Source organism: Bifidobacterium erythrocebi, assembly GCF_012932675.1.
Lineage (GTDB): Bacteria > Actinomycetota > Actinomycetes > Actinomycetales > Bifidobacteriaceae > Bifidobacterium > Bifidobacterium erythrocebi.
The window spans coordinates 173015-229707 of record NZ_JAAIIF010000008.1 but is presented as its reverse complement, the minus strand read 5'-3'; the positions used below and the strand labels follow the sequence as shown (position 1 = coordinate 229707).

57 protein-coding genes, 3 tRNA genes and 2 pseudogenes (1 of these 62 cut by a window edge) are annotated in these 56693 nt (G+C 60.0%); 22 read left to right on the top strand and 40 right to left on the bottom strand.

All coding sequences use genetic code 11. The features are described 5' to 3' along the window. From frr to G1C98_RS04480, 19 genes are all read left to right on the top strand, one after another. Entirely contained in the window at positions 1 to 555 is a 555-nt protein-coding gene (frr, locus tag G1C98_RS04570) for a ribosome recycling factor (protein ID WP_169079684.1), read from the top strand. Positions 556 to 580: 25 nt separating this feature from the next. Beyond that, complete coding sequence (locus tag G1C98_RS04565; RefSeq protein ID WP_169079682.1) at positions 581 to 1567, top strand: phosphatidate cytidylyltransferase; 987 nt, start codon at positions 581 to 583, stop codon at positions 1565 to 1567. Between the two features lie 119 nt (positions 1568 to 1686). After that, positions 1687 to 2850, top strand: coding sequence for a dual-specificity RNA methyltransferase RlmN (gene rlmN, locus G1C98_RS04560; RefSeq protein WP_169079680.1), 1164 nt, complete (start codon positions 1687 to 1689; stop codon positions 2848 to 2850). A 217-nt stretch (positions 2851 to 3067) separates the two neighbouring features. After that, positions 3068 to 3838 (top strand): imidazole glycerol phosphate synthase subunit HisF, encoded by a 771-nt coding sequence (gene hisF / locus G1C98_RS04555; RefSeq protein ID WP_169079678.1) that lies wholly within the window; start codon positions 3068 to 3070, stop codon positions 3836 to 3838. 37 nt (positions 3839 to 3875) lie between these two features. Beyond that, the gene (hisI, locus tag G1C98_RS04550) at positions 3876 to 4265 is read left to right on the top strand and encodes a phosphoribosyl-AMP cyclohydrolase (protein ID WP_169079677.1); all 390 of its coding nucleotides are present in this window, start codon (positions 3876 to 3878) and stop codon (positions 4263 to 4265) included. Beyond that, entirely contained in the window at positions 4265 to 5821 is a 1557-nt protein-coding gene (locus G1C98_RS04545; protein WP_169079675.1) for an anthranilate synthase component I, read from the top strand. Before hisI ends, G1C98_RS04545 begins: the two co-directional genes overlap by 1 nt. Positions 5822 to 5876: 55 nt before the next feature. Then, positions 5877 to 7964: a bifunctional indole-3-glycerol phosphate synthase/tryptophan synthase subunit beta gene (locus G1C98_RS04540; RefSeq protein WP_169079673.1), complete on the top strand. Its 2088-nt coding sequence runs from the start codon at positions 5877 to 5879 to the stop codon at positions 7962 to 7964. 27 nt (positions 7965 to 7991) lie between these two features. Further along, the gene (trpA, locus tag G1C98_RS04535; RefSeq protein WP_169079671.1) at positions 7992 to 8864 is read left to right on the top strand and encodes a tryptophan synthase subunit alpha; all 873 of its coding nucleotides are present in this window, start codon (positions 7992 to 7994) and stop codon (positions 8862 to 8864) included. Then, positions 8861 to 9775 (top strand): prolipoprotein diacylglyceryl transferase, encoded by a 915-nt coding sequence (lgt, locus tag G1C98_RS04530; RefSeq protein WP_169079669.1) that lies wholly within the window; start codon positions 8861 to 8863, stop codon positions 9773 to 9775. Before trpA ends, lgt begins: the two co-directional genes overlap by 4 nt. A 27-nt stretch (positions 9776 to 9802) precedes the next feature. Continuing rightward, the gene (gene rpe / locus G1C98_RS04525; RefSeq protein ID WP_169079667.1) at positions 9803 to 10468 is read left to right on the top strand and encodes a ribulose-phosphate 3-epimerase; all 666 of its coding nucleotides are present in this window, start codon (positions 9803 to 9805) and stop codon (positions 10466 to 10468) included. A gap of 8 nt (positions 10469 to 10476) precedes the next feature. Further along, entirely contained in the window at positions 10477 to 10740 is a 264-nt protein-coding gene (locus G1C98_RS04520) for a phosphoribosyl-ATP diphosphatase (RefSeq protein WP_003826436.1), read from the top strand. A gap of 67 nt (positions 10741 to 10807) precedes the next feature. Continuing rightward, entirely contained in the window at positions 10808 to 11659 is an 852-nt protein-coding gene (gene hisG, locus G1C98_RS04515; protein ID WP_169079665.1) for an ATP phosphoribosyltransferase, read from the top strand. A 13-nt stretch (positions 11660 to 11672) separates the two neighbouring features. Next, entirely contained in the window at positions 11673 to 12296 is a 624-nt protein-coding gene (locus G1C98_RS04510) for a CDP-alcohol phosphatidyltransferase family protein (RefSeq protein WP_169079663.1), read from the top strand. Further along, positions 12293 to 13270, top strand: a complete 978-nt coding sequence (locus G1C98_RS04505; protein ID WP_169079661.1) for a DUF881 domain-containing protein — start codon at positions 12293 to 12295, stop codon at positions 13268 to 13270. Before G1C98_RS04510 ends, G1C98_RS04505 begins: the two co-directional genes overlap by 4 nt. After that, a complete protein-coding gene (locus G1C98_RS04500; protein WP_169080150.1) occupies positions 13270 to 13602 on the top strand; it encodes a small basic family protein in 333 nt (110 codons plus the stop codon). Before G1C98_RS04505 ends, G1C98_RS04500 begins: the two co-directional genes overlap by 1 nt. Before the next feature lie 3 nt (positions 13603 to 13605). Then, complete coding sequence (locus G1C98_RS04495) at positions 13606 to 14451, top strand: DUF881 domain-containing protein (protein WP_169079659.1); 846 nt, start codon at positions 13606 to 13608, stop codon at positions 14449 to 14451. Positions 14452 to 14456: 5 nt separating this feature from the next. Next, a complete protein-coding gene (locus G1C98_RS04490; RefSeq protein ID WP_169079657.1) occupies positions 14457 to 14900 on the top strand; it encodes an FHA domain-containing protein in 444 nt (147 codons plus the stop codon). 94 nt (positions 14901 to 14994) lie between these two features. Further along, positions 14995 to 15630, top strand: coding sequence for a MerR family transcriptional regulator (locus tag G1C98_RS04485; protein ID WP_169079655.1), 636 nt, complete (start codon positions 14995 to 14997; stop codon positions 15628 to 15630). 1 nt (position 15631) lies between these two features. Then, on the top strand, positions 15632 to 15997 hold the full coding sequence (locus G1C98_RS04480; protein WP_169079654.1) for a hypothetical protein: 366 nt from the start codon (positions 15632 to 15634) through the stop codon (positions 15995 to 15997). A 127-nt stretch (positions 15998 to 16124) separates the two neighbouring features. Here the strand turns inward: G1C98_RS04480 and G1C98_RS04475 are convergent, their stop codons facing one another. The 16 genes and pseudogenes from G1C98_RS04475 to G1C98_RS04405 form a co-directional block, all read right to left on the bottom strand. Further along, positions 16125 to 16451: a thiamine-binding protein gene (locus G1C98_RS04475; RefSeq protein ID WP_169079652.1), complete on the bottom strand. Its 327-nt coding sequence runs from the start codon at positions 16449 to 16451 to the stop codon at positions 16125 to 16127. Positions 16452 to 16780: 329 nt separating this feature from the next. Then, a complete protein-coding gene (locus G1C98_RS04470; protein ID WP_169079650.1) occupies positions 16781 to 17494 on the bottom strand; it encodes an HAD hydrolase-like protein in 714 nt (237 codons plus the stop codon). A 96-nt stretch (positions 17495 to 17590) separates the two neighbouring features. Continuing rightward, positions 17591 to 17935, bottom strand: coding sequence for an RNA polymerase-binding protein RbpA (locus G1C98_RS04465; protein WP_169079648.1), 345 nt, complete (start codon positions 17933 to 17935; stop codon positions 17591 to 17593). Positions 17936 to 18010: 75 nt separating this feature from the next. After that, positions 18011 to 20584 carry a DEAD/DEAH box helicase gene (locus G1C98_RS04460; protein ID WP_169079646.1) on the bottom strand — a complete coding sequence of 858 codons (2574 nt, stop codon included), beginning with the start codon at positions 20582 to 20584 and terminating at the stop codon, positions 18011 to 18013. A 6-nt stretch (positions 20585 to 20590) separates the two neighbouring features. Then, positions 20591 to 20938: a hypothetical protein gene (locus tag G1C98_RS04455; RefSeq protein ID WP_169079644.1), complete on the bottom strand. Its 348-nt coding sequence runs from the start codon at positions 20936 to 20938 to the stop codon at positions 20591 to 20593. A gap of 12 nt (positions 20939 to 20950) precedes the next feature. Next, a pseudogene (locus tag G1C98_RS09505) lies at positions 20951 to 22021 on the bottom strand (helix-turn-helix transcriptional regulator); the annotation flags it as partial. 117 nt (positions 22022 to 22138) lie between these two features. Next, a pseudogene (locus G1C98_RS09500) lies at positions 22139 to 22852 on the bottom strand (helix-turn-helix transcriptional regulator); the annotation flags it as partial. Positions 22853 to 22972: 120 nt separating this feature from the next. Further along, positions 22973 to 24400 carry a UTP--glucose-1-phosphate uridylyltransferase gene (locus G1C98_RS04445; protein WP_169079620.1) on the bottom strand — a complete coding sequence of 476 codons (1428 nt, stop codon included), beginning with the start codon at positions 24398 to 24400 and terminating at the stop codon, positions 22973 to 22975. A gap of 437 nt (positions 24401 to 24837) precedes the next feature. After that, complete coding sequence (locus tag G1C98_RS04440) at positions 24838 to 25503, bottom strand: hypothetical protein (protein ID WP_169079618.1); 666 nt, start codon at positions 25501 to 25503, stop codon at positions 24838 to 24840. Positions 25504 to 25507: 4 nt separating this feature from the next. Then, positions 25508 to 26281: an ABC transporter ATP-binding protein gene (locus G1C98_RS04435; protein ID WP_169079616.1), complete on the bottom strand. Its 774-nt coding sequence runs from the start codon at positions 26279 to 26281 to the stop codon at positions 25508 to 25510. Positions 26282 to 26375: 94 nt separating this feature from the next. After that, positions 26376 to 27041, bottom strand: a complete 666-nt coding sequence (locus G1C98_RS04430) for a hypothetical protein (protein ID WP_169079614.1) — start codon at positions 27039 to 27041, stop codon at positions 26376 to 26378. 11 nt (positions 27042 to 27052) lie between these two features. After that, positions 27053 to 27397 (bottom strand): transcriptional regulator, encoded by a 345-nt coding sequence (locus G1C98_RS04425; RefSeq protein WP_169079612.1) that lies wholly within the window; start codon positions 27395 to 27397, stop codon positions 27053 to 27055. Next, positions 27387 to 27950 (bottom strand): hypothetical protein, encoded by a 564-nt coding sequence (locus G1C98_RS04420; protein WP_169079610.1) that lies wholly within the window; start codon positions 27948 to 27950, stop codon positions 27387 to 27389. The genes G1C98_RS04425 and G1C98_RS04420 overlap by 11 nt, the downstream gene beginning before the upstream one ends. A gap of 465 nt (positions 27951 to 28415) precedes the next feature. Further along, positions 28416 to 28489: transfer RNA gene (locus G1C98_RS04415), tRNA-Pro, on the bottom strand. A 105-nt stretch (positions 28490 to 28594) separates the two neighbouring features. After that, a complete protein-coding gene (gene der, locus G1C98_RS04410) occupies positions 28595 to 30724 on the bottom strand; it encodes a bifunctional cytidylate kinase/GTPase Der (protein WP_169079608.1) in 2130 nt (709 codons plus the stop codon). After that, positions 30721 to 31494 (bottom strand): pseudouridine synthase, encoded by a 774-nt coding sequence (locus tag G1C98_RS04405; RefSeq protein WP_169079606.1) that lies wholly within the window; start codon positions 31492 to 31494, stop codon positions 30721 to 30723. Before G1C98_RS04405 ends, der begins: the two co-directional genes overlap by 4 nt. 140 nt (positions 31495 to 31634) lie before the next feature. Here G1C98_RS04405 and G1C98_RS04400 point away from each other — a divergent pair, with 140 nt between their 5' ends. Next, a complete protein-coding gene (locus G1C98_RS04400) occupies positions 31635 to 32600 on the top strand; it encodes an MIP/aquaporin family protein (RefSeq protein WP_169079604.1) in 966 nt (321 codons plus the stop codon). Here the strand turns inward: G1C98_RS04400 and G1C98_RS09335 are convergent. From G1C98_RS09335 to holA, 19 genes are all read right to left on the bottom strand, one after another. Next, positions 32529 to 32801, bottom strand: coding sequence for a DUF3017 domain-containing protein (locus G1C98_RS09335; RefSeq protein WP_169079602.1), 273 nt, complete (start codon positions 32799 to 32801; stop codon positions 32529 to 32531). The two genes, G1C98_RS04400 and G1C98_RS09335, sit on opposite strands and share 72 nt — an antisense overlap. A gap of 153 nt (positions 32802 to 32954) precedes the next feature. Further along, on the bottom strand, positions 32955 to 34580 hold the full coding sequence (gene purH / locus G1C98_RS04390; protein ID WP_169079600.1) for a bifunctional phosphoribosylaminoimidazolecarboxamide formyltransferase/IMP cyclohydrolase: 1626 nt from the start codon (positions 34578 to 34580) through the stop codon (positions 32955 to 32957). Next, complete coding sequence (locus G1C98_RS04385; RefSeq protein WP_169079598.1) at positions 34531 to 35877, bottom strand: cell division protein PerM; 1347 nt, start codon at positions 35875 to 35877, stop codon at positions 34531 to 34533. The genes purH and G1C98_RS04385 overlap by 50 nt, the downstream gene beginning before the upstream one ends. A 28-nt stretch (positions 35878 to 35905) precedes the next feature. Further along, positions 35906 to 36826, bottom strand: coding sequence for a succinate--CoA ligase subunit alpha (gene sucD, locus G1C98_RS04380; protein ID WP_169079596.1), 921 nt, complete (start codon positions 36824 to 36826; stop codon positions 35906 to 35908). Further along, positions 36826 to 38019 (bottom strand): ADP-forming succinate--CoA ligase subunit beta, encoded by a 1194-nt coding sequence (gene sucC / locus G1C98_RS04375; protein WP_169079594.1) that lies wholly within the window; start codon positions 38017 to 38019, stop codon positions 36826 to 36828. The genes sucD and sucC overlap by 1 nt, the downstream gene beginning before the upstream one ends. Before the next feature lie 59 nt (positions 38020 to 38078). Then, positions 38079 to 38663: an adenine phosphoribosyltransferase gene (locus G1C98_RS04370; protein ID WP_169079592.1), complete on the bottom strand. Its 585-nt coding sequence runs from the start codon at positions 38661 to 38663 to the stop codon at positions 38079 to 38081. Positions 38664 to 38674: 11 nt separating this feature from the next. Continuing rightward, positions 38675 to 39103, bottom strand: coding sequence for a preprotein translocase subunit YajC (gene yajC, locus G1C98_RS04365; RefSeq protein WP_169079590.1), 429 nt, complete (start codon positions 39101 to 39103; stop codon positions 38675 to 38677). Between the two features lie 42 nt (positions 39104 to 39145). Next, entirely contained in the window at positions 39146 to 40207 is a 1062-nt protein-coding gene (ruvB, locus tag G1C98_RS04360) for a Holliday junction branch migration DNA helicase RuvB (RefSeq protein WP_169079588.1), read from the bottom strand. Between the two features lie 4 nt (positions 40208 to 40211). Next, positions 40212 to 40829, bottom strand: a complete 618-nt coding sequence (gene ruvA / locus G1C98_RS04355; RefSeq protein ID WP_169079586.1) for a Holliday junction branch migration protein RuvA — start codon at positions 40827 to 40829, stop codon at positions 40212 to 40214. A gap of 68 nt (positions 40830 to 40897) precedes the next feature. Continuing rightward, positions 40898 to 41479, bottom strand: coding sequence for a crossover junction endodeoxyribonuclease RuvC (ruvC, locus tag G1C98_RS04350; protein WP_169079584.1), 582 nt, complete (start codon positions 41477 to 41479; stop codon positions 40898 to 40900). Between the two features lie 6 nt (positions 41480 to 41485). Beyond that, a complete protein-coding gene (locus G1C98_RS04345) occupies positions 41486 to 42241 on the bottom strand; it encodes a YebC/PmpR family DNA-binding transcriptional regulator (RefSeq protein ID WP_169079582.1) in 756 nt (251 codons plus the stop codon). Between the two features lie 95 nt (positions 42242 to 42336). Continuing rightward, positions 42337 to 44370, bottom strand: a complete 2034-nt coding sequence (gene thrS / locus G1C98_RS04340; protein ID WP_169079580.1) for a threonine--tRNA ligase — start codon at positions 44368 to 44370, stop codon at positions 42337 to 42339. 202 nt (positions 44371 to 44572) lie between these two features. After that, positions 44573 to 44645 (bottom strand) — tRNA-Asn (locus tag G1C98_RS04335). Between the two features lie 49 nt (positions 44646 to 44694). Beyond that, positions 44695 to 44767 (bottom strand) — tRNA-Asn (locus tag G1C98_RS04330). 107 nt (positions 44768 to 44874) lie between these two features. Beyond that, positions 44875 to 45918 carry a tRNA (adenosine(37)-N6)-threonylcarbamoyltransferase complex transferase subunit TsaD gene (gene tsaD / locus G1C98_RS04325; RefSeq protein WP_169079578.1) on the bottom strand — a complete coding sequence of 348 codons (1044 nt, stop codon included), beginning with the start codon at positions 45916 to 45918 and terminating at the stop codon, positions 44875 to 44877. Continuing rightward, on the bottom strand, positions 45915 to 46442 hold the full coding sequence (rimI, locus tag G1C98_RS04320; protein WP_169079576.1) for a ribosomal protein S18-alanine N-acetyltransferase: 528 nt from the start codon (positions 46440 to 46442) through the stop codon (positions 45915 to 45917). The genes tsaD and rimI overlap by 4 nt, the downstream gene beginning before the upstream one ends. Next, positions 46439 to 47230 carry a tRNA (adenosine(37)-N6)-threonylcarbamoyltransferase complex dimerization subunit type 1 TsaB gene (gene tsaB / locus G1C98_RS04315; RefSeq protein WP_169079574.1) on the bottom strand — a complete coding sequence of 264 codons (792 nt, stop codon included), beginning with the start codon at positions 47228 to 47230 and terminating at the stop codon, positions 46439 to 46441. Before tsaB ends, rimI begins: the two co-directional genes overlap by 4 nt. A 6-nt stretch (positions 47231 to 47236) precedes the next feature. Next, entirely contained in the window at positions 47237 to 47830 is a 594-nt protein-coding gene (gene tsaE / locus G1C98_RS04310) for a tRNA (adenosine(37)-N6)-threonylcarbamoyltransferase complex ATPase subunit type 1 TsaE (protein WP_417852292.1), read from the bottom strand. Beyond that, positions 47827 to 48798, bottom strand: coding sequence for a DNA polymerase III subunit delta (gene holA / locus G1C98_RS04305; protein ID WP_169079572.1), 972 nt, complete (start codon positions 48796 to 48798; stop codon positions 47827 to 47829). Before holA ends, tsaE begins: the two co-directional genes overlap by 4 nt. Positions 48799 to 49283: 485 nt before the next feature. Here holA and G1C98_RS04300 point away from each other — a divergent pair, with 485 nt between their 5' ends. Further along, positions 49284 to 49946, top strand: a complete 663-nt coding sequence (locus tag G1C98_RS04300; protein WP_169079570.1) for a YczE/YyaS/YitT family protein — start codon at positions 49284 to 49286, stop codon at positions 49944 to 49946. Positions 49947 to 49958: 12 nt separating this feature from the next. Here G1C98_RS04300 and G1C98_RS04295 read toward each other — a convergent pair whose 3' ends face one another. Together G1C98_RS04295 and G1C98_RS04290 are read right to left on the bottom strand one after the other, a co-directional pair. Next, positions 49959 to 51332 (bottom strand): MATE family efflux transporter, encoded by a 1374-nt coding sequence (locus G1C98_RS04295; RefSeq protein WP_169079568.1) that lies wholly within the window; start codon positions 51330 to 51332, stop codon positions 49959 to 49961. Positions 51333 to 51435: 103 nt separating this feature from the next. After that, entirely contained in the window at positions 51436 to 53049 is a 1614-nt protein-coding gene (locus G1C98_RS04290) for an ATP-binding cassette domain-containing protein (protein WP_169079566.1), read from the bottom strand. A 483-nt stretch (positions 53050 to 53532) separates the two neighbouring features. Between G1C98_RS04290 and G1C98_RS04285 the strand changes: the two genes are divergently transcribed. Continuing rightward, positions 53533 to 54015: a hypothetical protein gene (locus G1C98_RS04285; protein WP_169079564.1), complete on the top strand. Its 483-nt coding sequence runs from the start codon at positions 53533 to 53535 to the stop codon at positions 54013 to 54015. A 34-nt stretch (positions 54016 to 54049) separates the two neighbouring features. Here G1C98_RS04285 and G1C98_RS04280 read toward each other — a convergent pair whose 3' ends face one another. The 3 genes from G1C98_RS04280 to G1C98_RS04270 all read right to left on the bottom strand — a co-directional run. Further along, positions 54050 to 54655: an isochorismatase family protein gene (locus G1C98_RS04280; protein WP_169079562.1), complete on the bottom strand. Its 606-nt coding sequence runs from the start codon at positions 54653 to 54655 to the stop codon at positions 54050 to 54052. Between the two features lie 108 nt (positions 54656 to 54763). Then, entirely contained in the window at positions 54764 to 56506 is a 1743-nt protein-coding gene (locus tag G1C98_RS04275; RefSeq protein WP_169079560.1) for a ComEC/Rec2 family competence protein, read from the bottom strand. A 4-nt stretch (positions 56507 to 56510) separates the two neighbouring features. Continuing rightward, positions 56511 to 56693 carry the end of a ComEA family DNA-binding protein gene (locus G1C98_RS04270; protein WP_169079558.1) on the bottom strand. 405 nt of this gene lie beyond the right edge of the window, so the window shows 183 of its 588 coding nt (coding positions 406-588); the start codon falls outside the window, past its right edge — the gene reads right to left on this strand; its stop codon occupies positions 56511 to 56513.

Sequence of the window (56693 nt, the reverse complement as noted above, 5' to 3'; positions counted from 1 at the left end):
ATGGCAAGCGTAATCGAACAGGCCAAGGAACAGATGGCCAAGACCGTGGAGAACACCAAGGAGAACTTCGCCGGCATCCGTACCGGTCGTGCGAACCCCGCACTGCTCAACGGCATCATGGTCGACTACTACGGCGCACCCACGCCAATCAAGGCCGTCGCATCCATCGGCGTCCCGGAGCCGCGTACCCTGGCCGTCACCCCGTTCGATGCCTCCCAGGCCGGCGCGGTGGAGAAGGCCATCCGCAATTCCGATCTCGGTGTGAGCCCCAACCGCGACGGCAACGTCATCCGACTGACCATGCCCGAACTCACCGAGGAGCGCCGCAAGGAATACGTCAAGCTGGCCAAGGGCAAGGCCGAGGACGGCAAGGTCGCGGTGCGCAACATCCGCCGTAAGGCCAAGGAATCCATCGACAAGTCCGTCAAGGACGGCGATATGGGCGAGGACGAGGGCGATCGTCTGCTCAAGGAGCTCGACAAGGTCACCAAGTCCGTCACCGACGATATCGATGCCCTGCTTGAGACCAAGCAGAAGGAGATCATGGAGGTCTGATTCGCAGCCTCCCGGTACATCGAATATGGAACATAATGATCAACTCCATGATCAGGCCGAGGTGACGCTCGACCAGATCAACAAGAAAACCGGCCGCAACATGCCCCAGGCCATCGCCACGGCAGTGCTGCTGATTGCGATCATTCTCGGATGCCTGCTGATAAGCATCGATCTGTTCGTCGCGCTTGTCGTGGTGTTCATGGTGCTGGCCCTGTGGGAGCTCCGAGTCGATTTCGCGACGGCGGGACTGCATATTCCGGTGTTCATGCTGTGGATATGCTCGGCATGCACGCTGCTGGCGACCTACTACTCGCCGCTGCATGTTGTGGCCATGTCGCTGTGTGCCATGGCCTCCATCATGCTGGTGGCGCTTTCGGCCACGGCGAAGCTGAGCTTCGGCAACAGGCTTTCGCTTGCGGTCGCGGACAAGCTCTCCCATACCGAGGCGGGCGCACGGCTCGAATCCTCCTTCAACCATGACGGGGGAGAGCAGCATCACAGCCGTCTGAGCCATGTGGCGGTCTCCGTGCTTACCGTGCTGTACATCCCGGTTCTGGCATCGTGCATCATCATGCCGTTGACCTTCCACGGGCATCCGGTGGCCCATGCCATCATGCTCGTCTTCCTGCCGGCGCTGTCCGACACCGGTGGTCTGTTCGCCGGTGCCTGGCTGGGCAAGCACAAGCTTTCCCCGCGCATTTCCCCCAAGAAGAGCTGGGAAGGCCTTGCCGGATCAGTGCTGTTCGCCATGGTCGGCGCCTTTGCGGTGATGTTCTGCACCTACACCCCGCAGGTCTGGGCCGCGCGGTGGTGGGTCCCCGTCGTGATGGGAATCCTGGTGGGCGTCATCGGCACGTTCGGCGATCTGTGCGCATCCATGATCAAGCGCGACCTCGGTCTCAAGGACATGGGCCATCTGCTCAAGGGGCACGGTGGCGTGATGGATCGCGTCGATTCGATTCTGATGGCGGCGCCGTTCACCTGCATCCTGCTGTGGTTCACCGGCATGTGATCCGGGTGTTCCCGCTACCCGCAAGAGTGCCCGTGCACAATCCATGCACGGGCACTCTTGCATTGCAGACCAAACGTTATCCAATGTAATCCAAACGAACCAAACGAAGCGAAGAACCTATGACTTCCTCTGAAATCCCCGAAACCGGCATTACCGAAGGCGGAACCGAAGGCGCGTTCCGCGATGTGCTCTCCAAGGACCATGCCCGCCGTGGCAAGCCTCCAGTGCATTTTACCGACATGAGCGAAGACGAACGCATCGCCAAGGTCAAGGAGCTCGGCCTGCCGAAATTCCGCGTCAAGCAGCTTGCCAACCACTATTACGGCCATTTCGACGTGAACGCCGCGGACTTCACCGATTTCCCCGCAGCCAAGCGCGCCGAGGCCGAAGAGGCCTTCTTCCCCAACCTCATCACCGAGGTCACACGGCAGGTGGCCGATAACGGCACCACCATCAAGACGCTGTGGAGACTGTTCGACGGCGCGCATATCGAATCCGTGCTCATGAGGTATCCCACCCGCACCACCTTGTGCATCTCGTCCCAGGTCGGATGCGGCATGGGATGCCCATTCTGTGCGACCGGTCAGCTGGGGTTGACACGTAACATGTCCACCGGCGAGATCCTCGAACAGGTGCGTGTCGCCGCACGGATGATGAGGGAGGGCGAGGTCGCCGGCGGCCCCGGCCGTCTGAGCAATATCGTGTTCATGGGCATGGGCGAGCCGATGGGCAACTACAGGTCCGTGCTGTCGGCGGTGCGCCAGATCTCGGCGTTGCCTCCCCAGGGGTTCGGCATTTCGGCACGCAACATCACGGTGTCCACGGTCGGCGTCGTGCCGGGCATCAGGAAGCTCACCGAAGAGGGCATCCCCGTTCGTCTCGCGGTGTCGCTGCATGCGCCGAGCGACGAGCTTCGCGACGAGCTCGTGCCGATGAACAAGCGTTTCAACACGACGGCGGTGCTCGATGCGGCGCACGATTATTGGCTCGCCTCCAAGCGCCGTGTCAGCATCGAATACGCGCTGATGCGCGGCATCAACGATCAAGCGGAGCATGCCAGGCTGCTGGCCAAGCGTCTGAACCATTATGGGGATGATTGGGCGCATGTGAACCCCATTCCGCTCAACCCCATCGAGGGTTCCAAGTGGACCGCCTCGAAGCCGGAGGACGAGAAGCGTTTCCTCGACATCCTGCATGCCGCCGGCATCACCGCCACACTGCGCGATACCCGAGGCCAGGATATCGACGGCGCATGCGGGCAGCTTGCCGCCAAGGAACGCTGACGACAAAACGCGAAATGCGACGGGGCGGGGATCGTTTCATGCACGGCGATCCCGCCCCCGTTGTGCAACCACGCAAGGCTAATGAATCATAGCCTTTGAATTCGTTGGATACGCGGCGCTGGCATGCCTAATATGTGGACTCGTGCCATGCCATGTAGCGTAAGGTCTGTAGTCTGAAAACCGAATCATAGACCAGTTGTTCGTAGGGGAGTGAAAGATGTCGCTGGCGGTACGAGTTATTCCATGTCTGGATGTTGATGCCGGTCGTGTGGTGAAAGGCGTCCATTTCGAGAACCTTAAGGATGCCGGCGATCCGGTCGAACTTGCGGCGGAATACTATCGGCAGGGTGCCGATGAGCTGACGTTCCTGGACGTGACGGCTTCCAGCTCCCATCGCCAGACCATGGTCGATGTGGTCAGCCGCACCGCGGAACAGGTATTCATCCCGATGACGGTCGGCGGCGGCGTGCGCACGCCGGAGGACGTCGATTCCCTGCTGCGCTGCGGTGCGGACAAGGTCGGCGTCAACACCGCGGCCATCAACGATCCGACGTTGATCAGCCGTGTCGCCGAGCGTTTCGGCAACCAGGTTCTGGTGCTTTCCGTGGACGCACGCCGCGAGCGGGGGGAACGGCACACGCAGTCCGGGTTCGAGGTCACCACAATGGGTGGCCGCAAGTCCACCGGCATCGACGCCATATGGTGGGTGAAGCGTGCGCAGGAGCTTGGCGCCGGCGAGATCCTGCTTAATTCCATGGATGCCGACGGCACGCAGTCCGGGTTCGATCTTGAGATGATCAGGGCCGTCCGCCGCGAAGTCAACATTCCGATCATCGCATCAGGCGGTGCGGGCAAGGTCGAGGACTTCCCCCCGGCCATCGCCGCCGGTGCCGACGCCGTGCTCGCCGCATCCGTGTTCCATTACGGCAGAATGACGATTGCCGACGTCAAGGCGGAATTGCGCCGTGCCGGGTACGCCGTCCGTTGATTGTTAACCATCCCCGAATGAAGAAGTGACACCGAGAATGCAATACGACAATTCCATAACGCTCGATCCCGCAATCGCATCGCGTCTCAAGCGCGACGACAAGGGCCTGGTCGCGGCCGTCGTGCAGCAGTACGACACTCGCGACGTGCTCATGGTGGGGTATATGGACGATGAGGCGCTGCGCCGCACCCTGACCACCGGACGAGTGACCTTCTGGTCGCGCTCCCGCCAGGAATACTGGCGCAAGGGCGACACCTCCGGGCATGTGCAGTACGTCAAGGGCGTGTCCCTGGATTGCGACGGCGACGCCCTACTGGTGGAGGTCGACCAGGTGGGTGCCGCCTGCCACACCGGAAAGCGCAGCTGCTTCGACGAGGGCGGCCCGCTGCCCGTCGTCGAGGGATTCAGACCCGAGGAGGAGCAGTGATGGAACAGTGCAGCGTCGAACATCTGCGCTGGGGGGAGACCTGGCCGTCGCGCGAACAGTTCCACGAGCTTGCCGATGAAGGCTACCGCATCATCCCCATCGTGCGTCGTCTGCTTGCGGATTCGCTTACCCCCGTCGGTTTCTACGAACGTCTCGCCGCCGGGCGCAGCGGCACGTTCATCCTCGAATCGGCCGAATTCGGCGGCACCTGGAGCCGGTACAGCTTCATCGGCGTGAATTCCATCGCCCAGTTGCGTTCGAACAACGGTCAGGCCGATTGGCTCGGCCAGGTGCCTGCCGGAGTGCCCACGCATGGCGATGTGCTGGAAGTCGCCCACGCCACGCTGAAGACGCTGAAGACCCCGAAGGTCGCGGGTCTGCCGAATCTGACATCCGGACTGGTCGGCACGGTCGGCTGGGATGTGATTCGCCATTGGGAACCCACCCTGCGCGGCAAGGCCCCGAACGAGACGGATCAGCCGGAGCTGGTACTCGCCCTCGCCACCGATATCGCGGTGGTCGACCATGTGTCGGGTTCGGTCTGGCTGATTGCCAACGCCGTGAACGTCGATGACAAGCCGACTCGTGCGGATTGGGCCTTCGATAACGCCATCGAACGTCTCGACGCCATGCAGCGGCAGGCCGCGACGCCGACGCCGGGGGAGGCGCGCATCAACGTGCTCGACCCGCATGTGCCGCAGCCGGAGCTGCGATTCCGTACGGAAAAGTCGCATTACGAGCAGGCGGTCGAAGAGACGAAGAAGCACATCATCGACGGCGATGTGTTCCAGACCGTCATCTCCCAACGTCTCGACATCGATTCGCCGGCGGACCCCTTCGACGTGTACCGTGTGCTGCGCACGCTGAACCCAAGTCCGTACATGTACTTCTTCGCGTTGACTGATACCAAGGGTCGTACGTTTAACGTCGTCGGCTCCAGCCCGGAAACCCTGATCAAGGTCGACAACGGCCACGCCATGACCTTCCCGATCGCAGGTTCCCGCCCGCGAGGCGCGACGCCCGAGGAAGACGAGAAGCTTGCCAAGGAGCTACTCGCCGATCCCAAGGAACGCAGCGAGCACATCATGCTCGTCGACCTGTCACGCAACGATCTGAGCCGCGTGTGCAAGCCGGAAAGCGTGGAAGTGGTCAAGCTGATGGACATCAAGCGATTCAGCCACATCATGCATATCTGCTCCACCGTGACCGGCACGCTGAGCGATGGCATGACGGCTTTCGACGTGTTCACCTCGGCCTTCCCCGCAGGCACGCTGTCCGGGGCCCCGAAGCCCCGCGCCATCGAGATCATCGACGAGCTTGAGCCTGCCGATCGCGGCATCTACGGCGGAACCGTCGGCTATTTCGATTTCTCCGGGAACATGGACATGGCCATCGCCATCCGCACGGCCTTCCTGCGCGACCATGAGGCCAGCGTGCAGGCGGGGGCGGGAATCGTGCTCGACTCCGTGCCGCAGAACGAATGGCAGGAAACCCGCAACAAGGCCGAGGCAAGCGTCGAGGCCGTCCAGATTGCGGCACAGTTGAAAGCGCTATGATCACGGGGACGTTACCCTTGCTAAGACACCTTTTGTAACAAGAGAAAGGGAATCCATGTCGGTACTCGACGAGTTGGTGGCAGGAGCGGTAGAGGATGCCAAGGCACGTGAGGCCAAGGTAAGCCTTGAGCAGATCAAGCGGATGGCGGAGCATGCCGCCGCGCCCCTTGACGCCACTCGATGGCTTAGGAAGGCCGATGGGATTCCCGTGATCGCCGAGATCAAACGCGCCTCACCCTCCAAAGGGCATCTGAGCGATATCCCCGATCCGGCGGCCTTGGCCAGGCAATACGAGGCCGGCGGCGCAAGCGCGATCTCATGCCTGACCGAAGAGCGGCGTTTCCACGGCAGCCTTGACGATTTCGACAAGGTCAAGGCCACCGTGCATATCCCGGTGCTGCGCAAGGACTTCATCGTCAACGACTATCAGATCTGGGAGGCGCGTGCCCACGGTGCGGATATCGTGCTGCTCATCGTCGCCGCGCTCGACGACGCCAACCTCAAGCATCTGCTTGACCTGGCGCATGAGCTGAAGATGACGGTGCTGGTGGAGACGCACACTCGCGACGAGATTCGGCGCGCCATCGACGCGGGTGCCCGGGTGATCGGCATCAATGCGCGAAATCTCAAGAATCTTCGCGTCGACGTGAGCAAATACAGCGAGCTCGCCTCCAATCTGCCCGACGACGTCATCAAGGTCGCCGAATCCGGCGTGTTCGGGGCGGTCGAGGTCGAGGATTACGGCCGCGCCGGCGCCGATGCGGTGCTGGTGGGCGAGGGCGTCGCGACGGCCGATGACCACATTCTTGCAGTGCAACGACTAGTGAAAGCAGGTGCGCAAGTGAAAGCAAGCGAATCCACTCCGTTGAGCGAACATCAGGGACCGTACTGGGGCCAGTTCGGCGGCAGGTACGTTCCGGAAGCGCTGATCACCGCGCTGGATGAACTTGAGCGCGTATACGAGGAGGCCAAGGCCGATCCCGAATTCCATAAGGAGTTCATGACGTTGCAGAAGCGCTATGTCGGTAGGGAAAGCCCGCTGACCGAGGCGCCGCGCTTCGCCGAGCTGCTTAAGGAGAAGACCGGCATCGCCCCGCGCGTCTTCCTCAAGCGCGAGGACCTCAACCATACCGGCGCGCATAAGATCAACAACGCGCTCGGCCAGGCCCTGCTGGTCAAGCGCATGGGCAAGACCCGCGTCATCGCGGAGACCGGTGCCGGGCAGCATGGTGTGGCGACCGCCACCGTATGCGCGATGCTCGGACTCAAGTGCCGCATCTACATGGGTCAGATCGACGCGCGCCGCCAGGCGCTGAACGTGGCACGCATGCGCATGCTTGGCGCCGAGGTCGTCGAGGTCACCTTGGGCGACCGCATCCTGAAGGACGCCATCAACGAGGCCCTGCGTGATTGGGTCACCAATGTCAAGGACACGCATTATCTGCTGGGCACCGTCGCCGGTCCTCATCCGTTCCCCGCCATGGTCCGTGATTTTCAGAAGATCATCGGCGAGGAGGCCAAGCGCCAGCTGCAGGATTGGTATGGCATCGACCACCCGGATGCGGTGTGCGCCTGTGTGGGCGGCGGCTCCAACGCCATCGGCATCATGAACGCCTTCCTCGACGACGATCGTGTGAACCTTTATGGCTATGAGGCCGGCGGCAAGGGTCCGGAGTCCGGCAAGCACGCCATCCGTTTTGCGCCGGGCACCGGCCAGCTGGGCATGTTCCAGGGTGCCAAGAGCTATCTGCTGGAGACCTCCGAGGGGCAGACCCTCGACACGTACTCCATTTCCGCCGGCCTCGATTATGCGTCGGTAGGCCCCGAGCATGCATGGCTCAAGGAGATCGGCAGGGTCAACTATTCCTGGGCCACCGATGAGGAGGCCATGAACGCCTTCCGTGATCTGAGCCGTACCGAAGGCATCATCCCCGCCATCGAAAGCTCCCATGCCGTGGCGGGCGCATACAAGGCATGCGAGGATCTGAAGGCCAAGGGATACACGAACCCGGTCATCATCATCAACATTTCCGGGCGCGGCGACAAGGACATGGCCACGGCCGGCAAGTGGTTCGGATATCTGACCGATGATCAGGCCAAGGCCCTTGATGTGACCGGTGCGCACGGTGACACCGTCGCATGATGAATCGTGAGGAGTGAAGGATCAACTATGACTAACGAAACAACCACGCCGTCCGGTCAGCCGCTGGGCATCAGCCACAAGCCAAGCAAGACCGAGGCCATGTTCGCCGGGTTCAAGGCGCAGAACAAGCCGGCATTCATCGGCTATCTGCCGTACGGTTTCCCGAATCCCGACGATTCCCTCGCCGCATTGAAGACCATGGTCGAGCATGGCGTCGATGCCGTGGAGATCGGCCTGCCATATTCGGATCCGGTCATGGACGGCCCGGTTATCCAGGCCGCCAGTCAGATCGCCCTGGATAACGGCGAACGCATCGCCAACGTGTTCAAGGCCGTGGAGACCGTGGCGAATGCCGGCGGCGTGCCGCTGATCATGAGCTACTGGAACCTGATCTTCCATTACGGCGTGGAACGGTTCGCCACCGACTTCGAGAATGCCGGCGGTGCCGGACTCATTACCCCTGACCTCATTCCCGACGAGGCCGGCGAATGGATCGAGGCATCCGATCGCCACGGGCTCGACCGCGTGTTCCTCGTTTCCCCGGATTCGTCCGACCGGCGTCTTGAGATCGTCGCCAAGAACGCGCGTGGTTTCGTCTATGCCGCGGCTCGAATGGGCGTCACCGGCGAGCGTTCCACCATCGACGCCTCCCCGCAGGCGTTGGTGGAACGCACCCGTAAGGCAGGTGCCAAGAACGTGTGCGTCGGCATCGGCGTGTCCACCGCCGAGCAGGGCGCGAAGGTCGGTGCATACGCCGACGGCGTGATCGTCGGTTCCGCATTGGTGCATACGCTGCTCAACGATGATGGCAAGACGGCTCGCGACACATCCGAGGGACTCGCTCTGCTCGCCGCCAAGACCGAGGAGCTCGCCGAGGGCATCCACGGAGCGCGCGCATGACGTCACTCGCCTATATTCCTTCGCCGGGGTTCTCGAAATTCCAGATCGGTCCGATTACCATCCGCATGTACGCCGTGTGCATTCTCATCGGCGTATGTTTCGCGGTCTGGATTCTCACCCGGCGTTGGAAGCGGGCCGGCGGCACGTTCGACCAGGTACTTGACCTTACCTTGGTGACCGTTCCCTGCGGTCTGGTCGGCGCGCGTCTGTACCACTGCCTGAGCACTCCGGCCATGTATTTCCCGCCCACGGGCGACCCATCCGCCATACTGCGCGTATGGGAGGGCGGCATGGCCATTTTCGGCGGCATCATTGGCGGCGCGCTTGCCGCCTTCCTGTGGTGCCGTCACAAGCGGTATCCCTTCGCGTTGCTGCTGGATTGCCTTGCACCCGGACTGATGGTCGCGCAGGCCATCGGACGGTTGGGCAACTGGTTCAACCAGGAGCTGTACGGCAAGCCGACCACGCTGCCATGGGGGCTGAAGCTCAATGAGAACAGCGACGCCATCGGCCACAGCGAGGTCTGCTATCAGGGCACCGCCTGCCCGAGCGGCACCCTGTTCCACCCCACATTCCTCTATGAGATGATTTGGAATCTCATCGGTGCGGCGCTGATCGTCTGGATCGGCGGCACGTTCGCCAAACGTCTCAGGGCCGGACAGCTTGCCGCGCTGTACATGGTCTGGTACGGCTGCGGACGCAGCTGGATCGAAGAGATCCGCATCAACTATTCGACCGTCATCCTCGGCCTTCGCACGAACACGTGGACCGCCATCCTGACCGCGTTGTGCGGCGTCGTGCTGTTCATCGTGCTGCGTCGGTACGGGAGAACATATGATGAACTTACGGCAAAGCTTCGCGCCGTCACGGACGACGAGCTTGAACGTATGAGTCAGAAATCCACAAAATGACCCTAGTCAACAGTAAGGTAAGTGATTATGAGCATTGAAATCGCACCTAGCATCCTGTCCGCAGACTTCTGCAATCTCGAACGTGACCTCAAGGCCATCTCCAACGCCGATTTGGTCCACGTCGATGTCATGGACCATCATTTCGTCCCGAACCTGACGCTGGGCGAGCCGATCGTCAAGCGCATCTGCGAGGTCACCGACCTTCCGGTCGACGTGCATCTGATGATCGAGGATCCCGATCGCTGGGCACCGGAATACGCCAAGCTTGGTGCGGCGTCCGTGAGCTTCCACATGGGTGCCACCCATGCTCCGGTGCGTCTGGCACGCCAGCTGCGCGAGATGGGTTGCAAGGCCTGCTTCGCGGTTCGTCCGGCGGAACCCGTCGAACCGATCTTCGATATTCTCGACGAATTCGACATGATTCTCATCATGACCGTCGAGCCCGGCTTCGGCGGCCAGAAGTTCCTGGACAACCAGATGGGCAAGGTCCGCCGCCTGCGCGACGAAATCACCCGTCGTGGTCTGAAGACCAAGATCCAGGTCGATGGCGGTGTGAGCCCGAAGACCGCGCACATCGTGGCAGAGGCCGGTGCTGACGTGCTGGTCGCAGGTTCCGCCGTCTATGGCGCGCAGAACCCGGCGGAAGCCATTGATTCCATTCGTGATAAGGCCGCAGCGGCCTACAAGGACTGAAAGACATTATGAAGACTTTTGAATCGCTGTTTGCAGAACTGTCCGAAAAAGCGAAGACCCGTCCGGAAGGCTCCCTGACCGTTGACGAGCTGGACAAGGGAACGCACTTCATCGGCAAGAAGATCGTCGAAGAGGCATCCGAGACCTGGATCGCCGCCGAATACGAAGGTGCCGATCGCACCGCCGAAGAGATGAGCCAGCTGCTTTACCACGTGCAGGTCATGATGATCAAGCACGGTCTGACGCTTGAAGACGTGTACAAGCATCTGTGATGCACAGCCGGGTCTTGCCGGCACATGATCACCGTTCAAGCTGAAGAAACTAGAGGAAGAAAAAGAAATGCTGCGAATCGCTGTTCCGAATAAGGGAATGCTGTCCGAACCGGCCTGGAATATTCTGTCCGAGGCAGGGTATCGTCTGCGCTCCAATTCACGTCAGCTCGTCGTGGAGGACCCCGACAACGATGTGGAACTGTTCTACCTGCGCCCGCTCGATATCGCCGTGTACGTTGGCAGGGGCACCATCGACGTGGGTATCACCGGAGAGGATCTGCTGAAGAACTCCGGTACCGAGGCCGTGGAGCATTTCCCGCTCGGCTTCGGAGCCTCTACATTCCGTTTCGCCGCACCGAATGAGTCTCCCATCAAGGAGCTCAAGGACATCGACGGTAAGCGCGTCGGAACCTCCTTCGACAAGCTCGTCCACGATTATCTGGTCGAACATGGCATCAACGCCGAGACCATCCACCTGGACGGTGCCGTGGAATCCTCGGTGCAGCTTGGCGTCGCCGATCTGATCGCCGATGTGGTGTCCACCGGCACCACGCTGCGCAATGCTGGTCTGCGTATCTTCGCCGATCCCATCATGCATTCCGAGGCGTGTCTGATTCGCAGCCCTCGCCTGGACAAGGACGACGAACGGCTCACCATCCTGAGCCGTCGTCTGCAGGGCGTGCTCACCGCACAGCGCTACGTGCTGATGGATTACGACATCCCCGTCTCCAAGGTGAGCGAAGCGGTGGAGGTCACGCCCGGCTTCGAAAGCCCGACGATCTCCCCACTGCACGATAAGCAGTGGAGCGCGGTACGTGTTATGGTGCCGAAGGCCAAGGTCAACCATCTGATGGACAAACTGTATGAAGTCGGTGCACGTGGCATCATCGTTACGGCACTGCAGGCCTCCCGCATCTAACATATTGGACGATATGAGCGAACACATTCAGAAGTCAACGTACAGTCCCGAACCACGGGATATCATCATCACCATTCCGAATGCGCTGAGTCTGCTGCGCATCATCTCCATACCCATCGTGGCATGGCTGATCTCTCGGCATAGCATGATTCCGGCTCTGATTGTGTTCGCCTTCTCCGCCGTCACGGATTTTTTCGACGGCGCTTTGGCGCGCAAGCTTAATCAGGTCAGCAAACTCGGGCAGATTCTTGACCCGTGCGCCGACCGTCTGCTGATTTTCTGCACGATACTCGCGCTCGGCATAGCGGGAATCATCCCGTGGTGGATCTTCATCGTGGTCGTGGTCCGTGATGTCGTGATGGCGATTGAGATCCTCTGGCTGGCGCAATACGGCTATGGGCCATTACCCGTGCATTTCGTGGGGAAGGCGGCGACGGCGCTGCTGATGATATCCATGGTCGCCTTGGTGGTGGCGGATATCGGTACCGGAACACCGTTCCATGTCCTGCATCTATTCGCATTGGCCGTGGGCATCTGGGGTGTGGTGCTGTACTGTCTTGCCGGCTTCATCTACCTGCGCCAGGGGAGCGGTGTCATCCGCAAAGAGCTGCGCGCATGGAAGGAAGCCAGGCGATGAGCGGCATGGAGCCGATGCCGGCTTCATATCCGGTGGAGGAATCCCGTGACGCCAAGCATCGGCGTGCGGTTTTCTCCCACTCGTTCGCAGGTCTTATCTCGCAGCATGCCGCCCCCGAAGACATCTTCATTCGGGAAAGGGAACGACGCCATCGGGTCCGCAAGGATGATTCGCTCAGATTGATCGACGATCTGATCAACAGGCCCGTCGACCCGATGTTCCTTGATTCCAATCTCGGCAAGCATAATACGTCCCCGTTCGCCGTATGGGCGACAAGAATCATATGCTTCGTAGTATGCATCGCCGTGGGGTTCCTGGGCTGTCTGTTCGTCCAGCAGCTTCATTCCGATCCGCGCAGGGCCGTCCGGGCCAGCCTGGCAAAAGAGCTCCGTGAATCGCAGAGCACACTTGACAAGCTTTCCTCCGACGTGGCGAGCCTGCATAAGCAGGTGGACGAGCAATCGAAAAAAGTCGTGCAGGACGGTTCCAACAGCACACTGATGAAGGATGAGATGGCCAGCGGCCAGCTCGCCGTCAGGGGAGAGGGCATCATACTCACAGTGGCCGATCCCATTGCCGCGGCAAACGAAAGCAATGGTGCCACGCCAAGGGAGAATTCCGGCAACCGTCTCCGCGTGGTCACCGACGGCGATCTTCAGCAACTTGTTTCGGTGCTGTGGCGCGCCGGCGCGGAGGCGATCAGCATCAACGATGAGCGGCTGGGTGCACAGACCTCCATACGAACGGCAGGCAACACCATTCTGATCGGATTGAATGCCGTGGAGAGCCCGTATCGTATCAGGGCGATCGGCAACAGGCATGAGCTGGCTCAGTCGGTCGGCCAGCGCAATCTCGGTTCGATGTATACCGTATTCGAACAGGCCGGCATAAGTCTGCATGTACAGCAGTCGAAGGAGCTTACACTGAAATCAGCTGTTATTTCTGATGTCAACTATGCAAGGAAGGCTGAATGATGGCGGCAGTACTGGGTTTGATCATTGGCATAGTGGTCGGGGTGTTCGTCCAGCCCGATATTCCCGTGGCCATTCAGCCGTATCTGCCGATCATGGTCGTTGCGGCGTTGGACGCATTGCTGGGTGCCGCCCGCGCCTATTTCGAGCGCCGCTTCTCCGATCGCGTGTTCATCATCTCCTTCTTCGCCAATGTGATCACCGCGACGCTGCTCGTACTGCTGGGCAATCAGCTCGGCGTCGGTTCACAGCTGCAGACGGCCGTCATCGTCGTGCTCGGCATCCGCATCTTCTCCAATGTCTCCGCCATCAGGCGTTTCATCTTCCGGGGGTGAGCTATGGCAAGGCAGAACAGGCATGGGCGTAACCGCAGCCGTAATACGGTAAGCGAGTTGAGGGAACGCAGCGAGGAGGAACGACGCAACGACGACACCGCCACGGGATCGTTCCCGCAGGTACACGGCAGGACGGGGAAGCGTACGCTGAAGGGGACGTCCGACTTCCGTATACGGGCGTCGTCCACCATACTCATCACCTTGATGTGCGCGCTGCTGGGATTCGGCTATATGACGCAGATCAACAGCGGACCATCCACGTATGAGACGATGAGCGAGGACGAACTGGTGCGTCTGATCAACGAGACCAGTACGCAGGCGCAGAATCTCGAACAGCGAAAGAACCAGCTCTCGCAGCAGCTGTCCAGCCTGAAGGCCGCCGCCGATCAGCGTGAGCAGGCGCAGCGGATCGCCAATCAGAACAAGGAGACCAGCGGCATCATCTCGGGTCGTCTTCCGGCCCAGGGCAAGGGCGTGATCATCACCATCGGCAAGGGGAAGGACAAGGATGTGGATGCATCCACGATGTTCACCCTGATCGAAGAGCTACGAAACGCCGGAGCCGAGGTCATCTCCATCAACGATGTTCGGGTCGTCACGTCCACTTCGATCTGGGATGACGAGGATGGGGGACTGCAATGCGACGGCATCCCGTTGACGCTTCCCTATACGGTGCGGGCCATCGGCAATCCCTCTGATCTGCAGAATGCAGTGAACATAGCCGGCGGCATCGGCTCCCGACTGAAGGTAATGTACGGAGCAAAGGTTAGTGTGAAGCAGTCGGATAACGTACAAATCGACGCAACCCGAGAACCTTCAACAAATAACTACGCAAAGACGGTAGAATAGCGATTATGACTGAACCGATTCCAAGCGCAGGCGAAACCACCATCATCGGCATGCCTGCCATCACCATTCCTGTAACTGCAACCGCGACCAGCGATCGTCCGCTGACCGCCGAAGACCTGGATACCATTGCGCGCCTGTCCGACGACACGGCGTTGCTGATTTCCACAAGAGGGGCCGTATCCGGGTCGCGTTATCTGCTTGACGAGGATGAGGTGACCGTGGGGCGTGACCCTCATTCCGACATTCTGCTGGATGACTCCACCGTTTCCCGTGCGCACGCCGTATTCCGCCGTGCGAATGGGGTTTTCTCCGTTGTCGACGCCGGCTCGCTGAACGGTACGTATGTGAATCGTCAGCGCATCGACCAGGCGCAGCTGAAGAACGGCGATGAGATCATGATCGGCAAGTTCCGTCTCGTGTTCTTCACCAAATCAGCTATCGTCGCATAGCCAAGGCCTGTTCCGCTCGGTGCGACGGTTGGTCGCCTGTCCAAAACCCTGAATATGGGCCGACATCGGCATCATGATGTGGAAGGCGGCGAGCATGGCAGTCAATAATGGGTTGCATCTGCATGTGCGTCTCGAAGATCGTGAGAATCTGAACGATAATGCCATTCAAGGCGAATTGTTCGAATTCGACGATGAGGATACCACGCTGGGCTACCGGGGGAGCGTCGCTTCCAAAGTAGCCGGTATCACCTATCGCCAGCTCGATTATTGGGCGCGCAAGCAGATCGTCGCACCGTCGATTACTCCATCCCACGGCTCGGGATCACGAAGACTGTATTCCTTCAAGGATGTGGTGATTCTCGCCGTTTCCAAGAAGCTGCTCGACGCCGGCGTGAATCTGCAGAATGTGACCACGGCCATCGGGTTCCTGACCCAGCGCAACGTATCTCAGCTGGAGCACATCACCATCATGTGCGACGGCGAACATGTGTACGAGTGCACGTCCAACGAGCGGATGATGGAACTGCTGGATACCGGTCATGCGGTGTTCGCCGTTTCCGTAGGTTCGCTATGGCATCGTATCCATACTGCCTTGGAACAGGAGGATGCCGTGGACGTGAACAGGCAGGCTCTGACTGCCGATATCGGGCAACAGCCCATCGATGATCTAACCGCAGCGCGTATGCGCAAGAACCAGAAGGCGCGGCATCAGTCGCGTCAATCAGCGTGATATGGATATTTTGCCGATCGTATTATGGGGGATAGGCGTGGTCGTCTCCATCGGAGTATGCACCGCCGCCGTGATCTCCAGCAAGTACCTGAGCCGTGATGCCGAGCCGGAGGTCGCGCCGCCAACGATGATGACGGCGATACATCACATGGTGTCGCTGGTCTGCTTCCTCACGGCGTTGCTGATCTCTTCGTACAGCATCGATCTGTATGCGAAACCGGTGCGAGATTTCTATCGGTATGCCATTCCGGTGGGCGGCGGCATCGCTGTGGTGCTCCTTGGCGTGCAGATCGTACTGTTGTATATGCAATCCAGGCGTGCCATGCATACGGAGATGAACAAACGTCTGAGCAGCTATACACGGTGAGATGCTGACATGATGAAACGCGTGTGTTCGGAATACTTGATAGGTTCCGAACACACGCGTTGTTGATTCCTGTGATTCGTTCGTAGGAAAGTATTTGCAATGACAGGGGAGAGACGCCTGTGATGATTCAGATCTGGCCGTGCAGCTCGGGATCCTCGGGATGATACTTCCCTACCTTGCGTTCCGTGGTCAGCACCTCGCCTTCAGGTCGGTAATTGATCTTGACATACGACATCACATGGCTGGATCCGGCCTTGGCGCCGACCAGCTGGCAGTTTTTGACGATATCCATGCAAGTGTCGAAATCGCCTTCGATGGCGGTCTCGAACGGACCGACGAAGTACTTGACGCCGGTCGACTTGATATATGCAATCACCTCGTCGACGATGGCGCAGGTCTCTTCATCGGTCTGCGCATCCATCGGCAGAAACTGAATGGCGACGGAACAGTTCATTACGATGTTCTCCTTGTTGTGTTGGGTTGGCTTTTACTTGGTGTATGAATACAGAGTACCTATGGTGCGGAACATGCGGTGAGGGAGTACCGTCGATATTCTTTTCTGACATAACGTACATTATCGGCTATTTTGTATGTCTCTGAAACCATGCTTTTCCAAGGGATATCAGACTGGGTTCGGTGATTCCCGGAAAAAGATTATGTTCTGATCTGTCTGCATACGTTACACTGTATCGATTCGTTTATCGCCGTAAATACATGTATGCCTCGTGCATCGGATAATGGCACGAGGCATACTGACGAATCCATAAATGAATTCGCACGAATTCAGTCGGCGAAATACTCGACGACGGCATCATGCAATTCGTCGATATGATCGATGACACGATATGCGCCGTGCTTGGTCAGCTCCCCGGGCTCCGCATAGCCCCAGCCGCACCCCAGGCAGTCGAGATCGCAGGCCTTGGCACCATCGGCATCCGTCCAGCGATCGCCGACCATCAGCGCACGGTCGGCGGCGCGATCGAATCCGATATGGTCGAAGCAGTATTCGATGACCTGTTCCTTAAGCAGACGCGAATTATCCTTGGATGCTCCATAAATGCCGTCCACCATGCCCGTGACACCAAATCGATCGCAGATCGGCACGGCCTGGTATTCGGGCTTACAGGTGGCCACGGCCAGGTAATACCCGTCTGCACGCAGCGCCGCAAGCTGCTGCGGAATGCCGTCGAACACCATATTGACATAACGTCCGGCGACCTTGCATCCAGGATTGTTCGGATCGTCGAAGATCTCCCGTTCGCCGTAGAACTCGCGATACAGATCGACACCATGTTCCAGCTGATCGTCGGGAACGTGATTACGCTTCAGCGAAGTGATAATGGGTGGTCCGACAAAACGCTGCAATTCCGCCGCATCCGGTACGGGCATATGCAGGGCCTTGAACGTCTCCTTGACACTGGCGAGAATGCCAGGCGCGGAATCGGTAAGCGTGCCGTCCAGATCAAGCAGAACGACCTTCTTCGGTGCGGTTGACATGGGTTGCTCTCCCCTGTTTGTTGGTTCTCTCATTTCACAAAACAACCCGGTGCCGCTCATACCAAACAATGGTCGGCGGCACCGGGTCTGGTGTCATCACTCGTAATCGGGAATCCAGCCGTCACGGTGCATTTGCAGGCGCTTTTCCAACAGCTCGGCGAGTTCTTCCTCCGAGCGGCGCTCAAGCAGCATATCCCAGTGAGTTCGGGTCGGCTTGGTGATCTCGTTGGCCTTGTCTTCCTCGCCTTCAAGCCGGGCGACGGAGCCGCAATGGCATTCCCATTCGTTGGGAATCTCTGCGCCTTCGGCGAACGGCAGGATGATACGGTGCCCGTTGGGGCAAATATAAGCCACTTCTTCACGGGCGGCGAAATCGACGTTCTGATCGGATTCCAGCGACTTGGCGCCGATGCTCATGCCCCTAAGGCTACGTTCTGCCATATTGGTGATTCCTCCTTATGTACTGTACCCACAGTACGAAACAGTTCGGACGATTGATATATTCCCGTTTTCACATCATTCGATGCCGCTGTATGCCACGACGCCACGGTTTACGAGATCCGCTGCCTCGCGGGCGCGGTCGGCAAGCGATGCGCCGTTCTCGCCAAGGTACGGTTCCGCGACTGCGATCTGCTGCAGCATATCGGACAGACGCTTGGCGTTGCGGACGAAATCCCCGCCGGTCAGTTCCGTGCCGTGCAGCACTTCGGACAGGCTGCGCCCGTCGGCCCACTCGTACATGATGTCGAGAATGCCGAAATCGATGTCCTGCAGCGGATTCATGCCATGAGCCTCGCAACAGTCGCTAACCTCGGCATGAATCCGCTGCAGTTCGCGTGCGGCGACGGCGATCGGGCCGTGAACGGAACCGGGGTAGTACCGTGGCTCTCCCCCACTGCCACGTCGCGCCTCGTAGACCAGCGACGATACTACGGCGGCAAGCCCGGCCGGCGGCAGTAAATCGAACACACCGGCGCGGATGGCCTGGGCCAGCACCACATCCTGCTCGCTGTACAGGCGGCGAAGCAGCTGCCCCTGCTCGGTCAGCGTCACATTGTGTCGGCCTTGCTCGCCAAGATAGCCGAGCTCCGTGAGCACATCGCAGATACGATCGAACTGACGGGCCACGGAGCCGGTACGCGAATCATAACGGTTGCGCACATGCTCGAGTTCGCGCATCTCCCGCACCCAGCGATGTCCCCAACGCAAATGACTCTGCAGATCGGGACACTGTTTGCACGGATGATGCTGTTCAGCGGCACGTAGCTTGCCGATCTTCCGATCGAGCTCGCGGAATGCATCGGAACGTTCCTTGTCACTGCGGAACAGCTGATGCTTGAGCCGGTTCCTTTCGCCTTTCTCGGCGGAACTGAGCTCCATACGAATCGTCATGAATTCCTTGAAATCGCCATGCTCACAGACAAAGGCCTTCTCGTAGCCGTCCAAAGCCTGCTCAAGCGATGCGATCTGGGATTCCAGTTGCCATGCCGACGCATTCGCCTCCCACTGGGCGAAGGAATGGTCAAGCGTGGTGCGAGCCGTGGCGTAGTCGCTGGAATTGAGCAGATTCACCGCCATATTGAACGTCGGATGGAAACTGGAATGCAGCGGATACACACGCTTGCTGGACAGCGCCGCCGCGGTCGCTGGGACGAATCCTCGATGGTCGACCACCACGGCATGACCGATGGTGTCGATGCCGCGCCGGCCCGCGCGACCGGTCAGCTGGGTGAACTCGCCCGGAGTCAGCGGCACATGCCCGGTACCATCGTATTTCTCAAGCTTCTCCACCACCACGCAGCGCGCAGGCATATTGATGCCCAACGCCAGCGTTTCGGTGGCGAACACCATCTTGATCAGTCCCTCTTCGAACAGGCGCTCGACGATTTGACGGAACAAGGCGACCATGCCCGCGTGATGCGAGGCGAATCCTTCTTCCAAGGCAAAGCGGAACCGGGAAAAGCCCAGCGTCTTCAGATCATCCTGGCTGAGCTGCCCTTCGACCATCTCATCGACGATCTGGCGGATTCGTTGCGCTTCCTCGTCCGTGGTGAGTTCCAGACCCGCATTGAGGCATTGCTCGACTGCCTGGTCGCAGCCGTTGCGGGAGAAGATGAAATAGATGCCGGGGAGCATATCGAGGTAATTGAGCTCGTCGACCACCGCCCAGCGGCGCGGGGTATGACGTTCGGGCTTGCGTGCGGGTGATCCGCCTCTCCCCCTGCCGGGGCCCTTGCCGTGATGCCTGGACTTGACATTGCGCTCATCGACGCGCCTGCGGGATGCCTGATGGTCCAACTGACTTAAGCGACGGGCGAGTTCCGTATTCACCACGGTGGTCTGATTGCCGTCGGCATCGCGCCGGTACAGGTCGATGATCTCCGGCTCGGTACGGTCGTTTTGCTGGACCATCACATGCTGTTCCAGCGGCACCGGGCGTTTTTCGGATACGATCAGCTTCGTATCGCCGCGCACCGAGGCGATCCATTGGCCGAAATCCTCCACATTCGACACGGTGGCGGACAATGCCACGATGCGTACCCGCGACGGCAGATGGATGATGACCTCTTCCCATACCGGGCCGCGGAACCGATCCGCCAGATAGTGCACCTCATCGAGAATGACATATCTCAAGGCGTTGAGCGTGGTGGAATGCTCATAGAGCATGTTGCGCAACACCTCGGTGGTCATCACCACGATGTCCGCTTCGGAATTGATGGAGATGTCGCCGGTGAGCAGGCCCACCTTGTCCTCGCCGTACAGGTCGACCAGATCATGGTACTTCTGGTTGCTCAGCGCCTTGATCGGTGTGGTGTAGAAAGCCTTGACGTTGTGCTGCTGGGCAAGGAACACCGCGAAATCCGCCACAACGGTCTTGCCTGCGCCGGTCGGTGCCGCGACAAGCACGTTGCTGCCATCTTCCAAGGCCTGGTTCGCCTTCGATTGGAAGGAATCGAGCTCGAATGGCAGTGTCCGCTCGAACTGTGCGGCGATGCTGGCGTTTTGGCGTTGACGCTGCCTGAATGCAGCATAACGCTCGGATGGCGAAATCTCTTCGCTATCCGAGCGATGGTGATGATGTCGACTCATGTATGTCTACTTATCCGTTTCGTTGATGAAGTCCGGGGCCTTGATCGGATCGCGATCCCAATGCTCCCATACCTTCCCGTGGCGTTCGCGCTTGGCCCCCGCACGTTTCGCGACATCCACCTGGGCCGCCTCGTAACGGTCAAGCGAGACCTTGAGCGGTTGCGTGAAGAAAGGTGCCTGGGGCTCGGTGCTTTCCACAGGTTCTCCCATGCGGGAGATGCGTTCGCCTGCCTGGCCCACGGTGGCACCCACTTCCTTTGCCGCGGCAACCCCATGCCGAAACGCGTACACGCATCCGATGACGATCATCGCCACCATGAACAATGCGAGAATCAGCCAAATCCACCAGGGCATGGTAATCACCTATCAGTCTTCGGTACGTTGCACGACGCTGAGCTCCCGCTGGGCGCGTGCGATGATCATCGTCCGCAGGGTCTCCGGGCCGACCGCGACAAGATGGCGCGCATGGGCGATGCAGAAGGCGACGAACCACGAATCCGAGGACACGATGAGATTGACCTTCTCCCCCTTGCCGCACGGTTCCACCGTGGCATCGGGAAGATTCTTGATGAAGGACATATCCTTGGCATCGGTGATGAAGCTCGTGGCCGTACCGTTGTCGAAGCTCCACTTACGCAGTTCGCTCAATGGCATGTCGGGAATCTCGAGCTTGCATGTCGGCTCCACGATCTTCGCCTGCTCGATACGCGCGATATGGAGGACCTGCCATGTGCGGGGCTTGCCGTTCGCCTTATTGATGGCGGCGTTCTTCAGCACGATGTCCTGCTTGTCTTCAGGCGCGGCCTTGGCCACGTCCGTCCACAGCGCCACGTTGTAGATGCCCTCGTCCACATAGATCTTCACCGGCTTGACCAGGCGCCTGCGCGTGCTTCCGGCACCATCGGTGTACTGCATATCCAGCAAGGCGTCGGAATCGATGGCACGCTTGACGATGTTGAAGTTATGCGGTTCAAGCTCATAGCCGGTAAGGCTGAGCCACGGGGTCTGGCCGGGCTTGACATGCTGGTGCAGGCGACGATACAGATTCTCCGCCTGCTCACGCTGCTCGTTGGGCAGCAACGGCGAATGGGCCAGATAGCTCACCGAGGCGGTGAGCATGCTCAGATACTGCGGGGAAATGCCGGCAAGACGTTCCAGTCCAAGCGAGTTGGTGGCGGAGACGATACCCTCCGCATCCAGCAGCGACCAATCGATGTCGAAGAACTGGCTGCCGGCCATTTCGCCGTCATCGGAAACGGTGGTGAGGGTATTGATGTCCTTGCGGATGACGTTGACGGACTTCTTCTGCTCCTCAGGGGTCTTCGACTTGCCGATGAACCTATCGGCAAGTTCCTCAAGAGTGAACTCCTCCCCCAGATGGGCGGAGAGGAACAGCATCAGGCGCAGGCGACGATCGACCTCGCTGCCCGTCTGGAAGGACTGCTTGCGCGCATGGCCGTTGGTCGGTTCGGAATCGTCGATGACGGTATCGTCCGAATCGTCCTTCTGCGAGTTGGCGTTCTTTTCGTATTCCTCGATGGGCTGAAGCTTTTCGGCGGCCTTGAGGCGACGATGGAACGCGTCCACGGCCTCCTGCGGGCTGACGATGGCCGCACCAGGATGTTCAAGCACGTATGTGGCCAAATCGTCGGAATCGGTGTATGCGACGTTGATATGTTCGCCGTCCACATCGATGGTGGCTGCGAACCGACGCGAGTCGATGACCTTGACCAGCGCATCCGGAATCGCTTGGGTACCCAGACCAGGCGCGATGGAATCGAGTCCCAGGCCGGGAATCGGCGTCTGCGGCACACGGGGTGCGGTGCGGGAAACGCGACTGTTGTCCTGCTGCTGCTCGGATTCGCTGGACATGGACATGGAGCGTGCCAGATAATTGGCCGCCGCCAACACAGGCATGTCTTCAGGCTTGAAACACAGGCGCACGCGGGGTTCATCACCAAGCTGCAGGCGATACGAGGCGAAATCCTGGCCTTCGGACTTCGAAGAGTACTCGGGCTGACGGGATTCGATTGCGATGCCCATCGCCGCGAGTTTGGCACGGTCTCGCTGGAATTGCTTGGCGAAAGCGGCCTTGGCCGCCTGATCCGCCAACTCACCATATGAATCGGCATACGCTTTTACGCGCTGGGCAATTTGTCGTGAAGTGAGCCACTGCGGGAACGCAGATGACAATACCGCCAGCACATCAAGCTCATGCTTGCCCCATTTGTCGGAGAAACGTCGCCTTCCGCTTGTGCCTTCTGCCATTAGTCCTCACGTATCGCTAGAGTTTTCAACAGTGTGCGCGGTTGCGCACTTCTTTTATATTACGGCTTTTTTTGCAGATTGGTTGTCTTTTCTTTAAAAAAGAGCGACTTTTTATTCTGCTCATATCCAATTGTCGGGTTCCACGCCTTGCGGGCCCACATATTCGCCGTTCGGTACGTAACGGGGGGCTCCCTCGTCGTTCAGCTTCGCATCGGCGAACATGGCCACGTCCCTGCCGAACGTCCAGTCCCCCTCGATGGTGACGGAATTCGCGGCGGCCAGGGACGGCACCGAATATGGGAATCGCTCGTCGAAGTCATGGATGTTCTTGTAGTACCGGGGGTCGAGCTTGACGCTCGGGAAGATGTAGTTGCCGTCCTCCATCTCGTAGGAGTCCGTCAGGTGGAAGCGGTCGGACCTCATGATGAACAGATCGTCGGTGGTCTTGACCGGCAGGAACCGCATACGGTCGACCTGCACGCAGATCGCACCCTCGAACAGGCTGATCGCGGCACCCATGGCGGTTTCAAGCTGGACCACCGGAGTGCTGGAGGGATCGGTGGGATCCACGGTCTTCATATTGCGGATGACGGGCAGCGGCAATACGCCGTTGTATTCGGCGAGCTTCTCCTTCAACGCGTCGATGCGCACCCAGATGGAGTTCGTGTTGAAATACGGATGCTTGTCGATGTTCTGTGCGTCGGCCTTGTCGTCATCATGCACCTGGCTCATCTCGCGCAGCAGCAGACGGCCGGTCGCCTTGTCGCGGACGATGTGTCCGCCCTTGCGGTCGGCGTAGGTGCGGGTGGCGACCTCCACCATGAACGGTGCGCCGGTGTTCTCGAAATGCTGCGCCAGCGTGCGTGACGGACGCGCACCAAGATTGTCGGAGTTGGAGATGAACAGATACTTGAAGCCATGCTCCTGGAGCGTGTCGAGCAGACCGGACTCCCAGATGGTGGAGAACAGATCGCCGTGTCCGGGCGGGCACCATTCCAGGTCCGGGTTGGACGGGAACGACACAGGGCAGCCGGTGGCGAGGTCGATCTTCGGCTCCACATGCTGGATGATCTCGGTGGGGATATCGGTCTGATGGAACTTCTTGTCGGCCCGGACGACCTTCATGGTGTCCTTGGAGGTGCGGAAGGAGTTCATCAGGGTAAGCGGCAGATCCACGTTCAGACGCTGACGCGCGGTGACGACCTGGCCGAGGATGATGTCGATGAAGCGCATCTGACGGGCCTTGTGACGGCGCACCGGCAGCAGGGACTTCGCGCAATCGAGTCCCATGGAGGTTCCGAGACCTCCGTTGAGCTTGAGGAATGCGGTCTTGGCGAACGCGTTGATCGCCTCGTCATGGTCGATGGTCTCGTAGACGTCATGGAAACTCGGCACACCGGTCAGCGGCTCCACGTCGGATTCACGAATCCAGGTGGAACCCTCATCCGCCTTCCACACATCGTACAGACGGTGGAACTGATTGATCGCGGTCTCGCTCATGTCATGTTCGCGCATCTTCGCGGCGAACTGGTCGAACTGATCCGGCATGGAAGCATTTCCTCCCTAATGAGCATGGCTCGAATCATGATTCAGACCATGCGTAGTTGAATTATCTCTGGTCCATCGGCGTGCCTTCCGCCTCTCTTCAGGAAACAGACCCTTCCAGCACATGCCGACCGTCTGTACCGTACCTTACCCCACGCCAAGGTGGGCGTGCAAATCTCGGCACTCGAAGTGGAAAAGACGGGGGAAGATACGTTCATCGCCCAAATTCGCCCAAGAATACGACGAAGCCCGCCGTTCCGATGCCTTAAGAACATTGGAATGACGGGCTTTTCGGTCGGGCCGGCGGGATTTGAACCCGCGAATCGCCGAATGTCACAAATGAGCATCCGTCATGCTTTTCGCGGGTTTCGATATGTACGGTTCTCTCTTTTTCTCCCCCCTGATGCTGTCTAATCGTGAGCGCCACAACAGTGATTGTGTCACAGCGTCCGCAGCGTATTGACATGATGCTTCCGGTCGATGTGGACGGCGATGTATATCGTCGCAACCATGAATACCACCAAAATCATTGCTGGCCAGGGTTGAGGAAGCAGGAAGGATGATGCGGCGAACAGCCATACGGGCAATTGATTGGCCAGGCAAAGCAGGCTGGCCTGCATGCCGGAACGTCCGGAGAAACCCGTTATGAGCAGGGATCCGCTTGCCGCCGTCGCCACCGTCGACAACAGGTAGAACAGGATCTGCCATGAGACGATTGCATGAAACGATGCCAGTCCACATGCGAATATCACGGCGAGGGGCAGCAGCGTCGATACGATGGACAGGATCACGTACAGCATCGAGCGCGCGAGCATGTACGCGAACATGGAATGTTCCGATTGGCGGATGATCTCGTCAACTTCCTCCACGTCAAAATCTTCCATCGAGAATTTGCCCCCAATAGAGAACAGCAACATGGCCGCTGCCTCATATCCCATGGCTGGCGCAAGCAGCATAAGAATGTACAGTGTTCCGTCATATGCCGCCTCCATTCCGATACTCAGCGTCGTCAATATGTCCATGACGGCCAAAACGCCCCAGAATGCCTTGTTGCGTTTAAGAATCGTCCAGTCATGGAACGTCAGCGCTTTTGTCAGCTTGGCCATAGTGTCACCTCCGGGAAGCTCCCAGACCGAAATCCACGATCCTGTTCTCTTTGCCCAATGTCGCGGCTTCCTCGAATCCCCGATAATCATGGAAATCGGATATCATGATGTCCCTAGCCAGATGCTTGTCATCCAACACGATTGCGCGATCGGCTACATACCAGCAATATTCGAGATCATGCGTAACGGTGAGTACGGTTCTTCCCGCGGCCTTGAGTTGTTTCATCAGATCGGTCATGAGCCGTCTGGTAAGAGGGTCGATGGCATTAGTCGGTTCGTCCAACATGATGACATGCGGATTGAATATCAATCCCGTTGCAAGTCCCGCCCTCTTTCTCAGGCCTGACGAAAGTTCGGAGACCTTCTTGTCAAGATGATCATCGAGTTGGAAAGCTCTTATCATGGGCTCGTCATCGATATGTTCTGTATCGAGTGTCCTGCCCAACAGCATGGCGCGGAACCTGATGTTTTCACGTACGGTGAGTTCCGCAGCCATGCAGGATTGATCGTTCATCTGAAATACATCCCGCATGCTTGGCACTAGGTTCGCATTGATGACTGCCCGACCTGTCTTCGGACGAAGCAGGCCTGTGATGATGTGAAGCAGAGTGGTCTTTCCCGCCCCGTTATATCCCAGAATCGCCAGAGACTGCCCTTGCGGTACATCAAAGCTGACGCCTTCTAGCACGGTGGCGTTGCGCTTGTAGCCGAAACTGACGTTTTGCACTGAGATGATTGGTTCCGTCGATGGCATGACGGTTGATGTGGTATCTGACATGAATGAATTCCTTAGTATGAGAAGGCATGAGTGTTATGCGGCATTGATTAACGCGATTCCTTGGCGGGCCGGTCGATGAAGGTCGATTGGCCCGCTACCTTATAGCGCCGATCCGCAGTTCGCGATGCGTGTTGGGGTATCGCCGATCCAGACGACACAGCTTCATGCAGGATGCGAGGCCCACCAGGACGGCAAACAATCCGCCTGCTGCCGATTTCAGGGGGAACGGTGCGCTCGCCACGAGCATGATGTATATGCAAGCCGTTGCGGCGGTTACAGACGTGCTTACCAATATGTTGCCGGATCGCCACATGGCTATATCCGTTGCGCATACCGCGATTGTAATCAGTCCGAACGCTATGATGGCCAACATGTCGGCTGTCAGCATCGGTCGAATGGCAGGTGCGAGCAATGCATGCGACAGGATGATTACGACGCTCCCCGGTATTGCCATCAATACCGAGACCGTCGTCTTGATCATCCAGTATTCAACGATCGAATGCCCGGCGACATGGAAGGCATCGAATAGGCTTTGCCCCATATCGCTCTCGATGGTTTCCTGCAGGATCTGAGTCATCAGCAATGCCACGACAACGAACGAGACAATCAGTGAAGTCAATGCCGCACCTTCTCGTTGTCCTCGGCCGGATGCCGCGTGGAACACAGCGACGATGATGGCAATCGTCGCGAGCGAAAGTGAGATGAGATCGGCTGGACTGCGACGTATGTGAATGCTGTCTTTGAACAGAAAGGCCTTCATGTGGTTCCTCGTCATTCCCGTCCATTGATGATCTGGCGCAGAGCGGCCACATGGGATTGGAATGCCCTGTTTCCGTCATCGGTAAGCGTTGCCCAAGTGATCCTGTACCCCTTGGAGTTCTTGGAGCTGTTTGTCTTCTTACTGACCGATACGTATCCATGCTCGGATAATGTCTTTAGATGCTTGGAGCAGGTGGCATCGCTGATGCCCAGTGTGTCGCGTAGGACATCGAATCGTACCGACCCGTATGCTTTGAGCAGCCCGCATATACGCAGCCGTACCGGCGCATGAATTACCTCATCGAAATGTGGTGTTGCCGAATTCTGATGTAAGGATGTATTGGATTCAGTTTTCATGGCTGATGCCTTCCGCCGCGCATACCCACATGTGCTGATTCCAGCGGAATGTCCTGTATATGACTGCTGCTGCAGCTATCGCATACAGCACTGCCGCGGGCCAATGGCACTGGGCATATCCGATTATCAAACTAGGCCATGGCAAAACGAATGCCAGCGCAAAGACCAGTCCGCACGATAGAGAGACCCTGTAATCGCCGAACGCCTTCCTGCCCAACTCGCCTTGAGGAAGCATGGTCAGTGCTGACAATTTGATTCCAGTGCTGTTCCTATACAGAATCTGGACCACGACTGTCGCTATCCCGAGAATAAGACACAACACGATTATGGCTGCATAGACCCATATGGAGTCGGGGAACGAGCCGGCGAGCATAAGGCCTACAGCCCAGTACAACAGAACCAGCATGGTGCTGATTGCAGTGTAGACGATGGCATATTGACGGTTGTCCGCGACACGCTTCATAAGATGAACGCGATCGGAAGCGATGGTCCGGAACAGATCCTCGTTCTGCTGAGCATTGCCTTGAAAATGTTCGTTTGAAATCTCGTCCATATTGCAGGACACCTCGATTCGCTTTCCGGCTTGCCATCATGCAGGGTGCGCGGTTACTTACTCCGTAAGGATGCGTGGCATGATGACGGCCAAACTGTTTTCCGTGTCGGAAAATAGAATACCACTTTCCGCTATGGAAAGTAAAATTTTTTTAGTCAAATCCGGTCTAAACTGTGGTTCTTATTCGGTGCCCTGAGTGGGCACCCATATATGCTGGTCGGTGTGTTGCATGGGTGACGTCCGTGCTGTATTCGACGTTGCTTATCTCAACTTCGAGAGACATATTGGGAAAAGAGTACTGGGCTCCGCCCATGTGCAAATGACGTCATACTGCAATCCCGTAAAGAGCTTCGAAGATGATGAAAGGCGTGGGGATACTGTAGTCCACTGCCGCAATACTGCCCCCATACGCAAGAAGCCCGCCGTTCCAATGCCATGAAAGCATTGGGCCGGCGGGCTTTTCGGTCGGGCCGGCGGGATTTGAACCCGCGACCCCTTGACCCCCAGTCAAGTGCGCTACCAAACTGCGCTACGGCCCGATGGTGCATCAGCACCGAGAAGAAAATCTAGCACAACCATCCGCTTTTTGCCAAAAGACGGCGTGGCGCGTTGTTTCATGGGCGCGCCACGCCGTCTGCACAACACTACTTGCGCTTCTTCTTTTCGCGGATATTCACCGAAATCTGAATCGGCGAGCCTTCGAAACCGAATTCCTCACGCAAAGAACGCTCGATGAATCGACGGTACCCGTGCTCCAGGAAGCCGGTGGCGAAGATCACGAAACGCGGCGGCCTGGTGGAGGCCTGCGTGGCGAAGAGGATGCGCGGCTGCTTGCCGCCACGCAGCGGATGCGGATGAGCCGCCTGCAACTGCCCCAGGAACGCGTTGAGCTTGCCGGTGGGGATACGGGTGTCCCACGACTGCAGCGCCTCACGCATGGCGCGGGTCAGACGATTTGTATGCCATCCGGTCTTGGCGGAGATGTTCACGCGCTGTGCCCAGGTGACACGGTCGAATTCGGTGGCCCACAGGCGCTCAAGACGCTGCTTGTCGAACTCGTCCATGGCATCCCACTTGTTGAACACCAGCACGACGGCACGGCCCGCGTCGACCGCGGAGCTCATCACTTTGAGATCCTGATCGGAAATCGGCACGGACGCGTCGAACAGCACCAGCGCCAGCTCGCAGCGCTCGATGGCGGCCTGCGTACGCAGGGAGGAGTAGTATTCCGCACCCTTGAGCTTGTGCTGGCGGCGTTTGATGCCTGCGGTGTCGATGAACAGCCAGTCCTCGCCATCCATGTTCACGATCTCATCGACCGGATCACGCGTGGTGCCGGCCAGATCGTTGACCACGGTTCGTTCCTCTTTGGCCAGCTGATTGAGCAGCGAGGACTTACCCACGTTCGGACGGCCCACCAGAGCGACTCGGCGCAGATGCGACGGCGTAAGGTAGCCGGAGGTCTTCTCGGCCTTCTTCAGCGAGGCGATGGCGGCGTCGAGCAGTTCGCCCACTCCCCTGCCATGCATGGCGGAAATGGCGTACGGCTCTCCAAGGCCGAGCTTCCAGAACTCGGCGGCCAGATATTCGCTTTCGCGGTCATCGATCTTGTTGACCGCCAGCGTGACGGGCTTGCCGGAAGCGCGCAGCATCTTGACGATGCGCTCCTCGGTGTCGGTCAGGCCCACCTGGCCGTCAACCACCAGCACGACGGCATCGGCAAGGTTCACCGCCACCTCGGCCTGCGAGGCGATGGCGGAATCGATGCCTTCGACATCGACCTCCCAGCCGCCGGTGTCGACCAACTTGAAATCGGTGCCGGCCCATTCGGCATCGTAGCTGACACGGTCGCGGGTCACGCCAGGAGTGTCCTCCACGACGGCGACTCGGTGGCCGAGGATACGGTTCACCAGCGAGGACTTGCCCACGTTCGGACGGCCCACGATGGCGAGCACGCCGACCGACTTGCCCTTGCCGTTATCGAAGGACTCCCCTCGATCGGCATTGGAGATCAGTGCCTCGTCACCCTCATCCAGCTCGTAGTCATCAAGGTTGGCGGCGTAACGCTCGTACTCCTGCTCCTCGATGGCGTCCTCGACCATGCCGATGAGCACGTCGAGCGTATGCTCGAAATCCATGTCCGAGTTGTCGACGGTGGTGACGCCGTCGGCCGCGGTCATGAAGCTCGTCACCTTGGAATCCATACGGTCGCGGGCGGCCACATCCTCCGCGCCGACGCCGGCAACGCTTTGGCCGGAACGACGTGCCTGACGCACTTCCTCACGCGCGGTCAGCAGAATGCGCACTTCGGCGTCGGGTGCGACGACCGTGGTGATGTCGCGCCCTTCGGCCACAACGCCCAGTCCGCCGGAGAAGGAGTCTGCCGACTCCTCACGGGCGATGTACGCGCGCTGCGCGGCGATGAGCACGTTGCGCACGGGAATGATGTTCGACACCTTCGACACGTGGGAGGACACTTCGGAGGAACGGATCGCCTCGGAGATGTCCTCGCCGTCCGCGCTCACGGACGGGTTGTCGGGATCGACGCTGATATCGAAATGGTCGCCGGTGAAGAACTCGCCCACCGCTTCGGTGACCACACGCTCGTCAACCTGTTCGGCGTCAAGGTCGATGCCCTGCTTCAGGCACCACCATGCGCAGGCGCGGTACATGGCACCGGTATCGAGATAGGCGAAACCGAAATACTTGGCCAAAGCCTTGGACGTGGAGGACTTGCCCACTCCCGCGGGGCCGTCAATGGCAACTCGGATCACAGTCCAACCTCCTTGGAAAGCGAACGGACTTCGGTCTGGCTGAGCACGCGGTAGGAACCGGACTTGAGGTCGCCGAGCTTGATCGGGCCGATCTGCGTACGTACCAAGCGCTTCACCGGGAAGCCAATGGAACCGAAGATACGGCGGACGATACGGTTCTTGCCCGAATGCAGCACGACTTTGACGATGGTCGTGTCACGGGTCGCGTCGATGATCGCGCAACGGTCGAGCTTGATCCAGCCATCATCCAGCTGCACGCCCGTGGTGACCAGACGGCGGCACGCCGTACCGGAGATCTTGCCTTCCAGCGTGGCGACGTAGGTCTTCTCCACCTCGTACTTGGGGTGCATGACATGCTGGCTCAGCTCGCCGTCGTTCGTCATCAGGATCAGGCCCTCGGAATCGTAATCCAAGCGGCCCATGTGGAAGATGCGCTCGTACTTGTCCCCCACGATGTCGCGCAGGGTGTAGCGCCCCTTCGGATCGTCCATGGCGGACAGCACCTTGCGGGGCTTGTTCAGGGCGAGGGTGATGTGCTTGTTGCTGATGCGGACGCGGGAACCGTCGACACGGATCTGCTGGTGTGTCGGATCGACGCGGGTGCCGAGCTCGGTGACCAGCTCGCCGTCCACCTCCACACGTCCATCGGTGATCATCTGCTCGCATTTGCGGCGGGAGCCGAATCCGGCCTGCGCAAGCAGCTTCTGTAGGCGAATGCCTTCCTGATTGTTTTCGTGTGCCTTCCTGGCACGGGAATATGCGTTTGGCATCGTTCTCCCAACGTGGCCTTATAAGGTTTTTCCAACTTTTCTATGCTACCGTACCTGACGGTTGCTGCTAAACTGGCATCCGTTCAGACGAGCGTTTCGCCCGTTACAGTATTAATCACAGTATTCATCAAAGGATTGACATGACATCTGCTACAACCGCCCCCGAGGCGGAAGCACCTTCCGAAACAGTCGAAGACGTTCGTCCGCTGCCGCTGCGAATCGGCGCGGAACTGCTGGGCACGTTCATCGCATGCTTCGCCATCTATGTGTTCTGCACGTTCGGCTCCATTGTGTTCAGCCTGAATCTCGCCTACATTGCCATCGGCACCGGCCTGGTCTACATGGCGGTCACTCTGTTCCTCGGCAGGATCTCCGGCGGCCAATTCAACCCGGCCATCACCGTGGCCGCCATGCTCACCGGCAAGACCAAGGTTCTTGACGGCATTCTGTACATCATCTTCCAAGTGGTGGGCGCCGGTCTGGCCGGTCTGCTGATCAAGTCCCTGCTGCCCGTCTCCTCCACCATCACCGCCAAGCAGTGGCTGACCACCGCCGTCAATGGCTTCGACAAGGGCTCCATCGCCTACACCACGCTGCAGCAGTATGGTCTGAATTTCTCCGTGAGCCAGGCGGCCGCCGTGGAGATCGTGGCCGCACTGGTCATCATCGCGGTGGCGATGACCCAGTATGGCAAGAAGAACTATGCCGCGTACATGGGTGTTGCCTACGCTTTCGGTGCCGCGATCGCCTTCCCGGTGACCGGCGCCGCGCTCAACCCGGCTCGTGCCACCGGCATCGCGCTGTTTGCCTACAATCAGGACCTTACGCAGAACCCGCTTACCCAGCTGTGGCTGTTCTGGGTGTGCCCGGTGCTGGCCGCCGCAGTGGTCGCGCTGGCCATGATGGTGAGGATGCCGAAGAAGGGCGACGATCCGAGCAAGCTCAACGATTATGACGAGAACGCCGATGCCGCCCAGGAATCCACGGATTCCGCAACCGCAGCCGAAACCGAGGGCAATGCTGAGGCGAAGGCGTCAGAAGCTGAAGTACGTAACGAGCAGGCCGATGCCAAGGCAGATTCCGATGAAGGAGTCGAACGCGACTGAGCGTACTTTCCAAGGGCTCTTCTCACGCAGTATCAGGCGTATGGAGCCGGTTATGATGGCCGTCACGGAGATCAACACCGTGGCGGCCGTTGTGTATCCGAACGCGGCGACGATGCCGGAAAGAACGACGATGATGGCAACACACCATTCAAACCACGGCTTGCCCTCGTGGGCCTCACTGACGAATGGATGATTGTGCATTGCTCCCCTTGCCGATGTTCGATGATCATTGGATACGATATGCGGGCACAATATTAGGCCCAGTCCGCTGTATCGGCAAACGGACCGGGCCTATCGTTCAAATTCCGGCTGGAACGACAATCTTGACAGTCACTCCACCCGGATCGCTCTTGATCAGTGCAGGAAGTGACGGGTACCGGTGAGGTACATGGTCACACCGGCATCCTGGGCCGCCTTGATGACCTCCTCGTCACGGATGGATCCGCCGGGCTGCACGATCGCCTTCACACCGGCGTTCATCAGCACTTCGGCACCATCGGCGAACGGGAAGAACGCGTCGGATGCGGCGACCGAGCCGGTGACGCGATCCGCGCCATCCGCCAGGGTGTTGGCGCGATCAACGGCGAGGTGGCAGGAGTCCACACGGTTGACCTGGCCCATGCCGATGCCGACGGTGGCTTCATCATGCGCGATCAGGATAGCGTTCGACTTCACGCAGCGAATGGCACGCCATGCGAAGACCAGATCCTTCATGGTCGCCTCGTCGGCGGGTTCGCCGGACACCAGCTTCCAGGCATCCGGGCTGTCGCCGGGGGCGTTGATGAGATCGGGCTGCTGCACCAGCAGGCCACCTTCGATCTGACGGAACTGGGTCTTCGGGTTGGCAGGTTCGGAGACCTTGAGAATACGCAGGTTCTTCTTCTTGGTGCGCAGCAGTTCCAGCGCTTCGGGCTCGTAGTTCGGTGCCACGATGACCTCGGTGAAGATCGGGCGCACGCTTTCCGCCATCTCAAGGGTGACGGTGGTGTTGCACGCGATGACGCCACCGTAGGCGCTCATCGGATCGCAGGCATGGGCCTTCTTGTGTGCTTCGGCTGCGGTTGCGCCGATCGCCAGACCGCACGGATTGTTGTGCTTGACCACGGCGACAGCGATGGACGGAGCCATGTCCCACGCGGCACGCCAGGCGGCGTCGGCGTCCACATAGTTGTTGTAGCTCATCGGCTTGCCGCCCAGCTGTTCGGCGTGTGCGAAACCGTTCTGGTTGAGCGGGTCAAGATACAGGGCACCCTGCTGGTGGCTGTTCTCGCCGTAACGCAGCATGTGGGAGCGATCCCACGTGCGGGTGAAGGTGGCGGGGAACACGGCCTCGTTGACCGGGGTCTCGTCTTCGCCCTCGGCGGATTCCACGGTGGACGGCTTCGGCCAGTGCTTGGCGGTCCACTCGTTGATGGTGGCGTCGTAGGAGGCGGTGTGGGCGAAGGCCTTGCCGGCAAGCCAGCGGCGCTCTTCGAGCGTGAAGCCCTGACCGTTGCTGATACGGCCAGCGACCAGCGCATAATCGGCCGGGTCGGTGATGATGGCTACGGTCGCGCTGTTCTTGGCGGCGGCACGCACCATGGTCGGACCGCCGATGTCGATCTTCTCGATGGTGTCGGCCTCATTGGCACCGGAACGCACGGTATCGGCGAACGGATACAGGTTCACGACCACCAGATCGAACGGCTTGATGCCGAACTTCTCCAGCTGTGCGGCATGATCCGGATTGGTCATATCCGCAAGGATGCCTGCATGGATGTGCGGGTCAAGCGTCTTGACGCGACCATCCAGGCACTCGGGGAAACCGGTGACCTTGCTGACTTCGGTGACCTTCACGCCCAGTTCGGCCAGGCGCTTCGCGGTGGAACCGGTGGATACCACTTCAGTCCCGGCCTCGATAAAGGCCTTGGCGAGGGTCTCGATGCCTTCCTTATGAAAGACCGAGACCAGTGCCCTCTTGATCGGACGACTTGCTGTCATCGTTTTCCTCCCTTGCTGTTGTTTGCAATGAAATCTTTGGTGATGCGGGCTCATCCGATGCGCTCCTCTTCGATGCAAGAAGCCATCGGACGCCATACATCAGAGCCGCGGCGATGGCCGCGACCAGCCATGCCGCGATGAATCCCTGGCGAAGGCCAAGACCCACCATGCGCATGGACGCCACGACATCGACGCCGACCGACGCGAGATGCTTTTCGCCCAACGAGCCATTCGCCACGGCGAACATGCCCCAGGACAGCAGCAGCACGATGATGGCCGAGCCGCACAGCATCAACGCATGCCTGATCATGAGCACGACAAGACGCTGGCCCTCGGCCCGATCGGTCGTTGTGGAGATTCGGATCTTCAGCGGTCCGAATAGCATCGCCGCGATGGCCGTCAACGCGCATGCGACGGGAATGCACATCTGGATGGAAAGACGAGCCCCGGCGTTGGAAACCGGGCTCGGAAGAATGCCGAACAACGGCAGTGGCGGCAAATTGGTGGACTGCCCCACCCACAGGGTGAACGTGCCCAGATCGCCTATGGAGAATCCCGCGCCGGCAACCCAGGAGACGGCCCATACCATGAGGTTCGGCAGCCAGGCCAGGTAGGCGATGGACGTCAGGATCCTCGATCCGGTGCGCATGTTGATCAGTTCGAACAGCCTGGACACGGCCTCATTGCCGTTCACTGTCCATGCGATGACGGTGGCCAGTCCTATGACCATCAGCAATGCCATCACCGACATGGCCACCACGAATGCCACGGTGAACAGGGAGCGCACGGCCTGTGGAACCTGCCTGCGCCATGCGCCACGCAGCGTTCCCGTCGCCGATTTCGACGGAATGACGGCAAGCACGACGCCCAGCAACCAGATCAGCGCGGTTTTCCCCGCGATATGCAGGGCATCGTCGTGAATCTGCAGATGGGTGAATCGAATGCAGAACTGATTGAGCAGCACCCACACCAGCAGACCCGACAGCCAGACATCGGCCTTGGGGCCTGCTTTTCTCAGGCACTGGGCGATCAGCGCTATCAACAGGACGGCGAGCATCAACGGGGTTATCGCCATCCTGATGGTGCCGAAGGTGAACGGCACTCCTTGGGAAAGCAGCACCATGCCTTCCGTCAGTGAGACGGTAAGGGCGGTAAGGCCGTCGCTCCCCTCTTCCATGGAAACGACCAACAGCATCAACGCGATGAAGCAGCCAAGCGGTATGGCATAGATGAGCAATGCGCTTACCGCTGCAAGGGTTCCTTTGAAAATCGAGGTAACCGATGTCTTCTTCTTCATTGATGCCGTTGGACCCTTATCAGTTCGATTACCGGATTTCCGCGATGGCCTCGCGCATGAACTCGGCCGCCTGCGCTGGCGTACGACCGACCTTGATGCCTACGGTCTCCAAGGCGATCTTCTTATCCTGCGCGGTGCCCTTGCCTCCGGACACGATGGCGCCGGCATGACCCATCTGCTTGCCTTCCGGAGCCGTGAATCCTGCGATATAGGCGACCACAGGCTTGGTCATATGCTCGCTGGCCCACTGCGCGGCGTCCTGTTCGGCGCTGCCGCCGATTTCGCCGATCATCATCACGGCCTTGGTGTTCTCATCGGCCTCGAACGCCTGCAACGCCTCGACCAGCGTGGTGCCGACGATCGGATCTCCACCGGCGCCCAGGCATGCGGTGAATCCGATATCACTGAGTTCGCCCATGAGCTGATACGTCAGCGTGCCGGACTTGGAGACCAGTCCAAGCGGGCCGCGCTTGACGATGCCGTCGGGGATGATGCCCAGATTGACGCCATGCGTCTGCTCGGAGGATGCGAATGTGACGAGACCAGGGCAGTTCGGGCCGACGATACGCACACCGTTGCGCAATGCCAATTCCACGAAATACGCGGAATCCGCCACAGGGATACCTTCGGTGATGACCACGATGAGCTTGATGCCCGCCTCGATGGCCTCTACTACGGCATCCTTGGCGAAACGAGGCGGAACGAACACCACGGAGGCCACGGCACCCGTGGCGGCCTTGGCCTCGGCACAGGTGGCAAAGACGTGGATGGTGGCATCCTCGCCGTTGCGGGCGGCAGGATAGGTGACGTCCAAGCCGGCCTTGCGCGCATTGACGCCGCCGACGATATTGGTTCCCGCCTTCAGCATGCGGGCGGTGTGCACCATGCCCTGATGCCCGGTGATGCCCTGAACGATAACCGGGGCATCGTCTTCGATGAACAGTGCCATCAGTTGGCCTCCTTTGTCGTCGATGCGATGCGCGCGGCCTGATAGGCCGCCTCTTCCATGGTGTTCGCCACATGGATGTTCGGATTGTTGGAGGAGCCCAGAATGGACAGACCCTCCGCTGCGGCATTGCCGTCGAAACGAACGACGATGGGCTTGACGGAAGGCAGCGTCTTCAGCGCCTCGAGAATACCCTGGGCCACCTGCTCGCACGAGGTGATGCCGCCGTATACGTTGATGAACACGGATTCGACCTGCGGATCGCTGAGGACGATCTCAAGGCTTGCCGCCATGACCTCGGCCGATGCGCCACCGCCGATATCGAGGAAGTTGGCCGGCTTGACGCCGGAGCCGAGGTCCTCGCCTGCGCCGGACACGGCGTCAAGGGAACTCATCACCAGACCGGCGCCGTTTCCGATCACACCGACCTGACCATTGAGATGTACGTAATGCAGACCGTGCTCCTTGGCACGGCGTTCGAGTTCGTCGTTGGCCATCGGATCGTCGAAACGCTTCCAGCCGTCATGACGGAACGCCGCATTGTCGTCCAGGGAGATCTTCGCGTCCAGGGCGCACAGCATCTTGGACGATTCGTCGTCAGGATCGCCGATCTTGGCCAAAGGATTGATCTCCACCAGCGTCGCGTCGTTCTCCTTGAAGCAACGCCACATCTTCAGCAGAATCTCCGCGGCTTGATCCACATCGGCATGGTAGAAGCCGATGCTTTCGGCCATCTCACGTGCGGCATCGATGTCGAAATCATCCAGCGCCTCGATATGGAGCCTCTTCACGGACTCCGGGTGCTCCCTGGCGATCTCCTCCACTTCGGTGCCGCCATTGGCCGTCGCAAGCACATCGAAGTCGCGCGAGGAACGATCCACGGAGATGGAGACGTAGTACTCGTGCAGGATGTTCTTGCCTTCGGCAACGAGCACGCCATTGACCTTGTGCTTGTGAATGGTCATGGGCAGAATGTCCTCGGCCGCCAGAATCGCCTCGTCACGGGTCTTGGCGAGCTTGACACCGCCGGCCTGGCCGCGATGACCGATCTTGACCTGCGCCTTGACTACATTCGGATAGCCGAGCTTCTCGGCTGCCTCTGCGACTTCGTGTGAATTCTGTGCGTAGATGCCTTTCGGGGTCGGGATGCCCTGCTCCTCAAGCAACTGACGCGCCTGGTATTCATATAGATCCATGATGCGATCGATTCCTGGTTGTGTCTGACTGTTTGGTTTTATCCGCGCGCTGCGCCTTATCAGGCGGGCATCGCGGTGAGAGTGCTGATAGGTGCCTCGGACAGCTTGGCGCAGCCGTCAAGGCCGTTTAGTTCCATGAGGAAGCTGAATCCAGCAACAACGCCACCCGCCTTCTCGATGAGGTCGGCACCGGCTCGTGCCGTGCCTCCGGTGGCGATGAGATCGTCGACGATCAGCACGCGCTCACCCGGCTGGATGGCGTTCTGCTCGATCTCGACGCTTGCGGAGCCGTATTCAAGATCGTAGGATTCGGCGAACACCGGCGGCGGAAGCTTGCCTGCCTTGCGGATGGCGACGAACCCCTTGCCGAACTTGTTCGCAAGGGCCGGGCCGAAGAGGAATCCACGGGATTCGAGACCGGCCACGGTGTCGAAATCCTCCGGAGCGATGGGAAGCGCCGCTGCGAAGCCGCGCAGAAGAATATCCAGTCCGCGTGCGTCGGCAAGCACCGGCATGAAATCGCGGAAGATGATGCCTTCCTTGGGGAATCCCGGGGTCGAGCCAATAAGCGAAACGAGATATTCGGCGTCTTCCTTGCCGACCTTGCCCAGTGCCTTGATGATGATGTCGTTATTGTTGGCCATTGCCGTTCCGATCAATCGTTCTTGGATTCGCCGGACACAGCGGCTTCAGCGGGCTGCTGATCGCCGTCCGCTGCGGCTTCCGTGCTGTCGGCTTCGGAATCTTCGGACGCGTTTTCGATTTCGTTCTTCGGAAGCGGATTGCCGTATTCATCGACTTCATCGTCGGAGACGTATGCCGGACGAATATATTCACGAGCGATGGCGCTCAGGGCGAAACGCATTTTGGAGCCTTCGGAATCGATGACGATCTCGTCATATTCATTGTCCACCTCGACGACCTTGCCGATGACGCGACCGATGGTGATGACCTCGGTGCCCGGCTGAAGGTTCGCGCGGAAATCCTTTTGCTCCTGCTGCTGTTCCTTAGCCTTCTTGGATTGCCAGAACATCAGGGCTCCGAAAACGATCACGAGAACGGCGAGACACAGAGAGGACGGCACTATAAACTCCTTAACACGGTAACGGTAATCCAACTGGTAATACTAGAAACTCTTGCTGACATCATCCTCGTTCGGCCGTATGCCGAGATGTTGCCAGGCCTTCGGGGTCGCCACGCGTCCCTTCGGGGTTCGGATAAGGAACCCCTCACGCACCAGATACGGCTCGCAAACGGTCTCCACCGTCTCCGACTCCTCACCCACCATGGCGGCCAGGGTGTTCAATCCCACCGGTCCTCCCTGGAAGTTCCGTACGATGGCGTTCAGGACGGCGATATCGAGCCGATCGAGTCCCTCGGCGTCGATCTGGTACAGGGCAAGCGCCTGGCGCACATCGTCGGCGGAGGCCTTGGACAGATCGTGGACGATGACCCAATCGCGTACGCGGCGCAGCAGTCGATTGGCGATACGCGGCGTGCCGCGCGAACGCAGGGCAAGCTCATGTGCGGCGTCACGATCGATTTCGAGACCGAGTACGCCGGCGGAACGTTCCACCAGCTTTTCCAGTTCCTCGTGCGGGTAGAAATCCAGATGCGCGGTGAATCCGAATCGCGCACGCAACGGCGAGGGCAGCATTCCCTCGCGCGTGGTGGCGCCGATCATGGTGAATCGCGGCAGCGTCAAGGGGATGGACGACGCCCCAGGCCCCTTGCCTACCATCACGTCGACGCGGAAGTCCTCCATCGCGATGTACAGCAGCTCCTCGGCCGCACGCGGCAGACGATGCACCTCATCTACGAACAGCACTTCCCCGGGCTCAAGCGAGCTCAGAATGGACGCCAGATCGCCCGCATGCTGGATGGCGGGGCCGGAGGTGATGCGGATCGGCACCTCAAGCTCGTTAGCCACAATCATGGCTAACGTTGTTTTGCCTAAGCCCGGAGGGCCTGCAAGCAGAATATGGTCGGGAGGCGTCTCGCGCTTGCGGGCCGCATCGAGGAACAGACGGAGCTGCGCCTTCAGCTGAGGCTGGCCGATGAACCCGTCCAATATATGCGGACGCAATTCCTCATCGCTGACGGGCTCGTTCCCGATGGGCTGGGAGGACACCATACGCAATGATTCCTCATTGGCACCGGTATTCACCTGTTCATAGGGCTCGTTCATTCATTCACCGTCCTCTATCCAACGACGTCAAAGCCAACCTGAGCACCCTGGGCACGTCCTCCTGCGACAACGGCAATGCGATTCCGTTGGACTCGCAGGCGGTCTGCACCGCATATTGCGCATCCTGCTGATGCCACCCCAACGACATCAGCCCCTCCACGACCTGGAAGGCACCGGCGTCCTTCGCGGTTTGCGATTGCGGCTCCTTCTCCCCCAAATCCTCAAGATTGATGGAACCCTTCAATTCCAGAATGATCTTCTGCGCGCCCTTCTTCCCGATGCCCGGGGCCTTGGACAAGGCGGTCGCGTCATTGTCCGCCACGGCGCGGGCAAGATCGTTGGGAGACAAGGTGGACAGCAGGGACAACGCCACTTTCGGGCCGACACCACTGACCTTGATCAACTGCAGGAACATCTTCTTCGCGGCCTGATCCAGAAAACCGTACAGGGTGATGGCATCCTGTGAGACATTCAGGTACGTCCAGACGTGCACTTCCTGCCCGGTATGCATGCGGGACAGATCCGCCGCCGGCATACGCACCTCGTAGCCGACATTCCCGACTTCTATAACCGCCTGCGTGGTGCTGACCACTTCAACGGCGCCTCGTAATGAGCCGATCATCACGCCTCCCTATTCGAACAACTGTTCGACAGTGTACACGAATCCGGCACGGAACGCAGCAACAGGCGTCACATGCCCCTATCCGTAGAGGAACGTCGGCGTGTTTTCTGCGCGGCCTGCGCCCATTGCCGCTGCGCCGCGGTGAGATGCTGTTCACGTTCCCCGCCCTGCAACGCCCCTGCGGGGTGAAGGGCATGGCAGATGGCCAAGGCCAGGGCATCCGCCGCATCGGCGGGCGTGGGCATGGCGCTCAGATTCAGAATGCGAGTGACCATGCGTTCGACCTGTATCTTCTGAGCGCGGCCATCACCGGTTATGGCGAGCTTCGCCTCGGTCGGCGTATGCAAAGCCACGGGAATGCCACGCTGCGCCGCGGCAAGCATGGCCAGACCCGCCGCCTGCGCGGTGCCGAGCACGGTATTGTGGTTCGATTGCGCGAACACACGTTCGATGGATACGACGTCCGGCACGAATCGGTCCATCTTCTCGACCAATCCGTTGTAGATGGCCAGCAGACGCAGATCCTGGGACATGTTCGGCGAGGAACGCACCACATCCACGTGAATAAAGGAAAGCCGGCGATAAGCGCCGGCTTCGATAACGCCGACCCCGCAACGGGTAAGTCCGGGGTCGACGCCGAGAATAATCATCGAGGATTACTCCTCTTCCAGCTGCGCCATGACCTCGTCGGAGGCGGTCCAGTTGGAGTAGATGTTCTGCACATCGTCCAGGTCATCGAGGTTGTCGATGAGCTTGGACACCTTCTGGGCGTCCTCGAGGCTCAGCTCGACCTCGTTCTTCGGAGCCATGACCAGATCGGCGGAATCGTAATCGAAACCGGCGTCCTGCAGGGCCTTGCGCACCTCGGTCAGGTCGGACGGACCGGTAACGACGGTGAAGACATCGCCATCCTCGGTCACATCTTCCGCACCGGCCTCGGCGGCCTTCTCGAACAGGTCGTCGAAGTCCACGCCCTCGGCGGGAACCACAATCTGGCCCTTGCGCTCGAAGTTGAAAGACACGGAGCCGCTGGTGGCCAGGGAGCCGTTGCCCTTGGTCAGGGTGGAACGCACTTCGGCGGCCGCACGGTTGCGGTTATCGGTCAGGCATTCGATGATCAGGCCAACGCCTGCGGGTGCATAGCCCTCGTACACGATGTCCTCGTAGTTGGCACCGCCGGCTTCCTCGCCGGAGCCACGCTTGACGGCGCGCTTGATGTTGTCGGCCGGCATGGAGGCCTTCTTGGCCTTGTAGATCGCGTCGTACAGGGACGGGTTGCCGTCGGGGTCGCCGCCACCCTGACGGGCAGCGATTTCGATGTTCTTGATGAGCTTGGCGAACAGCTTGCCACGCTTTGCGTCGATGGCAGCCTTCTTGTGCTTGGTGGTCGCCCACTTGGAATGACCGGACATAATGCTCCTAGCAAATAAACGATTACTGACAAACGAAAAAGATTGTATGGCGCTAAGCAGACATTGCTGGCAATATCCGCTTAGCGCCAAGGGGTTCAGTCGGCGATGGCGGCCTTGAAGTCATCGACCGTGTTCACCTGGACACGCTTCTTGATGACCTTCAGGATATTGGCCTTGGCCTCGTCGACCGGCACGCCGTTGAGCTGGCTGCCGTCGCGGAAACGGAAGCTCACAGCGTTGTTGTTCATGTCCTCCTCGCCGACGATGAGGATGAACGGCGCCTTGGACTTGGAGGCGTTGCGGATCTTCTTGCCGAAACGATCGTCGGACAGGTCGATCTCGCAACGAACGGTCTCCTCCTCCAGGCTGGAGATGAACTTCTGCAGGTGCAGGGCGAATTCGTCCGCAACCGGCACGCCCAGCACCTGGACGGGGGCGAGCCATGCCGGGAAGGCGCCTGCGTAGTGCTCGAGCAGTACGGCGAAGAAACGCTCGATGGAGCCGAACAGTGCGCGGTGGATCATCACCGGACGCTGATGGGTGCCGTCGGCGGCGATGTATTCGAGCTTGAAACGCTCAGGCAGGTTGAAGTCGAGCTGGATGGTGGAGACCTGCCAGGTACGGCCGATCGCATCACGTGCCTGCACGGAGATCTTCGGGCCGTAGAACGCGGCGCCGCAGGGGTCGTCAACCAGTTCCAGACCGGATTCCTTGGCGACCTCGGCCAGCGTGTTGGTGGCTTCCTCCCAGATCTCGTCGGAGCCGACGTACTTGTGCGGATCCTTGGTGGACAGCTCCAGGTAGAAGTCGTCCAGGCCGAAGTCCTTGAGCAGTCCCAGCACGAAGTTGAGCAGGCTCTTGAGCTCGTCCTTCATCTGATCGCGGGTGCAGTAGATATGGGAATCGTCCTGAGTCAGGCCGCGCACGCGGGTCAGGCCATGCACCTCGCCGGACTTCTCGTAACGGTACACGGTGCCGAACTCGAACAGTCGCAGCGGCAGCTCACGGTAGGAACGCTGACGGGACTTGAAGATCAGATTGTGCATCGGGCAGTTCATCGGCTTCAGGTAGTAGTCGAAGCCCTGCTTGATCACATTGCCGTTCTCGTCCTTCTCCTCGTCCAGACGCATAGGCGGGTACATGCTGTCCTTATACCAATGCAGGTGGCCGGAAGTCTCGTACAGACCGCCCTTGGTGATATGCGGGGTCTGCACGAAGCTGTAGTGATGCTTGCGGTGCATCTCGCGGGAGTAATCCTCCATGGCGTTGATGACGGCGGCACCCTTCGGGTGGAAGACGGCCAGACCAGGGCCGATCTCGTCCGGGAAGGAGAACAGATCCATTTCGGCACCAAGCTTGCGGTGGTCGCGCTTGGCGGCCTCCTCCAGACGGGTCTGATAGGCCTTCAGATCCTCCTTGGTGGCGAATGCCGCGCCGTAGATGCGCTGCAGCATGGGGTTCGCCTCGCTGCCACGCCAGTACGCGGCGGCGGAACGCTCGATCTTGAACGCCTTGATGTAACGGGTGTTCGGCAGGTGCGGTCCGCGGCACAGATCCTTCCAGACCACATTGCCGTCACGGTCGACGTTGTCGTAGAAGCTCAGTTCCTTCTCGCTGATCTCGGTCGCCGCGGCCGGATCCAGATGCGCTTCCTTATCCTTGATGAGCTCGATCTTGTACGGCTGGTCGGCCTCCTCGGCCAGAGCCTCCTCCTCGGTCACCACGCGGCGACGGAAGGACTGGGAGGACTTGATGATGCGCTGCATGCGCTTTTCGATGTTCTTCAGATCCTCGGGGGTGAACGGCTGCTCGACGTCGAAATCGTAGTAGAAGCCGTCCTTGATCACCGGGCCGACGCCGAGCTTGGCATCGGGGTAGAGCTCCTGCACTGCCTGGGCCATGACATGGGTGGCGGAATGACGCATGATCGCGACGCCGTCCTCGGAGTCGAGAGCGATGCCCTCAACGGTATCGCCGTCGGAAAGCGGCGTGTACAGGTCGCGGGGTTCGCCGTTCAGACGCACCGCGATGATGTTCTTGTCGTCGGAGAACAGCTCTACGCCGGTGGTGGTTGCTTCCACCTCCTTCGCTTCGCCGTTGACTGTGATGGAGATGGAGCTTTGCGCCATGATGTGTCCTTTGCTATCGGGGCCCGCGGTACCAATGTGCAGGCCTGGACTGGTTATCAACAGCAGCCACGATAGGCATTCGGCGCGACAAATGCAAGCCGCGGATTGGGACGGATGGCGCTTTGTTCCGGGATGCATCCCAAGGTGCATTGGTGACGAAAACAAAAAGGCCGCCGGCGTGATGCCGGCGACCTCCGATGGGCTCCCGCGGCTGGGCTTGAACCAGCGACATTCTGATTAACAGTCAGACGCTCTGCCAACTGAGCTACGCGGGAATATTCAATTTTTCCGAACAACCTTCCTGTGCAGGAAACTCGTTCCGAGCTCCCGCGGCTGGGCTTGAACCAGCGACATTCTGATTAACAGTCAGACGCTCTGCCAACTGAGCTACGCGGGAATGTTGGCTGCAAGGTTTCCCTTGCGCACAAGACACATATAATACACACGGCAAGGGCAAACGCAAATCGGTGCGCCTTACGGCGTGTCGCCTTATGCCACAAGGGTTTACAGCGAAATCGTGGTGAGCGGCATCGCGGAATCGATGGAGAAATCCGGAGCGCTTGGTGTCACGCCCGCCTCCACAAGGTTCGCGCCGAGCACCGCGACCATCGCGCCATTGTCGGTGCACAGCTTGATCTCCGGGATACGGACGTCCACGCCGTTGCTCTTGCCGTACTCCACCAGCTTGGCACGCAGCTGCGAGTTGGCGGAGAATCCGCCTCCGACGATCAGCGTATCCGATTCGTACTGCCTGCACCCGCGCATGGTCTTCTTCGCCAGAACGGTCGCCACGGAGTCGGCCAGCGAGGCGCATACATCATCGACGGGGATCTCATGACCCAGGGCCTGCTGGCTCTCCACCCAACGGGCCACGGCCGTCTTCACGCCGGAGAAACTGAAATCGTAAGGATGCTTGGTGCCGGCCTGCCCCTGCGTCAGCCCCTGGGGCACCTTGATGGCCTTGGGATTGCCGTTCTGCGCATGACGGTCGATATGGGGGCCGCCCGGGTATGGGAATCCCAGCAGTCGGGCCACCTTGTCGAAGCACTCGCCGGCCGCATCGTCCAGCGTGGTGCCGACGACGTCGATGTTGCGGGCGATGTCGGTCACGTGCAGCAGCGAGGCGTGCCCGCCGGAGACGATCAGCGCCATGGTGTTCTCGCTGACCGCGCCGAATTGCAGCTGCGTCACCGCGATATGCCCGATGACATGGTTGATGCCGTACAGTGGCTTGCCGCTCGCCCAGGCCAGCGCCTTGGCACCGGAAACGCCGACGGCAAGGCAGCCTGCCAGTCCCGGGCCCGCGGACACCGCGATCGCATCCACATCGGACAGACTCATGTCCGCATCATGCAGCGCCTTGCTGACGCACGGCACGAACGCCTCGGCGTGGGCGCGCGACGCGATCTCCGGAATCACTCCCCCATACCGCGCATGTTCCTGCATGGAGGAAGCCACCACATTGGACAGCAGCGTACGCCCGCGCACGACGGCCGCCGCCGTTTCGTCGCAGGTGGATTCGATGCCCAACACAACAGGTTCGCTCATTGCCGTTCTCCTTCTTCCTGTGCGGTTTCTTCTCGTGTGGCGTTCGCGGATTGGAATCCCACGATGTGGGGCCGCGCTATGTCAAGGCTCATGGTGTACGCGTCAATGCCTTCGGGCTGGTAGTACCGTTTGCGCAATCCGAGACGCTGAAAACCGAAACGTTCGTAGAGCGCCAGCGCCGGAACGTTGTCCACTCGCACCTCAAGCAGCATGCGCGCGGCCCCCTGCGCCTTGGCCTCGGCTATCATCCGGCCGAGCAGCGCCGCGGCGATCCCCTGCCGCTGATACGCCTTGCCGACACCGATCGTCATGATCTCCGCATCGTCGCCGTCATACCAGAAGCCCGCATAACCACGGATATGGGAGGCATCGTCCACATCGGCGAAGTACGTTCGTGCGGGAGCATCCAGTTCCTGCCGTACGGACGCCTCGCTCCAAGCTCCCCTGCCGAACAGTTCCGCCTCCAGCGCACTGATCGCTTCGATCACCTGTTCCCGGTCAAGGTCGCGGATATCGACGATCATCGTGCGGCCTTTGCGCCGCCATGACCGAGCACATGCTTCAACGGGCTCGGAATCTCGGCGTCGGGCCGGCGCAGGTACAGCGGCTCGACGGCAGCGTCCACATGGTTGCCATCACGAGCCGCACAGGTAAAGACATCGAGTCCATGCGCACCCTGGTCGAGTACGGATCCATCCACGATGTCGCCCAACGAACGGATCGATGCCAGGGTATCCGCATATTTGGCGGCCCCATGCCCGACGACATCGACAACCGCCTTCTTGGAGGACGCCTGCTCAAAGGCCGCCACGGCCTCATTGACACGTGAGGCGATATTGGCGGGATAGTCGATATCCATGGCGATCAGCGGCTCGGCCCCACGCATAGCGCCGTCATGGGCGGTGCAAGGCCCGCATAATTCGAAGTACAGCTGTTTGCGCCGCGCATCGTTCACGGCAAGCGTGAGCACCTGCATATCGTCGACGGGTGCGGCATGGCGCTCGGCATTCCACCATGCCTGCGGTTCGAGAATGTTCTGTCCGACCAGCCTGGCACCGGTGGCGAACGCGATGGCCTTGGCGGCCACGATGCCGGCCCTCAGGCCGGTGAAGGGGGCCGGCCCCACGCCGGCGACGATGACGTCGATGTCGCTTGGCTTGAGCCCAGCCGTTTCCATGGCCTTGGCGATGTTCACCTGCAGCTTCTCGACATGGGTGCGGGAATCCGATTCCACGATGGGGTCGTGCCCCGCTACACCGACGGTGGAACCATATGATGTGTCGATCACCAGCACTGTTTCGTTCGCGCCCATATCCTGTCACTTTCCTGCAAGGGTTGCTGCTCGTTGCGCCCAATCACTGCCGACGGGCACCAAGGTGACGATTCTAGTACCTTCGCTGGTCGGCTCATCGGTGTTTTGCACAAGTCGCGCAGGGCGATCGATGTGGATCTCAAGACGTTCCGGGGCAAGGGCGGCGGCCATCTGCTCCCCCCATTCCATGAGGATGACGGTGTTCTCGCCGGGGTCTTCAAGCTCCTCGTCGAGTCCGAGTGATTCGAGCTCGTCAAGAAGCCTGTCGATGCCGTCCTGCCCCGGCGCATAGTCGGCTCCGCCAAGCCTGTAGGCATCCACATGGATCATGTGGGCGTGGCCGCCGCTCGGGAACGTGCCGTCAAGCTCGCGCGCGATGGTGAACGTCGGGGAGACGATCGGTTCGGCGACGCCAAGCCCGGCACCGAATCCCTGGGCAAGCGTGGTCTTGCCGGCGCCGAGCGGACCTGATAGCAGCAGCACATCGCCGCCTCGCACGATATGCGCAAGCCGTTCGCCGATGGCGCGCATGGCCTCGCCGGTCGGCGCTTCAAGCACGATCGCGCCGCACTGTTCTTCCGTTTCGCCGTTCATGGTCATTGCCGTTCCCTTCCTTTCGCCGCTATGCATTCGATGCTTCGCTCAAGCGCATAGACGGGGTCTCCGCCATTGGTCTTGCTTTGTTCGTCCGCCCAGGCGAGCGTCTGGATGCATGCGGATAATCCGGCGGACGTCCAGCCGCCAAGCCGCACCTTCTTGAGCATCCAGGACGGCATGCCCGCTTCGGCCGTGGAGATGGTACCTGATTTCACGGCCGCCGCCTTTGCCACGCCGCGTAGTTTCGATGCAAGCGCCCCGATGAGCGCGATGGGCGAGGTTCCCTGTTCGATGGCGGAACGCATCATGATGATGGCATCCGCCGTTCGCCCCGCAAGTGCGGCGTCGGCGAGGGCGAATCCGGTGACCTGCGCGTTTGCCGTGAGGTATTGGTTGACGCGGTTGAGCCCCATGGGATTGTCATCGAAGTCGAAACACAGCTGGTTGCACATGGCGGCGAGCTCCCCGGTGCGCTCGCCGAGCACGTCGACGAGCTGTTGGGCGGCCATGGGGTCGATTCGCCGGTTGCGTCGCTCGAATTGGGTAAGGACGAAGTTGAGCTTGGCTTCGGGCTTTTTCAGGTCGGGGATGTCCTTTTTGTCCGCGCCGGCTTTGGTGAGTTGGTCGAGGAGTCGCTTGCCTTTGTTGCCACCTTCGTGCTGGCAGATGACGATGCTGGAGTTATCGGGGTCCTTGCCTGCCTGCTTGCAGTAGGAGAGCATGGCGTTGCCGAGCTTGTCATCGGCATTTTGCAGGTTGGCGATGCGAACGACCGAAATATCGGATAGCAGCGAGGGACTGACCGCTTCGTTGAAGGAGTATTGGTCGGCCGTCGTCGCGTCGAGTTCGATGAGGTCGGCGTCCGGCCTTGCGGTGAGTGCTTGGTGGCATAGGTCGCGTACGGTTTGCTCGTTGAGGTAGGCGTCGCCGCCGTATACGATGCGCATGGGTTTTCCTGCTTGTTTTGCCATGGCTTCAATCTCCACATATCACTGGACAATCGACGCTCATCGGCTGCGCGTGCGCATCATAGGCTGGATGCTGAGTATCGGATGATGCGGGATGAGATATGGGTGGGGCCCGTCGAGCGTGCACTCGACGGGCCCCACCCCTGTGTCCGCTTTCGCGGGCGATTCAGCCTATGCTGATGGTCCTGAGCTGTTCCGCGTACTCTTCCACAAGCCGGCTGTCGTATTCGGTCCACTCGTGGCTGGCGGAATCGTCGGGGACGAAATCAATGGTGTTCTTACGCATGATGTTACCTTTGATGTTTACCTTCCGTTGCAGTTCCCGTTCATGCTTCTTTGCCGAACCGGAACTACTACTGGTCTACCTCTCCAGCCATGGGATTTCCCCCGCATGTTTCACAGTGTGACCATGGTTGTGGGCATGTGTCGAGACGCTTTCTTACGTTGTCCATTTGTTCGCCGCTATTCGTTGCGTGAGAGGAGAGTCTGTGAATCATATTGCCAGCCGTTTTGCCTGTTTTCTGTGCGGGGTGATGATCAATTCGTTCGCCATCGCCTTCATCACCAAGGGCGATATGGGTACTTCGCAGATCTCCAGCGTGCCGTATGTGCTGAGTCTTCGCTTCCCGTTGAGTTTCGGCATGATGACGTTCATCATGAACATGGTGTTCATTGCGCTTCAGATCGTGCTGCTGCGGCGTGATTTCCACCCGGTGCAGCTGTTGCAGATCGCCGTCAACGCGTTGTTCAGCGCGATGATCGATGTGAGCATGTCGTTGCTGTCGTTTCTTGTTCCGAACACGTTGTGGCAGCGACTGCTGTGTATCGCGATCGGATGCTGCATCATGGGATTCGGCATTGTGATCGAGGTCTCCCCCAATGTGCTGATGGTCCCCGGCGAGGGGATCGTGCGCGCGTTGTCGATCGTCGCCCACGCCAAGTACGGCACCACGAAGATCGTGTTCGACGTATCGCTGATCGCCGTCGCCGTGGCGCTGTCGTTCGTGTTCTTCGGCTCGTTGCGCGGCGTTGGCCTGGGCACCGTCATTTCGGCGCTGTGCGTCGGCTCCATCATCAATGTCATCAACAGGACCTTCACGTTCCCGGAGCGTATCCGTTCGCTCGCGCTGGTCACCGAACGTAATCGCTGACGCGTCGTGCGCTCATGGTGCAAACAGTTTCGGCGATAGCCTGCGGAACAGGAGTCCCGCGATGATCGCGGAAAGAACGTCCGAAATCGGTTCCGCCAGGAATACGCCGCTTGCTCCCAGACCGGCGATATGCGGCAGGATCAGCGCCAACGGCACCAGAAGGATGATCTTGCGCAGAATGGCAAGAAACAGTGACGGCTTGGCCTGCCCCATACCGACGAAGGCGCATTGCGTGGCGCTTTGCACGCCGAACACGCCCATGCCGCAGCTGAACAGCGGGAGCATGCGGACCACCACGTCCGTGATGTCCTGATCCGATGTGAACAGTCCGGCGAATGTAACGGGGAACATCGCGTAGGTCAGTACCATGATGCTGTTCACGATGACCAGCGTGAACAGCATCCCGCGGTATGCCCGTTTCACACGGTCGAACCTGCGGGCCCCATAGTTGTAGCCGATGATCGGCTGGACCCCCTGGTTCGCGCCGTTCGAGAACACCCATACGAGCTGCATCAGGCTGGTGATGATGGTCATCGCGCCCACGTATGCGTCTCCCCCGTACCGTTGCAGACTCGAATTGAACACGACCTGGATCACGCATTCCGTCAGCTGCATGATGAACGGCGAGACGCCGAGCATCAGCACCGAACCGAGCAGCCTGTCAAAGCGGATGTCGCGCACATGCAGTCGGATGATGCTTCGCTTCGAGCACAGGAAGCCGATCACCCATACCGCCGACACGGCCTGTGCCACCACGTTGGCCAGCGCGGCACCGTATACGCCCATATCGAAGGTGAAGATGAACAGCGGGTCAAGCGCCACGGACAGCAACGCGCCGAGCAGCGTCGATACCATGGCGACGCGCGCCTTGCCTTGCGCGGTGATGAAGGTGTTCAGCCCGAGCGCCAGTTGCACGAAAACGGTTCCCGAAAGGTAGACGGACAGGAACTTTATGGCGTAGGGAATGGTGTCGCGGCTTGCGCCGAAGGCGAACAGAATGGGCTCCTTGAACAGTTGCAGCAATGCGGGCAGCACAAGGGATATGGCGATCAGCGCGGCGACACTGGTGCCGAGAATGCGTTCCGCCTTGCGGATGTTGCCGCGGCCAAGTTCGATGGACGCCAATGGCGCGCCACCGTTGCCGACGAGCGCGGCGAACGACGAGACGGCGAGCAGAATCGGGAAGCAGACGCCCACCCCTGTCATGGCAAGGTCGCCGACTTCCGGAATCCTTGCCAGGAACAGCCTGTCGATGATGGTGTAGAGCGCATTGCACGCCTGCGCCACGACGGCCGGGAAGGCGAGCGATACGGCTAACCTGCCTACCGGCGCGGTTCCCAGCGTGTTCCCCTGCACCCCCGGCTTCTCCCCCGTCGTCTCATTCATATGCTTTTCTCTCCCGTCTGCCACATGGACCGGGGCACCATTATCCTCCTTTCCGGGAATACCCGGGACATGCCATGGGCCGGGATGCGCCGTCACGCCGGATTCACGCGGCACCGCCGAGGGCCTGGCCGAGGAACCATTCGTCGTGGCTGACGATCAGCATCGCACCGGGATAGTCGGCCAGGCATCGGGCCAACGCTCGTTTGGAGTCCAAATCGAGATGGTTCGTCGGCTCGTCCATGACGATGAGTCGCGGCTTGTCCATGATTCCCAAGCACAGCATGAGCTTACGCAATTCGCCCGGCGACGGCCTGTCTGAGGCCAGGAGCCTGTCCGGGTCGGCGTTGAGCCGAGCGAACAATCCGAGCACCGTGGACCTGTTCCCGTCATCCAGCCGGGCGAACCTGTCCATAACGCCTCGGCGCGTAGTCTCACCGATCTGCTGTGCGATGAACAGACACGGAGGTTCCCCGTCCAAGGCGGCGAGCAGCGAGCCGACTACAGTGGTCTTGCCCGAACCATTGGGACCGGTAAGGGCGATATGATCGCGCGGACCGATGCTCAGCGAGGGGATGTCGATGCCATCCGCCCATCGTCCGTCCCCATCCGTTCCGGCGCACCGCCGCGTCACCATCCACCGGTTTCCCTCGACGCGCAGCACCGATGCCGCGGGATTCCTCCCATGGGTCTCATCGTCCACCCTGGTCGTGCCGAAGGCAAGGAAACCTGCCGGGAGACGCACCAGCTCCTTCCTGCCGCTCGGGCATATATCGATCCAGATGTCTCCGTCGTACCGTTTCGATGCGGTCGACAACGAATCGAGCGTTTGGCGCGCCCGATCGACCCGTCTGGATATCAGTCGGTATGCCGCGGCCGAGGCCTTGTCGGACTGCTTCTCGACCCATTTGTGGTGATCGAGTGCGCTGTGGTCCCGGGGGTCTATGCTCCGGCCGCTATGTTTACGCGCCTCGGCGCTGCGCATCGCCTGCCCACGTTGGACGCGTGCCGCCCGGAGTCGCGCCAGCTCGTGTCTTGCGGACCTGAGCGAATCCTCGTCGCGAAGGTCTCGGGCATCCATCTGCTCCGCCGCCCTCGTGTAGCCGCCGCTATAGGTCTCCGCCACGGTGATGTTGCGGCCCTTGACGTGTCTGCGCTCGAACATGATGCAGCGCTCGCATGTAGCGTCGATCAGCGGAACATCGTGGGAGACGACCATGCCGATGCCGTGATATTGGTGCATGGCTTCGGCGATTGCGGATCGCGTCGCCACATCGACGTGATTGGTCGGTTCGTCCAGTACAAGCACGTCGGGGCGCAGGGCAAGGGCGCATGCGATTTGGAGGCGTTTGGCCTCCCCACCGGACAACGTTCCATAGCGGTATGCCCAGTCGTCGCCGATGCGCAAGGCGTTGCGTACGCGCGTTGTCTCAGGAGACCAGTCTGCCGCGAAATCATAGAGATTGTCCGGTTCCAGGTCGGTTTCCTGACGGCAGTAGGCGCAGATGAGATTCCGCGGCGACGGCGTGACGACACCACGTGTCGGGGCCAATGCCCCTGTCGCGATGCTCATCAGCGTCGTTTTGCCGATGCCGTTGTCGCCGAGCACGGCGGTCCATCCCCGCGGGAAGGATGCGGACACGTTCTCGAACAGTGGGTCCGGCTCGGATGGGTAGATATAGGAGATATTGGTAAGCGTAAGCGTTATTGGCTGGGCCATGTAGGGGTCCCGTTCCTTATACGGGCGCACTGCTGGTGCATTGACGTATGAAAGCGTGGACGAATATGGAACCGTGTAAATTGCATACGGACAACCTGCGGCAGTGCGCTTCGACGCGCACGGTCCTGCCGAAGATATTCGCCACCCGCTAGATACGCAATGTCCCGTGTTCTCCTCTTGACGGCCCCTTTGGCATGTGGAGGGACCCGATTCCGCTTACTCGTGCCAAAATATATGGCGGAAGGGATTCCGGTGCAAACCGGGCGTGTCGGCGAGAAGCGCCATTGAAACCGGAACCATGTGCCTCACATGCTCCGGGGAGTCCATCTTGCCGGGCGCATGCCTCGGTGACATGGGTAGGAGCGGAATCTGGCAGCTGCTGGATGGTCGCGGCATCCCGTAAAATATGAAGATGATGCGGTCGGCCACCGGCAGGGGCATCGCGAAACCGGTTAGGGGGCATCATTGAACGAACAGGAACGAATGGATGAAACAGGCAGAAAAGCACTCCTTACGGCGAGCGTCCTGCTTGCAGCGGTGCTGCTCGTGGCCTGCGGTTACGCATGGCTTTCCTCCAGTCCCGCCGATACTTCCAGGACAAGGATCACCATTCACGGCACCGGGACATTCAGCCGGGCGCAGATACGCGATGCCGAGGATGTGGCGTTGAAGCATCTGCGCGACTTCCACGGCTGTCGGATCGATTCGCTCGACTATGACGACACGCAGTCCAAATCGATATTGGCGCTCGAACAGGAGACGACCCGTACGGGCGGCAGCTCGTCCATCGCCTCGGCCATCAGCCGGTACGGCATGGCCAACGTCATCATGCTGACCAGCGACTACACCTGCGCCCACGGGGGCGCATCGCCGGAATCCGCCAAGGGGTGGGGACTCTGGTATGCGTGGAGTCCCGAATCCGAAGACGCCAGCAAAGGATGGGTCTATATCGACGAGGGCTACTGACCGATAGCTTCGTCTCCGTGCCGTCACCCACCGATCAGTCGAGTATGATGCCGGCCTCGCGCATCTGCTTGCGGGCGGCGATGCCAAGCTCCTCACTGACCGGTTCGGTCAGTCGTTCGATGACATGGACCTCATAACCAAGTTTTCTCGCATCAAGCGCCGTCTCCTTGACGCAATGCGATTCGGCCAGACCGACCACGTCGACCCGGGTGACGCCCGACGCTTTCAACGCGTCGGCGAGACTCATGCTCTCATGCGCATCGGCCAGAGCCTGCTCGCGCGTCGGAATCCGATCGGTGTTGTCCTCATACCCTTCAAAACCGGAATACGACGGCGAATACTGCCCTTTCTTGAAATGATGTTCGATCTGCAGGGCGGCGATTGCCGGATGCAGGTCTGCGTTCGGCGTGCCAGCCTTGCCATGCACCGGCCAGGTGTCCACGAAATCGGGATTACCGGACCAATGCGTTCCGGGATCGATATGCCAGTCCTGTGTGGTGGCGATATATGCGTAGTCGCCGCGATGTCCGGTCACGTATTGTGCGATGCGTTCCGCTACGGCGTTGCCTCCCGCCACGCCGAGCTCACCGCCTTCACAGAAGGTGGGCTGCACGTCCACCACGATAAGCGCCTTGGTCATGGGTCTCCTCCTGACTCGATTGCCGATATGCCCCATGGTAGGTTCCTTGGCTCGCCGGCATCATGCATATCCCATCCTGCAGGACCATGTCGTCCATAGCACTGTCCATCATGAGCTCCACGAGTCCCCACCGAACAGACACAAGGTGTCGGAGATCCAGATTTCCAAGCCGTTCTTGGGATTGCGTCCGAAACGACCGACCGCATATCCGTCATCTGTCCTGCGTCGCTTCGCCCATCGCGTCACGTAGATGACGGCAAGTGCGACTGCGATCTCAAGAAGCACCACCAGCAGCGCACCCACGGCACCGCTTTCCCATGGCAGCACCGAATACTCTGCGTCCCCCAGGGATTGCGCGACGACCTCCATCACCCTGGTTCCGCCTGAAGCGAGCCAGGCGAACACGAATGCCGCATCGACACTGATCCATGCACACGCCAGGGCCGCCAAGCCAAGCAGCGTCGCATACGACACCACCGGAGCCACCAGAAGATTCGCAAGGCATGAGAGCAATGGCAGCTGCGGTTCCATGAGCACCTGGATCGGCAACGTGGTCGATTGCGCCGCGACGGTCATGGCAAGTGCGGCCGCGACTGGTTTCGGCATGATCTTGGCCAGTGCAACGGTCATGGGACTGGAGAGTATGACGATACCGAGCACCGCGGCGCACGATAGGGCGAATCCGTAGCTCGTCGCCAGGGATGGGCATACCAGCAGCGCCCCGATGACCGTACAGCATAAGGCGCTCAGTGCCTGAGTACGCCGTCCCACGGCCAAGGACAAGGCACCAAGCCATCCCATGCACAGCGCACGCAGAACCGAATCCCCTGGTGCCATCAATGAAGCTAACAAGGCATAGCTTATGGCGATGCCGCAGGCGGTGACACCGCGCGGCAGCAGCAGACCCGCACAAAGCCGCCGGACCAGTCCGGCAATCAGCACGAAATGACCGCCGGAAACCGCCATAAGATGCATGATTCCAGCATTGCGGAACGAATCCTCCATACGGGCCGCATAGGTCTCATTCACCAGTCCATCGACCCATTGCCCGTCGGAGGGAACATGGTCCTGGCCCAGCACGCCCATGGTCAATCCTGGCACCAGCACACGTCCCTGATCGGACAGACGCGACACCGCGGCAAAGAAACGCTCCTGCAACCGTGCCCGCACGCGTTCGAACACGGATGGCGGCCGGATGCATTCGACGCTTTGCCCCGATTCCAGCCGCAGCCATAGTGCCGTGGCACCATATTCGGCTTCGCTTAACGAGCCCGTCATGCGGTATGTTGCACCGCGCAGCATCCTGCCGCATGATTGCCTGTCCGCGAACACGCGGATACGTGCTACGGATTGTTTCTCGATATCACGGATCAATATGGCATCCAAATCGACCTCCACCTGGCAGTCGGCGTCCCGCACCGTGGATGTCTTCAGCGGTTCCGCAATCGTGCCCACGGCAACGACGGAGGCCTTGCCCTCCCGTGCCGCGGCCGCCGCAGAATCATGCCATTGCATGGACATCCATGCCCATGACGATGCCATGCCGACGGCAACTGCCGCAATCACCACCATCGCCATGATGCGCGAATCCGGGGCAAGGCAAGATGCCCGCATATGGCGTATGGCCGTGCGACGCCCCACAAGGAAACCGCATACGGCGATGACGGCAATCAACGGCCACAGCATTGCACCCGTAATGCCCTGCACGCCGAACGAGGATAGCGCGGGCTCCCCCTCGATGAGAATCGCGAACAGCCGATTGGCGACCAGCATCGAGCCCCATACCGCCACGGCGACAGGCAGCAGCCTGTAATCCCGGCTCCCCTGCTCCTGCCGCTTATCGCCGGTCATCTCGCTATACCGTGACCTTCGAACGCATCTTCTCCAACGTCTTCGCGCCGATCCCCGATACTTCCAGCAATTGGTCGACGCTGGAGAACCTGCCTATCCGTTTCCGATGGTCGAGTATCTTCTGCGCGGTCACCGGACCTATGCCATTGATCGAATCGAGCTCATCCAAGGTGGCCGTGTTGAGATT

Excerpts from the sequence above, each read along its gene's own strand:
- frr (WP_169079684.1), top strand. The coding sequence starts at position 1 with ATGGCAAGCGTAATCGAACAGGCCAAGGAACAGATGGCCAAGACCGTG.
- G1C98_RS04565 (WP_169079682.1), top strand. The coding sequence starts at position 581 with ATGGAACATAATGATCAACTCCATGATCAGGCCGAGGTGACGCTCGAC.
- rlmN (WP_169079680.1), top strand. The coding sequence starts at position 1,687 with ATGACTTCCTCTGAAATCCCCGAAACCGGCATTACCGAAGGCGGAACC.
- hisF (WP_169079678.1), top strand. The coding sequence starts at position 3,068 with ATGTCGCTGGCGGTACGAGTTATTCCATGTCTGGATGTTGATGCCGGT.
- hisI (WP_169079677.1), top strand. The coding sequence starts at position 3,876 with ATGCAATACGACAATTCCATAACGCTCGATCCCGCAATCGCATCGCGT.
- G1C98_RS04545 (WP_169079675.1), top strand. The coding sequence starts at position 4,265 with ATGGAACAGTGCAGCGTCGAACATCTGCGCTGGGGGGAGACCTGGCCG.
- G1C98_RS04540 (WP_169079673.1), top strand. The coding sequence starts at position 5,877 with ATGTCGGTACTCGACGAGTTGGTGGCAGGAGCGGTAGAGGATGCCAAG.
- trpA (WP_169079671.1), top strand. The coding sequence starts at position 7,992 with ATGACTAACGAAACAACCACGCCGTCCGGTCAGCCGCTGGGCATCAGC.
- lgt (WP_169079669.1), top strand. The coding sequence starts at position 8,861 with ATGACGTCACTCGCCTATATTCCTTCGCCGGGGTTCTCGAAATTCCAG.
- rpe (WP_169079667.1), top strand. The coding sequence starts at position 9,803 with ATGAGCATTGAAATCGCACCTAGCATCCTGTCCGCAGACTTCTGCAAT.
- G1C98_RS04520 (WP_003826436.1), top strand. The coding sequence starts at position 10,477 with ATGAAGACTTTTGAATCGCTGTTTGCAGAACTGTCCGAAAAAGCGAAG.
- hisG (WP_169079665.1), top strand. The coding sequence starts at position 10,808 with ATGCTGCGAATCGCTGTTCCGAATAAGGGAATGCTGTCCGAACCGGCC.
- G1C98_RS04510 (WP_169079663.1), top strand. The coding sequence starts at position 11,673 with ATGAGCGAACACATTCAGAAGTCAACGTACAGTCCCGAACCACGGGAT.
- G1C98_RS04505 (WP_169079661.1), top strand. The coding sequence starts at position 12,293 with ATGAGCGGCATGGAGCCGATGCCGGCTTCATATCCGGTGGAGGAATCC.
- G1C98_RS04500 (WP_169080150.1), top strand. The coding sequence starts at position 13,270 with ATGGCGGCAGTACTGGGTTTGATCATTGGCATAGTGGTCGGGGTGTTC.
- G1C98_RS04495 (WP_169079659.1), top strand. The coding sequence starts at position 13,606 with ATGGCAAGGCAGAACAGGCATGGGCGTAACCGCAGCCGTAATACGGTA.
- G1C98_RS04490 (WP_169079657.1), top strand. The coding sequence starts at position 14,457 with ATGACTGAACCGATTCCAAGCGCAGGCGAAACCACCATCATCGGCATG.
- G1C98_RS04485 (WP_169079655.1), top strand. The coding sequence starts at position 14,995 with ATGGCAGTCAATAATGGGTTGCATCTGCATGTGCGTCTCGAAGATCGT.
- G1C98_RS04480 (WP_169079654.1), top strand. The coding sequence starts at position 15,632 with ATGGATATTTTGCCGATCGTATTATGGGGGATAGGCGTGGTCGTCTCC.
- G1C98_RS04475 (WP_169079652.1), bottom strand. The coding sequence starts at position 16,451 with ATGAACTGTTCCGTCGCCATTCAGTTTCTGCCGATGGATGCGCAGACC.
- G1C98_RS04470 (WP_169079650.1), bottom strand. The coding sequence starts at position 17,494 with ATGTCAACCGCACCGAAGAAGGTCGTTCTGCTTGATCTGGACGGCACG.
- G1C98_RS04465 (WP_169079648.1), bottom strand. The coding sequence starts at position 17,935 with ATGGCAGAACGTAGCCTTAGGGGCATGAGCATCGGCGCCAAGTCGCTG.
- G1C98_RS04460 (WP_169079646.1), bottom strand. The coding sequence starts at position 20,584 with ATGAGTCGACATCATCACCATCGCTCGGATAGCGAAGAGATTTCGCCA.
- G1C98_RS04455 (WP_169079644.1), bottom strand. The coding sequence starts at position 20,938 with ATGCCCTGGTGGATTTGGCTGATTCTCGCATTGTTCATGGTGGCGATG.
- G1C98_RS04445 (WP_169079620.1), bottom strand. The coding sequence starts at position 24,400 with ATGCCGGATCAGTTCGACCAGTTCGCCGCGAAGATGCGCGAACATGAC.
- G1C98_RS04440 (WP_169079618.1), bottom strand. The coding sequence starts at position 25,503 with ATGGCCAAGCTGACAAAAGCGCTGACGTTCCATGACTGGACGATTCTT.
- G1C98_RS04435 (WP_169079616.1), bottom strand. The coding sequence starts at position 26,281 with ATGTCAGATACCACATCAACCGTCATGCCATCGACGGAACCAATCATC.
- G1C98_RS04430 (WP_169079614.1), bottom strand. The coding sequence starts at position 27,041 with ATGAAGGCCTTTCTGTTCAAAGACAGCATTCACATACGTCGCAGTCCA.
- G1C98_RS04425 (WP_169079612.1), bottom strand. The coding sequence starts at position 27,397 with ATGAAAACTGAATCCAATACATCCTTACATCAGAATTCGGCAACACCA.
- G1C98_RS04420 (WP_169079610.1), bottom strand. The coding sequence starts at position 27,950 with ATGGACGAGATTTCAAACGAACATTTTCAAGGCAATGCTCAGCAGAAC.
- G1C98_RS04405 (WP_169079606.1), bottom strand. The coding sequence starts at position 31,494 with ATGCCAAACGCATATTCCCGTGCCAGGAAGGCACACGAAAACAATCAG.
- G1C98_RS04400 (WP_169079604.1), top strand. The coding sequence starts at position 31,635 with ATGACATCTGCTACAACCGCCCCCGAGGCGGAAGCACCTTCCGAAACA.
- G1C98_RS09335 (WP_169079602.1), bottom strand. The coding sequence starts at position 32,801 with ATGCACAATCATCCATTCGTCAGTGAGGCCCACGAGGGCAAGCCGTGG.
- purH (WP_169079600.1), bottom strand. The coding sequence starts at position 34,580 with ATGACAGCAAGTCGTCCGATCAAGAGGGCACTGGTCTCGGTCTTTCAT.
- G1C98_RS04385 (WP_169079598.1), bottom strand. The coding sequence starts at position 35,877 with ATGAAGAAGAAGACATCGGTTACCTCGATTTTCAAAGGAACCCTTGCA.
- sucD (WP_169079596.1), bottom strand. The coding sequence starts at position 36,826 with ATGGCACTGTTCATCGAAGACGATGCCCCGGTTATCGTTCAGGGCATC.
- sucC (WP_169079594.1), bottom strand. The coding sequence starts at position 38,019 with ATGGATCTATATGAATACCAGGCGCGTCAGTTGCTTGAGGAGCAGGGC.
- G1C98_RS04370 (WP_169079592.1), bottom strand. The coding sequence starts at position 38,663 with ATGGCCAACAATAACGACATCATCATCAAGGCACTGGGCAAGGTCGGC.
- ruvB (WP_169079588.1), bottom strand. The coding sequence starts at position 40,207 with ATGAACGAGCCCTATGAACAGGTGAATACCGGTGCCAATGAGGAATCA.
- ruvA (WP_169079586.1), bottom strand. The coding sequence starts at position 40,829 with ATGATCGGCTCATTACGAGGCGCCGTTGAAGTGGTCAGCACCACGCAG.
- ruvC (WP_169079584.1), bottom strand. The coding sequence starts at position 41,479 with ATGATTATTCTCGGCGTCGACCCCGGACTTACCCGTTGCGGGGTCGGC.
- G1C98_RS04345 (WP_169079582.1), bottom strand. The coding sequence starts at position 42,241 with ATGTCCGGTCATTCCAAGTGGGCGACCACCAAGCACAAGAAGGCTGCC.
- thrS (WP_169079580.1), bottom strand. The coding sequence starts at position 44,370 with ATGGCGCAAAGCTCCATCTCCATCACAGTCAACGGCGAAGCGAAGGAG.
- tsaD (WP_169079578.1), bottom strand. The coding sequence starts at position 45,918 with ATGAGCGAACCTGTTGTGTTGGGCATCGAATCCACCTGCGACGAAACG.
- rimI (WP_169079576.1), bottom strand. The coding sequence starts at position 46,442 with ATGATCGTCGATATCCGCGACCTTGACCGGGAACAGGTGATCGAAGCG.
- tsaB (WP_169079574.1), bottom strand. The coding sequence starts at position 47,230 with ATGGGCGCGAACGAAACAGTGCTGGTGATCGACACATCATATGGTTCC.
- tsaE (WP_417852292.1), bottom strand. The coding sequence starts at position 47,830 with ATGACCATGAACGGCGAAACGGAAGAACAGTGCGGCGCGATCGTGCTT.
- holA (WP_169079572.1), bottom strand. The coding sequence starts at position 48,798 with ATGGCAAAACAAGCAGGAAAACCCATGCGCATCGTATACGGCGGCGAC.
- G1C98_RS04295 (WP_169079568.1), bottom strand. The coding sequence starts at position 51,332 with ATGAATGAGACGACGGGGGAGAAGCCGGGGGTGCAGGGGAACACGCTG.
- G1C98_RS04290 (WP_169079566.1), bottom strand. The coding sequence starts at position 53,049 with ATGGCCCAGCCAATAACGCTTACGCTTACCAATATCTCCTATATCTAC.
- G1C98_RS04285 (WP_169079564.1), top strand. The coding sequence starts at position 53,533 with ATGGATGAAACAGGCAGAAAAGCACTCCTTACGGCGAGCGTCCTGCTT.
- G1C98_RS04280 (WP_169079562.1), bottom strand. The coding sequence starts at position 54,655 with ATGACCAAGGCGCTTATCGTGGTGGACGTGCAGCCCACCTTCTGTGAA.
- G1C98_RS04275 (WP_169079560.1), bottom strand. The coding sequence starts at position 56,506 with ATGACCGGCGATAAGCGGCAGGAGCAGGGGAGCCGGGATTACAGGCTG.